The sequence below is a fragment of the Prauserella halophila genome, assembly GCF_024171895.1.
GTDB classification, from domain to species: domain Bacteria; phylum Actinomycetota; class Actinomycetes; order Mycobacteriales; family Pseudonocardiaceae; genus Prauserella; species Prauserella halophila.
This window is the reverse complement of sequence record NZ_JAMTCQ010000011.1, coordinates 114,392-171,347: the sequence shown is the minus strand read 5'-3', so window position 1 is coordinate 171,347 and position 56,956 is coordinate 114,392. Positions and strand designations below refer to the sequence as shown.

57 protein-coding genes are annotated in these 56,956 nt (G+C 70.0%); 26 read left to right on the top strand and 31 right to left on the bottom strand.

Annotated elements, in window-relative coordinates; all coding sequences use genetic code 11:
- The first annotated feature begins 12 nt into the window (after window positions 1-12).
- The gene (locus tag LY41_RS15665) at window positions 13-204 is read left to right on the top strand and encodes a hypothetical protein (RefSeq protein WP_253864764.1); all 192 of its coding nucleotides are present in this window, start codon (window positions 13-15) and stop codon (window positions 202-204) included.
- The gene (locus LY41_RS15660) at window positions 201-650 is read left to right on the top strand and encodes an NUDIX domain-containing protein (protein ID WP_253864763.1); all 450 of its coding nucleotides are present in this window, start codon (window positions 201-203) and stop codon (window positions 648-650) included. Before LY41_RS15665 ends, LY41_RS15660 begins: the two co-directional genes overlap by 4 nt.
- 72 nt (window positions 651-722) lie before the next feature.
- Here LY41_RS15660 and LY41_RS15655 read toward each other — a convergent pair whose 3' ends face one another.
- The 5 genes from LY41_RS15655 to LY41_RS15635 form a co-directional block, all read right to left on the bottom strand.
- On the bottom strand, window positions 723-1,484 hold the full coding sequence (locus LY41_RS15655) for a putative protein N(5)-glutamine methyltransferase (RefSeq protein ID WP_253864762.1): 762 nt from the start codon (window positions 1,482-1,484) through the stop codon (window positions 723-725).
- A 119-nt stretch (window positions 1,485-1,603) separates the two neighbouring features.
- On the bottom strand, window positions 1,604-3,034 hold the full coding sequence (locus tag LY41_RS15650) for an FGGY-family carbohydrate kinase (protein ID WP_253864761.1): 1,431 nt from the start codon (window positions 3,032-3,034) through the stop codon (window positions 1,604-1,606).
- Window positions 3,031-4,407, bottom strand: a complete 1,377-nt coding sequence (locus LY41_RS15645) for an MFS transporter (RefSeq protein WP_253864760.1) — start codon at window positions 4,405-4,407, stop codon at window positions 3,031-3,033. The genes LY41_RS15650 and LY41_RS15645 overlap by 4 nt, the downstream gene beginning before the upstream one ends.
- 118 nt (window positions 4,408-4,525) lie before the next feature.
- Complete coding sequence (locus LY41_RS15640) at window positions 4,526-5,326, bottom strand: DeoR/GlpR family DNA-binding transcription regulator (protein WP_253864759.1); 801 nt, start codon at window positions 5,324-5,326, stop codon at window positions 4,526-4,528.
- Between the two features lies 1 nt (window position 5,327).
- Window positions 5,328-5,939: a histidine phosphatase family protein gene (locus LY41_RS15635; RefSeq protein ID WP_253864758.1), complete on the bottom strand. Its 612-nt coding sequence runs from the start codon at window positions 5,937-5,939 to the stop codon at window positions 5,328-5,330.
- 69 nt (window positions 5,940-6,008) lie between these two features.
- Here LY41_RS15635 and LY41_RS15630 point away from each other — a divergent pair, with 69 nt between their 5' ends.
- The 7 genes from LY41_RS15630 (at window position 6,009) to LY41_RS15600 (ending at window position 14,181) form a co-directional block, all read left to right on the top strand.
- The gene (locus tag LY41_RS15630) at window positions 6,009-6,686 is read left to right on the top strand and encodes an HAD family hydrolase (RefSeq protein WP_253864757.1); all 678 of its coding nucleotides are present in this window, start codon (window positions 6,009-6,011) and stop codon (window positions 6,684-6,686) included.
- The gene (locus LY41_RS15625; protein ID WP_253864756.1) at window positions 6,683-8,380 is read left to right on the top strand and encodes a dihydroxyacetone kinase family protein; all 1,698 of its coding nucleotides are present in this window, start codon (window positions 6,683-6,685) and stop codon (window positions 8,378-8,380) included. Before LY41_RS15630 ends, LY41_RS15625 begins: the two co-directional genes overlap by 4 nt.
- On the top strand, window positions 8,380-8,844 hold the full coding sequence (locus LY41_RS15620; protein ID WP_253864755.1) for a ribose-5-phosphate isomerase: 465 nt from the start codon (window positions 8,380-8,382) through the stop codon (window positions 8,842-8,844). The genes LY41_RS15625 and LY41_RS15620 overlap by 1 nt, the downstream gene beginning before the upstream one ends.
- 43 nt (window positions 8,845-8,887) lie before the next feature.
- Complete coding sequence (locus LY41_RS15615) at window positions 8,888-9,916, top strand: 2-hydroxyacid dehydrogenase (protein ID WP_253865054.1); 1,029 nt, start codon at window positions 8,888-8,890, stop codon at window positions 9,914-9,916.
- Window positions 9,913-11,367 (top strand): FGGY-family carbohydrate kinase, encoded by a 1,455-nt coding sequence (locus LY41_RS15610; RefSeq protein WP_253864754.1) that lies wholly within the window; start codon window positions 9,913-9,915, stop codon window positions 11,365-11,367. Before LY41_RS15615 ends, LY41_RS15610 begins: the two co-directional genes overlap by 4 nt.
- A gap of 51 nt (window positions 11,368-11,418) precedes the next feature.
- The gene (locus LY41_RS15605) at window positions 11,419-12,162 is read left to right on the top strand and encodes a lysophospholipid acyltransferase family protein (protein ID WP_253864753.1); all 744 of its coding nucleotides are present in this window, start codon (window positions 11,419-11,421) and stop codon (window positions 12,160-12,162) included.
- 117 nt (window positions 12,163-12,279) lie between these two features.
- The gene (locus LY41_RS15600) at window positions 12,280-14,181 is read left to right on the top strand and encodes a S9 family peptidase (RefSeq protein WP_253864752.1); all 1,902 of its coding nucleotides are present in this window, start codon (window positions 12,280-12,282) and stop codon (window positions 14,179-14,181) included.
- Window positions 14,182-14,198: 17 nt separating this feature from the next.
- Here LY41_RS15600 and LY41_RS15595 read toward each other — a convergent pair whose 3' ends face one another.
- Both LY41_RS15595 and LY41_RS15590 read right to left on the bottom strand, forming a co-directional pair.
- A complete protein-coding gene (locus LY41_RS15595; RefSeq protein ID WP_253864751.1) occupies window positions 14,199-14,627 on the bottom strand; it encodes a PGPGW domain-containing protein in 429 nt (142 codons plus the stop codon).
- A gap of 342 nt (window positions 14,628-14,969) precedes the next feature.
- On the bottom strand, window positions 14,970-15,824 hold the full coding sequence (locus tag LY41_RS15590; RefSeq protein WP_253864750.1) for a hypothetical protein: 855 nt from the start codon (window positions 15,822-15,824) through the stop codon (window positions 14,970-14,972).
- 379 nt (window positions 15,825-16,203) lie between these two features.
- On the opposite strand from LY41_RS15590, the gene LY41_RS15585 reads away from it, so the two are divergent.
- On the top strand, window positions 16,204-16,815 hold the full coding sequence (locus LY41_RS15585) for a pyridoxamine 5'-phosphate oxidase family protein (RefSeq protein ID WP_253865053.1): 612 nt from the start codon (window positions 16,204-16,206) through the stop codon (window positions 16,813-16,815).
- Between the two features lie 164 nt (window positions 16,816-16,979).
- On the opposite strand, the gene LY41_RS15580 is transcribed toward LY41_RS15585, so the two are convergent.
- A complete protein-coding gene (locus tag LY41_RS15580) occupies window positions 16,980-17,378 on the bottom strand; it encodes a hypothetical protein (protein ID WP_253864749.1) in 399 nt (132 codons plus the stop codon).
- A gap of 34 nt (window positions 17,379-17,412) precedes the next feature.
- On the opposite strand from LY41_RS15580, the gene LY41_RS15575 reads away from it, so the two are divergent.
- Window positions 17,413-18,261 (top strand): glycerophosphodiester phosphodiesterase family protein, encoded by an 849-nt coding sequence (locus LY41_RS15575; protein ID WP_253864748.1) that lies wholly within the window; start codon window positions 17,413-17,415, stop codon window positions 18,259-18,261.
- A 36-nt stretch (window positions 18,262-18,297) separates the two neighbouring features.
- On the opposite strand, the gene LY41_RS15570 is transcribed toward LY41_RS15575, so the two are convergent.
- Window positions 18,298-18,978: a transglycosylase family protein gene (locus tag LY41_RS15570; RefSeq protein WP_253864747.1), complete on the bottom strand. Its 681-nt coding sequence runs from the start codon at window positions 18,976-18,978 to the stop codon at window positions 18,298-18,300.
- Window positions 18,979-19,217: 239 nt separating this feature from the next.
- Here LY41_RS15570 and LY41_RS15565 point away from each other — a divergent pair, with 239 nt between their 5' ends.
- The 4 genes from LY41_RS15565 to LY41_RS15550 all read left to right on the top strand — a co-directional run bounded on the left by LY41_RS15565 (window position 19,218) and on the right by LY41_RS15550 (window position 22,879).
- The gene (locus tag LY41_RS15565; protein ID WP_253864746.1) at window positions 19,218-20,642 is read left to right on the top strand and encodes an MFS transporter; all 1,425 of its coding nucleotides are present in this window, start codon (window positions 19,218-19,220) and stop codon (window positions 20,640-20,642) included.
- A gap of 27 nt (window positions 20,643-20,669) precedes the next feature.
- Complete coding sequence (locus LY41_RS15560; protein WP_253864745.1) at window positions 20,670-21,635, top strand: thymidine kinase; 966 nt, start codon at window positions 20,670-20,672, stop codon at window positions 21,633-21,635.
- Between the two features lie 262 nt (window positions 21,636-21,897).
- On the top strand, window positions 21,898-22,239 hold the full coding sequence (locus LY41_RS15555; RefSeq protein ID WP_253864744.1) for an RNA polymerase-binding protein RbpA: 342 nt from the start codon (window positions 21,898-21,900) through the stop codon (window positions 22,237-22,239).
- A 286-nt stretch (window positions 22,240-22,525) separates the two neighbouring features.
- Window positions 22,526-22,879, top strand: a complete 354-nt coding sequence (locus tag LY41_RS15550; protein WP_253864743.1) for a VOC family protein — start codon at window positions 22,526-22,528, stop codon at window positions 22,877-22,879.
- A 293-nt stretch (window positions 22,880-23,172) separates the two neighbouring features.
- Here LY41_RS15550 and LY41_RS15545 read toward each other — a convergent pair whose 3' ends face one another.
- The 5 genes from LY41_RS15545 to LY41_RS15525 form a co-directional block, all read right to left on the bottom strand.
- On the bottom strand, window positions 23,173-23,562 hold the full coding sequence (locus tag LY41_RS15545) for a hypothetical protein (protein ID WP_253864742.1): 390 nt from the start codon (window positions 23,560-23,562) through the stop codon (window positions 23,173-23,175).
- A gap of 30 nt (window positions 23,563-23,592) precedes the next feature.
- Window positions 23,593-24,537, bottom strand: coding sequence for a threonine/serine dehydratase (locus tag LY41_RS15540; RefSeq protein WP_253865052.1), 945 nt, complete (start codon window positions 24,535-24,537; stop codon window positions 23,593-23,595).
- 2 nt (window positions 24,538-24,539) lie between these two features.
- Window positions 24,540-25,304, bottom strand: a complete 765-nt coding sequence (locus LY41_RS15535) for a polyprenol monophosphomannose synthase (RefSeq protein WP_253864741.1) — start codon at window positions 25,302-25,304, stop codon at window positions 24,540-24,542.
- Window positions 25,305-25,449: 145 nt separating this feature from the next.
- Entirely contained in the window at window positions 25,450-27,018 is a 1,569-nt protein-coding gene (gene lnt / locus LY41_RS15530; RefSeq protein WP_253865051.1) for an apolipoprotein N-acyltransferase, read from the bottom strand.
- A gap of 97 nt (window positions 27,019-27,115) precedes the next feature.
- Complete coding sequence (locus tag LY41_RS15525; RefSeq protein ID WP_253864740.1) at window positions 27,116-28,753, bottom strand: amidohydrolase; 1,638 nt, start codon at window positions 28,751-28,753, stop codon at window positions 27,116-27,118.
- Between the two features lie 98 nt (window positions 28,754-28,851).
- Here LY41_RS15525 and LY41_RS15520 point away from each other — a divergent pair, with 98 nt between their 5' ends.
- The 8 genes from LY41_RS15520 (at window position 28,852) to LY41_RS15485 (ending at window position 37,626) form a co-directional block, all read left to right on the top strand.
- Complete coding sequence (locus tag LY41_RS15520; RefSeq protein WP_253864739.1) at window positions 28,852-30,270, top strand: KamA family radical SAM protein; 1,419 nt, start codon at window positions 28,852-28,854, stop codon at window positions 30,268-30,270.
- A 109-nt stretch (window positions 30,271-30,379) separates the two neighbouring features.
- Window positions 30,380-31,033 carry a TetR/AcrR family transcriptional regulator gene (locus LY41_RS15515; protein ID WP_253864738.1) on the top strand — a complete coding sequence of 218 codons (654 nt, stop codon included), beginning with the start codon at window positions 30,380-30,382 and terminating at the stop codon, window positions 31,031-31,033.
- A 240-nt stretch (window positions 31,034-31,273) separates the two neighbouring features.
- Window positions 31,274-32,809 carry a flavin-containing monooxygenase gene (locus LY41_RS15510; protein WP_253864737.1) on the top strand — a complete coding sequence of 512 codons (1,536 nt, stop codon included), beginning with the start codon at window positions 31,274-31,276 and terminating at the stop codon, window positions 32,807-32,809.
- The gene (locus tag LY41_RS15505) at window positions 32,806-33,741 is read left to right on the top strand and encodes a metal-dependent hydrolase (RefSeq protein ID WP_308292257.1); all 936 of its coding nucleotides are present in this window, start codon (window positions 32,806-32,808) and stop codon (window positions 33,739-33,741) included. The genes LY41_RS15510 and LY41_RS15505 overlap by 4 nt, the downstream gene beginning before the upstream one ends.
- A complete protein-coding gene (locus LY41_RS15500; protein ID WP_253864736.1) occupies window positions 33,738-34,811 on the top strand; it encodes a PDR/VanB family oxidoreductase in 1,074 nt (357 codons plus the stop codon). Before LY41_RS15505 ends, LY41_RS15500 begins: the two co-directional genes overlap by 4 nt.
- Window positions 34,812-34,840: 29 nt before the next feature.
- On the top strand, window positions 34,841-35,356 hold the full coding sequence (locus LY41_RS15495) for an SRPBCC family protein (protein WP_301297161.1): 516 nt from the start codon (window positions 34,841-34,843) through the stop codon (window positions 35,354-35,356).
- A 99-nt stretch (window positions 35,357-35,455) separates the two neighbouring features.
- Window positions 35,456-36,388 (top strand): short-chain dehydrogenase/reductase, encoded by a 933-nt coding sequence (locus tag LY41_RS15490; RefSeq protein ID WP_253864734.1) that lies wholly within the window; start codon window positions 35,456-35,458, stop codon window positions 36,386-36,388.
- Window positions 36,389-36,546: 158 nt separating this feature from the next.
- Window positions 36,547-37,626, top strand: a complete 1,080-nt coding sequence (locus LY41_RS15485; RefSeq protein WP_253864733.1) for a GDSL-type esterase/lipase family protein — start codon at window positions 36,547-36,549, stop codon at window positions 37,624-37,626.
- Window positions 37,627-37,638: 12 nt separating this feature from the next.
- On the opposite strand, the gene LY41_RS15480 is transcribed toward LY41_RS15485, so the two are convergent.
- Window positions 37,639-38,118 (bottom strand): Lrp/AsnC family transcriptional regulator, encoded by a 480-nt coding sequence (locus tag LY41_RS15480; RefSeq protein WP_253864732.1) that lies wholly within the window; start codon window positions 38,116-38,118, stop codon window positions 37,639-37,641.
- Window positions 38,115-39,260, bottom strand: a complete 1,146-nt coding sequence (locus tag LY41_RS15475; protein WP_253864731.1) for a M24 family metallopeptidase — start codon at window positions 39,258-39,260, stop codon at window positions 38,115-38,117. The genes LY41_RS15480 and LY41_RS15475 overlap by 4 nt, the downstream gene beginning before the upstream one ends.
- Window positions 39,261-39,402: 142 nt before the next feature.
- Here LY41_RS15475 and LY41_RS15470 point away from each other — a divergent pair, with 142 nt between their 5' ends.
- Window positions 39,403-40,356, top strand: a complete 954-nt coding sequence (locus LY41_RS15470; RefSeq protein ID WP_253864730.1) for a 5'-3' exonuclease — start codon at window positions 39,403-39,405, stop codon at window positions 40,354-40,356.
- Between the two features lie 48 nt (window positions 40,357-40,404).
- Here LY41_RS15470 and LY41_RS15465 read toward each other — a convergent pair whose 3' ends face one another.
- From LY41_RS15465 to LY41_RS15450, 4 genes are all read right to left on the bottom strand, one after another.
- Window positions 40,405-40,839 carry a DUF4333 domain-containing protein gene (locus LY41_RS15465; protein WP_253864729.1) on the bottom strand — a complete coding sequence of 145 codons (435 nt, stop codon included), beginning with the start codon at window positions 40,837-40,839 and terminating at the stop codon, window positions 40,405-40,407.
- A gap of 32 nt (window positions 40,840-40,871) precedes the next feature.
- Window positions 40,872-42,074 carry a GNAT family N-acetyltransferase gene (locus LY41_RS15460; RefSeq protein WP_253864728.1) on the bottom strand — a complete coding sequence of 401 codons (1,203 nt, stop codon included), beginning with the start codon at window positions 42,072-42,074 and terminating at the stop codon, window positions 40,872-40,874.
- An 85-nt stretch (window positions 42,075-42,159) separates the two neighbouring features.
- Entirely contained in the window at window positions 42,160-42,966 is an 807-nt protein-coding gene (locus tag LY41_RS15455; RefSeq protein ID WP_253864727.1) for a DUF4333 domain-containing protein, read from the bottom strand.
- A gap of 145 nt (window positions 42,967-43,111) precedes the next feature.
- Window positions 43,112-45,895: a DEAD/DEAH box helicase gene (locus tag LY41_RS15450; RefSeq protein WP_253864726.1), complete on the bottom strand. Its 2,784-nt coding sequence runs from the start codon at window positions 45,893-45,895 to the stop codon at window positions 43,112-43,114.
- Window positions 45,896-46,021: 126 nt separating this feature from the next.
- Between LY41_RS15450 and LY41_RS15445 the strand changes: the two genes are divergently transcribed.
- Window positions 46,022-46,435: an MmcQ/YjbR family DNA-binding protein gene (locus LY41_RS15445; protein ID WP_253864725.1), complete on the top strand. Its 414-nt coding sequence runs from the start codon at window positions 46,022-46,024 to the stop codon at window positions 46,433-46,435.
- Here the strand turns inward: LY41_RS15445 and LY41_RS15440 are convergent.
- The 11 genes from LY41_RS15440 to dop form a co-directional block, all read right to left on the bottom strand.
- Window positions 46,398-47,297 carry a diacylglycerol/lipid kinase family protein gene (locus LY41_RS15440; RefSeq protein WP_253864724.1) on the bottom strand — a complete coding sequence of 300 codons (900 nt, stop codon included), beginning with the start codon at window positions 47,295-47,297 and terminating at the stop codon, window positions 46,398-46,400. The genes LY41_RS15445 and LY41_RS15440 overlap by 38 nt on opposite strands.
- Window positions 47,294-48,247 carry a twin-arginine translocase subunit TatC gene (gene tatC, locus LY41_RS15435; RefSeq protein ID WP_253864723.1) on the bottom strand — a complete coding sequence of 318 codons (954 nt, stop codon included), beginning with the start codon at window positions 48,245-48,247 and terminating at the stop codon, window positions 47,294-47,296. Before tatC ends, LY41_RS15440 begins: the two co-directional genes overlap by 4 nt.
- A gap of 33 nt (window positions 48,248-48,280) precedes the next feature.
- Entirely contained in the window at window positions 48,281-48,676 is a 396-nt protein-coding gene (gene tatA, locus LY41_RS15430) for a Sec-independent protein translocase subunit TatA (RefSeq protein ID WP_253864722.1), read from the bottom strand.
- Window positions 48,677-48,690: 14 nt separating this feature from the next.
- Window positions 48,691-48,954: a hypothetical protein gene (locus LY41_RS15425; protein WP_253864721.1), complete on the bottom strand. Its 264-nt coding sequence runs from the start codon at window positions 48,952-48,954 to the stop codon at window positions 48,691-48,693.
- 4 nt (window positions 48,955-48,958) lie between these two features.
- Window positions 48,959-49,939, bottom strand: a complete 981-nt coding sequence (locus LY41_RS15420; RefSeq protein WP_253864720.1) for a helix-turn-helix transcriptional regulator — start codon at window positions 49,937-49,939, stop codon at window positions 48,959-48,961.
- Window positions 49,936-50,919 (bottom strand): helix-turn-helix transcriptional regulator, encoded by a 984-nt coding sequence (locus tag LY41_RS15415; protein ID WP_253864719.1) that lies wholly within the window; start codon window positions 50,917-50,919, stop codon window positions 49,936-49,938. Before LY41_RS15415 ends, LY41_RS15420 begins: the two co-directional genes overlap by 4 nt.
- 117 nt (window positions 50,920-51,036) lie before the next feature.
- Window positions 51,037-52,395 (bottom strand): Pup--protein ligase, encoded by a 1,359-nt coding sequence (gene pafA, locus LY41_RS15410; protein WP_253864718.1) that lies wholly within the window; start codon window positions 52,393-52,395, stop codon window positions 51,037-51,039.
- A 339-nt stretch (window positions 52,396-52,734) separates the two neighbouring features.
- Window positions 52,735-53,571: a proteasome subunit alpha gene (prcA, locus tag LY41_RS15405; RefSeq protein ID WP_253864717.1), complete on the bottom strand. Its 837-nt coding sequence runs from the start codon at window positions 53,569-53,571 to the stop codon at window positions 52,735-52,737.
- A 99-nt stretch (window positions 53,572-53,670) separates the two neighbouring features.
- Window positions 53,671-54,531, bottom strand: a complete 861-nt coding sequence (prcB, locus tag LY41_RS15400; RefSeq protein ID WP_253864716.1) for a proteasome subunit beta — start codon at window positions 54,529-54,531, stop codon at window positions 53,671-53,673.
- 79 nt (window positions 54,532-54,610) lie between these two features.
- The gene (locus LY41_RS15395; protein WP_183787437.1) at window positions 54,611-54,805 is read right to left on the bottom strand and encodes a ubiquitin-like protein Pup; all 195 of its coding nucleotides are present in this window, start codon (window positions 54,803-54,805) and stop codon (window positions 54,611-54,613) included.
- Between the two features lie 95 nt (window positions 54,806-54,900).
- Complete coding sequence (gene dop / locus LY41_RS15390; RefSeq protein ID WP_253864715.1) at window positions 54,901-56,403, bottom strand: depupylase/deamidase Dop; 1,503 nt, start codon at window positions 56,401-56,403, stop codon at window positions 54,901-54,903.
- A 38-nt stretch (window positions 56,404-56,441) separates the two neighbouring features.
- Here dop and LY41_RS15385 point away from each other — a divergent pair, with 38 nt between their 5' ends.
- Window positions 56,442-56,951: an NUDIX domain-containing protein gene (locus LY41_RS15385; RefSeq protein WP_253864714.1), complete on the top strand. Its 510-nt coding sequence runs from the start codon at window positions 56,442-56,444 to the stop codon at window positions 56,949-56,951.
- Window positions 56,952-56,956 lie beyond the last annotated feature (5 nt).

Here is a 56,956-nt window from a genome sequence, read left to right as displayed (position 1 = left end):
GCTCCGAACGCGATGTTTCCGATCCTGCCTGACGGGTGGCCGCGCTACCGTCCCGGACAGTTCCCCACCACCGAAACGCTGTCCCGGCACACCCTCAAACTGCCCGTGCCCCACGAGGACGACGGCCTCGCCGAGGGCTACCTGGCCGCATTCGACAAGATCTGGACCCACCGCCACGAACTGAAAGATGGTGCCCACGCATGAGCACACCCGAGCTGACCGACATTGCTCGCCAGGACATCACCGACGGCATCGCCCAGCAGGTCGTCGGTGCTGTCATCGAAGCAGCCGGAACGATCCTGCTACTCAAACGCCCCGCCGACGACTTCCGCGGCGGCACCTGGGAACTGCCCAGCGGCAAAGTCGAAGCCACGGACACCGACCTGTTCGCGGCACTGCACCGCGAAGTCACCGAAGAAACCGGCCTGACCATCTCCGAGGTCACCGGCTACCTCGGCGCGTTCGACTACACCTCGGGCTCCGGCAAACACACCCGCCAGCACACCTGGGCCGTGGTCGTGACCAACCCCGATGAGGTGCGGCTCAGCGAACACGACGACTCCGCCTGGGTGGCCACCACCCGCGACCACCCCGTCAGCGACGAGGTCCAACGACTCATCGACGCCCACCTCGCCACCGTCACCAGCTGAACGAACCTGGCCCACGTGGTTCGCGCCACCGCCGGCACGACCGTGCGAGCACTGAGCCGTGCGGCGCAGGGCCTACCGCGCGCTGCGGCCGGCGATCACGGTGGCGCCGAGGTCTTCGCACCGCTCCACACGCGGTGCGAGGCCCGCATCGGTGAACGCTGCGGCCGCGGAGTCGGCCTGCCGGTCACTGGTCTCGCTCAGCACGTGGCCGCCCGCGACGAGCCACGACGGCGCCTGGCGAGCCACGGCGCGTAAGGCGTCCAGCCCGTCGGCGCCGCCGTCCAGCGCGATCGGCGGTTCGTGGTCACGGGCCTCGGGCGGCATCGAGGCGATCGCCTCCGACGGCACGTACGGCACGTTGGCGACGACGACGTCCACGGCGCCGCGTAGCTCCGGCGGCAACGCGGAGAACAGGTCGCCCGCGTGGACCCGCGCGGACAGATTGCGGCGGGCGCACCGCACCGCCGCCGGATCGACGTCGGCGGCATGGACCACCGCATCGGGGCGTTCCGCCGCGATCGCCGCGCCGAGCGCGCCCGACCCGCAGCACAGGTCGACGACCACACCACCGGCGGGCAACACCTCGAGCGCCTGCTCGACCAGGAAACCGGTGCGCTGCCGCGGCACGAACACGCCCGGCTCGACCGCCACACGCAACCCACGGAACTCGGCCCAGCCGAGCACGTACTCGAGGGGTTCGCCGCCGACCCGGCGTGCGACGAGCCGCTCGAGGTCGGCCGGATCGGCGGCCTCGTCGCGCAGCAGTGCGGCCTCGTCCTCAGCGAACACACATCCGGCGCCGCGGAGGGACGACACGATCGACGACTGCAGCATCGCATCAGGCTATCCCCGGGGTGACCGGCCGAAGCGGGCGGTGAGCCCGAGCCGGCGGATGCGTTCGGCGTCGGCGCTCCGCACAGCAAGCATGGCCGGCATTCCAGACCGGACGATGATCACCGTTCAACGCCTGCGCGGCCGGGCACCTCCGGAAGCCAGCCCCGGTCACCCAGTTCGGCGGTGAACCGCCGGTAGGACTCCTCGAGCCGGTCGCGCTGCGCCGGGTCGGGTTCGACGACCGTGCCACCCGCACCGATCCGCGCGGACACCTCGGACAGTCCGCCCGGCACGGTTCCGGCGGCGGCCAGCAGCGCCGCGCCATAGGCGGTCTCGGCGTGCGCCGGCACCTGCATGCTCCGGCCCGTCACGGTCGCGCGGATCGTGGTCCACAGCGTGCTGGCGCTGCCGCCGCCCGCGGCGAGCAGCGGCCCGCGCACGTCCACACCGAGGTCGCAGACGTGCTCGAGGGCGAGACGTTCGAGGAACGCGACACCTTCGAGCCGCGCCCGGTGGAGTTCGACGTCGTCGGCCGGATCCCCGATGACGAATCCCCTCGCCTCCGGCGCCGGGAACGGGAACCGCTCGCCGGAGCGCGCCAGGGGGTAGGCCAGCGCCCGGGCGGGCCCGCGTGCAGCCGCCTCGGCGTCGAGCCGCGCGAGATCACCGGTCACGCCCTCGCCTCCGGTGTTGGACGCGCCGCCCGCGAGCCACCAGCCGTCCGGATGCCGATGGCTGTACAGCGCGCCCCACGGGTCGGCGACGAGCCGTTCGGTAGCGCCTTTGAGTACGTACGTCGTCCCGAGGATGCCCACGAACCGGCCCGGCTCGGCCGCTCCGGTGGCGAGCTGTGCCGCGCAGCCGTCGGTCATGCCGGCCACCACCGGGCAGCCCCTCGGCAGTCCCGCCACGGGCCGCGGCGTCTCGCCGAGCACGCGGGCCGGGGCCACGACGTCGGGAAGCCACGACGTCGGCACGCCCAGCGCGTCGAACACCTCCCACGCCCACTCGCCGCGGACCGGGTCGTAACCGCTCTTGAGCGTGTGCGACCAGTCCGCGGCGACCGGCCGGCCCGTGAGCGCTGCGCCGATGAACTCGGGCGTGTGCACCACGCCCGCCGCGTCGGGATACGCCGCATGCAGCCAGGCGATCCGGCCGAGCGCGGCGGTCGGGGAGACCGTCGTCCCGAGCGCGGCCCAGCGCTGCGCACCGGCCTCCGCGGCCACGACGTTCTCCTGCGCGGCCCGCCGGTCGTCATACATGAGCGCGGGCGAGGCCGGTTCGCCATGGCGGTCGACCGCCACGATCGTGCCCGACGTCGCCGACACCGCGACCGCCTCGACCGGCCCCACCTCGGGGCGCTCACACACCCGCCGGACGGCCGACTCCACCGCGGGCCACCAGCTACAGGCGTCCTGCTCGCTGTGCCCGTCGGGCGAACGGACAGGGTGGGGCAGGTCCGTGGCGGCGCGGGCGAGAACGGTGCCGTCGGCGGCGACCGCGAAGGCACGGACCCCCGCGGTCGCCACGTCGATGCCGACGACCGTCACCGCGGCGCCCTGACTTCCTGGTCAGCTTCCTGGTCAGTCTCCTGCGCTGTCTCCTCGGTGACGGTTTGCAGGTTCGCGTCCTTCGCGAGCGCTTCCTCCGTGGCCTCCGGGAGTTCGAGGAACCGCACGATGACCGCCGCGACCACGTACAGCGCCGAGAAGATGATCACCACGCCCGCGGCTCCGGCCGGCCCGAGGAACAGGCTCACGATCGCCGGGCCGACGAAGGTCGCGGCGCCGGCGCCGAGGTTCAGCAGCGCCATGGCACCGCCCTTGTTCTCGGGTGCCAGCGACGGCAGCAGCGCCGAGATCGGCACGAACCCGGCCAGCGTGGCCCCGTACAGCGCACCGACGAGCAGCGCGACCCAGTAGTAGTCGGCACCGAGGGCGAGCGGCACGAAGTAGAGCAGGAGGATCGAGACCGCGCAGCCGACGGCACCGAACCAGAAGATCGTCGTGCGCCAGCCGATCTTGTCGGAGACGACGCCGAAGATCAGGTTGAACACGATGTTGGTGCCGTAGATGACCGACACGAGCAGCAGCCAGCGCGCCTCGCCGAAGCCGATCTGGTGGGCGAAGATCGTCGGGAAGAACACGAGCATGCCGAACTCGGGCGCGGTGTTGATGACGCGCGCGATCATGCCGAGTCCGACCTGCGGTTTCTTCCAGGCGATCGACACGCTCGAGACGAGACTCTGCACGGGTTTCACGTCGGGCGGAGCCAGTCGCTGGAAGCCCGTGCGCTCCCGCACCCCGAGCAGGCAGACCAGGCCGCCGAGTCCGAGGATGCCGATGGAGAGCCACAGCGTGCCGTAGTGGCCGAAGATCGGGTTGGTGAAGCTCGCGACGAGCGAGCCCAGGGTCGGCAGGCCGCCGGTGAAGGCGAAGTAGAACCACCCGACGGCGGCTCCCAGGCGTGCGATCGGCGCGACCGCCGTGATCCACACCAGGAACCCGAACGCGAACATCGGGTAGCCGAGCCCGCGAATGCCGTAGAACACCATCATCAGTGCGTAGCTCTCACCACTCACGGCGATGGCGAGGAACAGGACGTCGAACACCAGCCAGATGGCGAGGCCGAGCATCATGACCCGGCGCGGGCCCCACAGTTCGGACAGGGCGCCGGAAAGCCACGACGCGAGCATCACGGCGACGCCGTACACGGTGATCACGTACGACGCGCGGATGTCGGTGCCGGCGCCGTGATCGGCCATGAACGGCGCGATGAACCCGGATTCGACGCCGTCGCCGATCATGAACAGGAGCAGGCCCACGTAGCCGAACAGCAACGGCGCGGGAAGGCCCCACTTCTCGAGTAACCCGCGGAACCCTCCGCCGGCTCCGGACAACGTCGGTGTTGTCTGCGCAGTCATCTTGCCTCCATGGGTGTCGCTCGCAGCATCATCACCCATGTGAACTTCACAAACAAGATGTGATTTTAGGTTTCCGCGAAACCATCGGACCCGCGGTGCTGTCAGTTGCGCGGTGCCGTCAGAGCGGCGCCACGTCCACCTCTGTGCGGTTGCGCAGCTCCTCCACCGTCGCCTCCGGCGTGCCCGCATCGACGATCAGCCGGTGATAGTCGGCGACGGGAGCGAGCCGGTGCAGCGCGGTGCGCGACATCTTGCTGGAGTCCATCAGCAGCACGCCGTTCTGCGCGCTCTGCAGCATGGCCCGCTTGACCATGACGATCTCGGGCTCCTGGTGGAACGTCAGCTCGGTGTTCATCGCCGACGTGGACACGAACGTCGTGTCCACGGTGAGCCGTTCGATCGCCTCCAGGCACGGCATGCCGAGGAAGGCGTCGTGCGTGGGCGAGTAGTCGCCGCCGATCGCGATCAGGCGCACGTCCTCGACGTCCTTGAGCACGTCGATCGCCCGGAGGTAGTTGGTCGCGACGGTCAGCGGGGTGACCTCGCCGAGCAGCTTGGCCAGTGCGAGGGCGCTCGTGGAGTCGTCCAGCAGGATCGACATCCCCGGTTCCACACAGGTCAGTGCCTGCCGGGCGATCGCGGCCTTGGCCTCGACGTTGGCGTTGAGGCGGTACTCGGAGTTGCTCTCGAACACCGTCGACGGCTGGGCGGACACGCCGCCGCGGAACTTGCGCAGCAGACCGCGGCGCGCGAGCTCGTCGAGGTCACGGTGGACCGTCATCACGCTCACGCCGGTCAGTTCGGCCAGTTCCGCCGCCGATGCCGAACCGTTGTTCACCACGTAGTCGGTGATGCGCTGCTGTCTGCCGGCGCGCTGCCCCGCACTCTTGTCGCTCTTCTCGGTCACGCGGGCCAGCATCTCATTCCGCGGGCGCGTTGAGCCGGTACAGGCTGGCGTGTCCTGCCTCGATGCCGACCTCGGTGATCGCGCCGTTCGCCAGCTTCGGCAGCACGCGGCGGTAGGTCGACAGTGGAATGCCGAGCAGCCGGCACAGCGCCAGCCGCAGCAGGGTGTTGTGTGCGACCACCAGGGCACGGCCTCCTGTGTCCTCGGCTCGTTCCGCGATACCGACCAGAGCGGCCACCGCGCGGTCGGCGACCGACGCGGGCGGCTCGGCGTCCGGGAAGGAACCGGCGATCGGATCGGCGCGGAACCGCTCCACCACGGAGGCGGGCAGTTCGGCGAGGGTGCGCCCTTCGGCCAGGCCGAAGTGCGCCTCCCGCAGCTCCGGTTCGACCTCGACCGGCAGACCCAGGGCGGAGCCGACCGGTTCGGCCGTCGCCATCGCCCTGCTCAGTGGGGAGGAATGGATCGCCACGGGAGGTTCGGCTGCGCCGGCGATGCGCCGGGCGAGCGTTTCGGCCTGCGCGGCGCCGCGTTCGGTCAGTGCCACGTCGCTGCTGCCCGCGTACCGGTTCTCGGCGTGCCACGTGGTTTCCCCGTGCCGGACCAGTAGGAGTCGAGTTCCCATGCAGCACCTCCGGTGACAAATCGCGACTCTGGTGTTAATTTAACATCCAGGACGTGAAAGGGGCTGTGAATGACGTTCGCCGCAGTCGTGTTCGACCTCGACGGAGTACTGGTCGAGAGTGAACACCTCTGGGAAGAGAACTGGGTCGCCTACGCCGCGCGACACGGTGTGACATGGACTGCCGAGGACACCGCGACGGTGCAGGGGATGAGCGCACCCGAATGGGCCGCGTATCTCGCCGACCGCAGCGGTACGGCCGAGACGGTGCAGCAGGTCGAGGACGCGGTCGTGGACGGCATGATCGCCTCGATCGAGGCGGGCGAGGCGCCGCTGTTGGGCGGCGCGGACACCATGGTGCGCGGTGTCGGCGCCCGTGCGCCCATCGCCCTGGCCTCCTCGGCGGCGCGCCGGGTGATCGACGCCGTCCTGGCCACCCACGGCCTGACCGGCGAGTTCAGCGCCACCGTGTCGAGCGCCGAGGTACCGAGGGGTAAACCGAGCCCCGACGTCTACACCGAGGCCGCCGCCCGGCTGGACGTACCGCCCGCGGCCTGCCTCGGCGTGGAGGACTCGAGCAACGGGATCCGGGCGGCCGCGGCCGCGGGACTCACCGTCGTCGCACTGCCCAACCCGACCTACCCACCGAAGCCGGACGCACTCGACCTGGCCGCCGCCGTCGCGGCCGACAACGACGACGTCCGCCGAACCCTGCTCGCCTACCTCACCGGAGAGTTGGTGCGATCGTGACCGTGCTGGGAACCGCCGAGACCTTCAAGCGCGACTGGGTCGACGGCTTCGTCACCGCGTACGGACGTGAGGTGCGCAAGGTTCCGGACGCCTACGGCGTCGTCGCCACCGACGTCCCGAAACGGGGCAAGGTCGCCGTGGTGATCGGCGGCGGCTGCGGCCATTACCCTGCGTTCGCCGGCCTGGTCGGTCACGGACTCGCCGACGGTGCCGTCGTGGGCGACGTATTCACGAGCCCCAGCGCCGAGCAGGTCCACCGCACCGCACGGGAAGCCGACGGCGGCGCGGGCGTCCTGTTCGGCTACGGCAACTACCAGGGCGACGTGCTCCACTTCGGACTCGCGGCACGACGGCTGGCCGCCGAAGGCATCGACAGCCGCACCATCCTCGTCACCGACGACGTCGCCAGCGGCCCCTCCGAGGACCCCGCGAGCCGCCGCGGCGTGGCAGGCGACTTCTTCGTCTTCAAGGTGGCAGGCGCCGCAGCCGAACGCGGTGACGACCTCGACGGGGTGCACGCCGCAGCCGTGAAGGCCAACGCCCGCACCCGCACGTTCGGCGCCGCCTTCGGCGGGTGCACGCTGCCCGGCGCCGCCGAGCCGCTGTTCACCGTCTCCGACACGGACATGGAACTCGGCCTGGGCATCCACGGCGAGCCCGGGGTGCGCACCGTCGGCAGACTCGCCGCCACCGAGCTGGCCGACGAACTCGTCGACGGTCTCCTTCCGGAGCTGCCGAGCGGGGACGGCCGCGTCGCCGTCCTGCTCAACGGACTCGGCCGCACCAAGTACGAGGAGATGTTCGTGGCCTACAAGCGCATCCACGAACGCCTCACGGCAGCAGGTCTGGACCCGGTGCACATCGAGGTCGGCGAGTTCGTCACCTCCCTCGACATGGCGGGCGTGTCACTGTCGGCCATGGTCCTCGACGACGAACTGGCCGCGCTGTACGCGGCGCCGTGCTCGTCACCCGGATACCGCAGCGACGGCCGGCCCGCCGCGCCGGTGCGGCCCTCGGTCACGGTCGACGACACGCTGGCCACGCCACAGCACGCCGGGGAGAGCACCGTCGACCGAGCCCTCACCGCCGCGCTCCGGCTGATCGAAGCGAACGAGGACGAACTCGGCAGGCTCGACGCCGTGGCCGCCGACGGCGATCACGGACTCGGCATGACCCGCGGCATGCGTGCCGCCGTCACGGCGGCACGCCGCTGCACCGGCCCGGCCGAGCAACTGCTCGCCGCGGGGACGGCGTTCGCCGACGCGGCGGGCGGGGCCTCGGGCGCGCTGTACGGGGTACTGCTGGCCGAAACCGGCGCGGGGCTGCGCGGCGAGATCACCGCCGAGACCCTGGCCGACGCCGTCGACAACGCCGCGGCGGCGTTCACCACGCTGGGCAAGGCCCGGCCGGGGGACAAGACCATGCTCGATGCGATCGAACCGTTCCGCACCACCCTGCGAGCTGCGGTACACGGATCGGCAGGACGCTCCGACACCGGCGCCGACATCGCCGACGCCTGGCGCAAGGCCGCCCAGGCAGCCACCGTCGCGGCACAGGAGACCGCGGACCTGGTGCCCGGCAAAGGGCGCGCAGCACGCTTGGCAGAACGCAGCAAAGGACACGCCGACCCGGGAGCGACGTCGTTCGCGCTCCTCGTCACCGCCGTCGGCGACGTACTGGGAGGGCAGAACTGATGCGAGTCGTCGTCGCGGCCGATGACGCCGGCGTGGGACTGAAGAACGAGGTGCGGAACCTGCTGTCCGCCGACGAGCGGGTGACCGAGGTGATCGACGTCGGGGTGGACGGACCCGACGACCACCGCGCCTATCCCGTGCTCGGACTGGCCGCCGCCGAGAAGATCGCCGCAGGCGAGGCCGACCGCGGCGTACTGGTCTGCGGCACCGGGATCGGCGTGGCCATCTCGGCGAACAAGGTCCCCGGAGTCCGTGCCACCGTGGCCCACGACTCCTACTCCGCCGAACGATCCGTCAAGTCCAACAACTGCCAGGTCATCACGTTCGGCGCCCGCGTGATCGGCCCCGAACTCGCCAAACGGATCGTCGGCGAATGGCTCGGCTACGCCTTCGACCCGGCCTCGGCCAGCGCCGCCAAGGTCGCCCACATCACCGACTACGAACAAGCGGGCGCCGCGACCTGAGTCCGGCGGCACCGGGAACCCAGCACCGAGAGGAACAATGACGTTGCGGATACTCGCTGCAGGAGACGAGTTCGTCAGGACCGAGCTGCTCGCCGACGCGGTGCGCGGCCAGGCCCCCGACGCCGAGCTGTCGCGGTTGTCGCTGCCCTGGCCGGTCGAACCGTTCGGCCCGGTCGGCGGGGTGCAGGAAGCCAGCGGCACCGAGCAACAGGTGATCGACGCGCTCGGCGACGCCGACGTCGCGGTCACACAGATGGCCCCGTTCACGAAACAGGTGTTCGCCGCGGCACCCCAGCTGAAGCTGGTGTCCGTCTCGCGCGGCGGACCGGTGAACGTGGACCTGGACGCGGCCACCGAAGCCGGGGTCGCGGTCACGTTCGCACCGGGCCGCAACGCGGCGGCCGCGGCCGAGTTCGCGCTCGGGCTCATCCTGGCCGCCATGCGCCGCATTCCGACGGCATCCGCGGAACTGCTCGGCGGGCAGTGGCGCGGGGACTACTACGCCTATCCCAACGCGGGCCTCGAACTCGACGGCACGACGGTCGGCCTGGTCGGCTACGGCGCGATCGGCGCACGGGTGGCCAAGGTACTCGCGGCCTTCGGTTCCCGCGTGCTGGTCGCCGATCCGTTCGCCGATCCCGACCGGATCGCCGCCGACGGCGCCGAGCTCGTCGACCTCGACGATCTGCTCCGGCGCAGCCCGGTCGTGAGCCTCCATGCCCGCCTCACCGAGGACACCCGGCACCTGATCGACGCCGAGAAGCTCGCGCTGCTGCCCGACGGGGCGGTGCTGGTCAACTCCGCCCGCGGCGGCCTGCTGGACTACGCCCCGCTGCCCGGGCTGCTGCGCAGCGGCAAACTCGGCGCGCTCGCACTCGACGTCTACGACGAGGAACCGCCGCCCGCCGACTGGGAACTGCGGAACCTGCCGAACGTGATCGCGACCCCGCACCTGGCCGGATGCAGCAAACAGACCGCCGAGCGGGCCGCCGAGATCGTCGCGGCGGAGGTGGGCCGCTACGTGCGCGGCGAGCAGCTGCTCAACGTCGCCAACCCGGCAGTACTGCGATGACCCGCATCATCGGCGTCGACATCGGAACGTCGCTGACCAAGGCCGTCGTGTTCGACGACGACGGGCTGGCCGTCGCCGAGGCGTCCACCCCGTCCGAACTCGACCAACGGCCCGGCGGCCACGTCGAACAGGACCTCGATCAGGTCGTCGGCACCGTCGCGACAGTGGTACGTGAGGTCACGGCCGCGCTGGACGGGCCGGTCGACGCCGTGGCGCTCACCGGGCAGGGCGACGGCGTGTGGCTGCGCGACGAACACGGCCGCGGCGTACGTCCTGCCGTGTCCTGGTTGGACGGCAGGGCCAACGCCCTGCTGGCCGACTGGCAGGCCGGCGGCGTGGCCTCGGAAGTGTTCCGCCGCACCGGGTCGGGCATGTTCCCCGGCTGCGCAGGCCCCGTCCTGTCGTATCTGGACACTCACGAACCCGAGACGCTCGACCGTGCGGCCGTCGCCGGCTACTGCGTCGACGCCGTGCTGCAACGACTGACCGGCGAGATCACCGTCGACGTGTCCGACGCGTCGCTGCCGTTCCTCGACCCGGCGACCCGCCGCTACGACGACGCCGCCCTCGCCGCGTGCGGCCTCACCCACCGCCGGGACCTGCTCGCCGAACCGGCGGCCCCGAGAACCGTCTTCGCCCTCGACGCCCACGGCGCCGAACTGCTCGGACTCCCCGCCGGGCTGCCGGTGACGGCCGGACCGTTCGACCTGCCGGCCAGCGCCATCGGCGCGGGCGTGCGCAAACCGGGAGACGGCATCCTCACGGCCGGCACGACGCTCGCGTGCCAGGTGCTCACCGGCGACGCCGCGTTCGACCCGGACGGCGAACCGGCGGGCATGTTCCTGTCGACGCCCGACGAGGGGGAGTACCTGCGAGCCATGCCGGCCATGGTCGGCACCGCGAGCATCGACTGGGCGTGCCGGATGTTCGGCATCGAGGTCGGGAAGATCGGCGAACTGCTCACCGAGAGCGGTCCCGGCGCGGGCGGGGTCCGTGCGCTACCGTTCCTGTCGGCGTCGGGGGAGCGGGCACCGTTCGTGGACGCGGCGGCGCGCGCCCAGTTCTCCGGGCTGAGCCTCGAACACGGACCGGCCGACGTCGTGCGCGCGCTGTGCGAGTCGATCGCCTACGCCGCCCGGCACTGCTTCGACGCCGCAGGCCTGTCCGGGACGTTGTACGCGTGTGGAGGCGGCGTTCGCTCCGCGGAGTGGACGCAGATCTTCGCCGACGTGCTGGGCAGGCCGATCGTGATTCCGAGCGACCCGGGAGTGGGCGCGCGCGGAGCCGTCCTCGTGGCGGCCGAAGCGCTGGGCGAGCCGTACGACGCGGAACGCTGGGCCGCCAGTTCCCGCACCGTGCAGTTCGACCCGTCGGCGGCCGAGTTCTACAAGGACGGCTACGCCGACTACCAGGCGTCACTGGCGTCGGCGCGGCAGCTCTGGCGGCTGTGACCGGGGACCCAGCCACGAGCCAGGCAACCTACGGGTGCGTAGCCTGGCCGTGTGGCAGAGATCGTGTACCCGCCCGTCGTACTGGCGGCCAAGACCATGTTCCGCGTGCTCGACAACCGGCTGCGGGTGACGGGCACCGAACACGTCCCGCCCACCGGCGGTGCGGTGATCGCCTGCAATCACATCGGCTACCTGGACTTCATCTTCTGCGGCCTCGGCGCGCAGCCTGCGAAGCGGCTGGTGCGGTTCATGGCCAAGAAGGAGATCTTCGACAACCGGATCGCCGGTCCGCTCATGCGCGGAATGCACCACATCTCCGTGGACCGCGGGGCGGGGAAGGCGTCCTACGACGAGGCGGTCGACCGGCTGTGCTCGGGCGAGGTCGTCGGGGTGTTCCCGGAAGCGACGATCAGCCGCTCGTTCACGATCAAACCGCTCAAATCCGGCGCGATCCGCATGGCCGCCGATGCGGGGGTGCCGGTCGTGCCGATGGCGCTGTGGGGCACTCAGCGGCTCTGGACGAAAGGGCGTCCGAAGGAGCTCACGAAACGGCACGTGCCGATCCACATCCATGCAGGGGAGCCGTTGCACCCGGCACCGGACGACGATCCGGACGCGCTCAGCGGTGACCTCCGTACGCGGCTGCAGTCGATCCTGGACACGCTGCAGGCCGACTACCCGGACCAGCCCGCGGGCGACGACGACCGCTGGTGGCTGCCCGCGCACCTCGGCGGCACCGCGCCGACCCCGGAGGAAGCAGCCGCACTCGACGCCAGAGGCCGGGACCGCGACTGAAGCGCCCACCGGCGACCGAGTGTCACTCACCGCGCCGCACGAAACAGGGGGAGAGGCGGTGAGGATTTCCACCCGGAGTCATCACCACCACGCTGTCGGCGTTGGCAGACTGATCACGTGACAGGTCTGACCGCCGAACTCGTGGTTGACGGTCGCGCACCGCACACCCCAGCCCTCGCCCCGAACGGGCAAATGCTCTGCTACGTCCTTGCTCCCATCAGTCGCACCGGTAACCATCTCGACACCGAAATCTGGCTCGTCAACACCGACGACGTCACCACGTCGCACCGGGCGACCACCGACACCGCGACGGAGTCCCGACCACGTTGGTCCGCGGACTCGGGCACGCTGTTCTTCCTGTCCGACTGCGCCGACCGGAGCACCTCGCAGGTACATCGGCTCGCCCTCGCCGACGGCACGGCAGACCCGGTGACCAACTGGGGCGCCGGCATCATCGACCACCTGCCGCTCGCCGACCTCACCATGGTCGCACTGTTGGCCGAAGACGAACTCACCGAACAGGACGCCCATCGCATCCGAGACCGTGACGACGCCATCGTCGTGGGCGAGCGTGAACCGCGCGCCCGGTTGCGCCTCCTCGATCTACGCACCGGACTGGTCACCACCCCGGACGTGTTCGGTGATCGGCACGTCGTGGAACTGCGACAACGTCCCGACGGCGGGCCGCTCGCCGTGCTGACCCGGGCCAGCAGCGACAAGGATTACGGCCCCCGCACCGGCCAGCTCCACCTGTTCGACCTCAGGACTGGGACCGCGACGGATTTCGGAGCGGTCGAGGCAGAAGCACACTCCCTGGCCTGGTGGCCAGGGGAGGACGGTTGGCATCTTGCCCATCTCGCGCTCACCCCACCCGTTCTGCAAGCCGGCACGGCGGTATTCGACCTGGCCGTGGACAGTCGCACCGTGCGTAACCGGACGTCCGACCTCCCGATGTGCCCGACCGAACTGCACCAGACCGACGCCGACCCGCTGGTTGTGTTCGCCGACGGGCTGAACACGACCTTGGCCCGACTCGATCCCACGGGCCCGACGACCTTGTCGCAGCACACCGGATGTCTCGACGACCTCAGCACCACCCCTGCCGGGGACACGATCGCGGCGCTGACCAGTACCCGTTATCAGCCCGCGAACGTTCACATCGGACCGGCGACCGGACCACTGCGAAGGCTCACCAACACCCGCCCAGAGCTGGACGCCATCGCTCTCGGAGCACAGCAACCGTTGAATCACCGTGCCGCTGACGGCCTCGACCTGGACGGTTTGCTGGTACTGCCGGTCGGAAGCTCCGCGGCGGACGGTCCGTTCCCGCTCGTCACCATCGTGCACGGCGGCCCCTACGACCGCTACGCCGATCGCTTCCAACTCTCCTGGGTCCCCAGCGCGCAATGGCTGGCCGCGGCCGGGTATGCGGTGTTCCTGCCCAACCCGCGCGGCGGCAAGGGTCACGGCCACCAGTTCGCTGCCAGCGTGGCCGGCCGGATCGGACAGGAGGAGTGGACCGACATCCAGACCGGCATCGACCTGCTCATCGCCGAAGGCGTCGCTGATCCGGATCGGCTGGGTATCGCCGGTGGGAGCCACGGCGGGTTCATGTCCGCATGGGCCGTCGGCCAGACCGATCGGTTCCGCGCCGCACTGGTCGTCGCCGGCGTCATCGACTGGGGCATGCTCACCGCGACCGGGGAGTACGGCCTGTTCGAAGCTGCGCTCGGTGGCAGCACCGGATGGTCGGGCATCGGCCCGCACCCGCACGACGCGGTCAGCCCGATCTCCTTCGCAGGTCGAGTACGCACGCCGGTGCTCCTCCTGCATGGGGCCGAGGACACCAATGTGCCCCTCGGCCAGTCCGTGTACTTCCATCGGGCGCTGCGACATTTCGGTGTCGAGCACGAGTTCGTCATCTATCCGAGGGAGGGGCACTCGATCCGGGAACGCAATCACCAACTCGACGTCCTCCGCCGAACCCGTGCGTGGTTCGACCGCTGGCTTCAGTCTTGACCGAGGACGGACGTCGACTAGCGGGGTTCGCCGCGTCCGTTGGTGTCTGCCGCACCTGCCTTCACGTGCCGGTGGCTGTAGTAGAGCAAGGCGAGCAGGACGATCCCGGAAAGGATCAAGCTCACGCCGGTGGTCCAGCCCGCCAGCGGCACCCACGGCACGATTCCCCACACGACTCCGGCGCCGATCAGCCCCAGCCCGGCCAGCACCGACCCGGCGATCCGCAGTGGACTCGCCACGCTGCTCTCGGCCGCTTGCATCGCCCGCTCTCTGACCGGCTCGATGTGGCGCTGCAGCGTGGGAAACGCCGCAGCGAGCGCGATGAGCCCGGCGAGCACCAGCAGCAACCCCGGGCCGGGCAGAACCAGCAACGCCAGTCCGACGAGCAGCACCACGCTGCCCACCACGGCAAGCACGCCGCGCGTCAGCGGGTTGCGGTGGCCCATGTGCCTCCTTACATCCCCGCCGGCGGCCGTCGCTTTCAGTCTACGGTCCTGCCGTCGGCGACGCCCTTCGCGACGTGATCGTGAGCGGTGGTCGGGCGAGGCGGAAACAGTCGCGCTCGACGCCAAAGGTTCGGACCGGGGTTCAACGTTCCGTCGGCCCCACGATTCAGGTCGTGGACAGGGGAGCGGTCCTGGAACTCGGGCCCTGCCGTGCGCTCGCCGGCGATGTCATCGGCGGCGCAGGGACGAGTCGAGCAGGGCGGGCGGGTAGGTCTGACCGATGCCGCCGATCTTTCCGAAATTCATCGTGCCCAGCGCCAGCGAGCTGACCGGACCCCAGGTTCAGAGACCTGGCTCCAGAGGGCCGCGCGAGTGCGAATCCCTCTGGTGATCGAGAAGCCGCAAAGGGCGGCGGTCATGCTGCGGTCGTGCTGCATGAGCAGCTGCAGACACGGTGCTGGTGGCGGTAAACACATCACGCAGCCAATACGTCTGCTCGCTGTCCCACGTCCACAGGACCGTCCGGTCTGCGCCCATACCGACCGGGACGTGCGTCCCAGCTAGAAAACCCATCAACGATAGATGTACACCGTCCCAATCCTGCGCGACGGATTGCCAGTCGGGGGCGAGCCCGCCCCGTTCCGCAGCTGCAGCCCTCAACGGGTAGCGCGTCACCAATTCATGCCAAGAGTCGGCACTGTCGATTTCGAACACGCGGGAGCTGCTGTCGGAATGCAGCAGTGTTCGCGTAGGCGAGGAGTTCGGTTCGGCGTCACCAACATGCGCGCTGGCGAGAGCATCCCAGCATGTATCCCCGTCGATGTAGCTCGATGTTACGAGCGCGGGGATCGGCAATTGCGCGTAGCTGCTGCTAACCAGGTTCGCCGAGTCACTGGGATGCCCAGCCACATGGACCTGCCAGTGATCCGCGACCGGCGATGACCACCAAGCCACGCCGGGCTCTCTCAGCACGGCATCGGCGAAGGCACGGACTTCTTCCCGTCGCTGAAGGGCACAATCAAGTGTCGCAGAATAGTGTTCATCCCATGGGTCGATCGCCTGGCGGGCTGCAACCGCCAGTGCAAACGACACACCAGGCTTGGTCACCTCTTTCGCGCTAAGACCCCAGTCTTGCGCGGCGAGCAGAGCTGCGCACGCCAAGGGGCCACGCAGGAAGGCCTCAACGTCGTCAGGCATGTGTCATCCTCATCTCGAATCTAGCGAGAATAACCAGCTCGCCGTCGCGCTCGCACGCCGACCGGGACCCGAGCTGACCCCAAAGGTCATCGGTGACACCGCACGACACGGACAGCATCCGCGTCAGTGGATCAACAGGTGTGGCACTGCCTGGCACGGTTCGGTCGGAGAGCGGACCGGAACACCTCCACACCCACTACTTAACATAATGTGCATTATCGGCACTCGAATAACGGCCACCGGAGCCGGAGAGCGGCCGTTGTCCCGCCGACGCCTGCATCCGTAGGATCACCCTGTGACCACCGATGATCGCAACGCCGCGCACCCGACGACCGCCGACTCGGACACACTCCACCCGGACACGTCGGCGTACACGGAGATCACCGACGTCGCGGCACTCACGGAGGTCCTCGGCGACGCCCAGCCGCGCGCCTGGACCAAAGAACGCACCGAACTCACCGGCATCGACCGGGACTGGCTCGCCGCGTCGCCGTTCTGCTTCCTGGCGACAGCCGACTCCGACGGCCGCTGCGACGTCTCACCGAAAGGCGACCCGGCGGGCCGCCTCGTGCACGTCCTCGACGACCGGACGATCGCCCTCGCGGAACGGCCGGGAAACCGCCGCGCCGACGGATACCGCAACATCCTGACGAACCCGCACGTCGGACTGAACTTCATCGTCCCGGGCCGCGGCGACACACTGCGAATCAACGGCCGCGCACGACTCGTCCGCGACGCACCGTTCTTCGCCGACATGGTCGTCAAAGGCCATCGTCCCGTGCTGGCCGTCGTCGTCCACATCGAACAGATCTTCTTTCACTGTTCGAAGGCGTTTCTGCGGTCCGGCCTGTGGCAGCCCGAGTCCTGGCATCCCGGCGACCTGCCACGGCGTGCCGTGATCGCCGACCGGGTCGAGAACACCGGCATGACACTCGGCCAACTGGACGAGCACTACGGCGAGCGCTACCGCGAGAAGCTCTATCGCGGCTGATCGGCGCCTCTCCCCTCGTGATCGATCGTCCGATCACCCAGCCTTGTTTTGTCACGGTGTCGAAATAAGCAAAGTGTCGAGATGACGCTGGGTGATCATGAGGACGGGGTGAGCTGTGCGGCGGGGTCATCGAAGCGCTTCGCTATCAGCGCAGCGCTCCGGTGTCAGCGGAGCGCTTCGATGTCACGTGCGACGCGGGCCACGTCGACGGACAGCTTTTCGAGCTCGCCGGACTCGGCACCGTCCGCGGCCGCGGTGGCCACGTCCTCGGCGGCGCACCGAAGCTGGAACAACCGGTCCTGGAGCGAGGCGACCTCAGCGGCCGACAACACCACCGCGTCCTCAGGCAGCCCGGTGCGCTGCACGGCCGTCCGACGTTCGTAGGCACGTTGCCGGCACGAGCGGCCGCAGTACCGGCGCCGGCGTCCCGCCGCAGCGGGCTGTTCCACGGCGCGGCCGCACCAGCCGCAGTGCTGCGGCACGGGCGTGCGCAGAGCCTGCAGTTCCTCGCGGGTCGGCGCCTCACTCACCACTCCGACCTTAGTCGGCCACTCGAAGTCCATGCCGCAGCCACGCCGGTCCGGCAGACTGGACGACGTGGCGCATATCTGGCATCGACATCCGCATCCCTACCTCGACGACACGCTCCCCCGTGCGCTGGCCCACCGCGGCTGGCACGTGGGCGAACTCGACGGGCTCGAAAACTCGCTGCCCGCCTTCCGGCGCGCGGCCGAGGAGGGCTACCGGTACGTCGAGACGGACGTGCACACCACCTCCGACGGCGTCGTCGTGGTGCATCACGACGCGCTGCTCGACCGCACGACCGACGGCACCGGCCCGATCTCCGAGCAGCCGTGGGACGCGGTTCGCCGCGCGAAGATCGACGGCCGCGTCTCGGTGTCGCGGCTCGAGGACCTCCTCGAGGAACTGCCGGACGTGCGGTTCAACATCGACGTCAAGGCCGACGACGCGGTCGAGCCGTTCGTGCGGGCGCTGGAGCGGACCGACGCCTTCGACCGGGTCGGCGCCGCCGCGTTCTCCGACTCCCGGCTGGCACGACTACGCGCGCTGGGCGGTGATCGCCTCCTCACGGCGTGCGGCCCGCGTTCGGTGGCCGTGCTGTGGGCCAACGGCTGGGTCCCGTTCCTGCGGCTCGGTGGTCTCTCCCACGGGGCGATGGCTCAGGTGCCGCGGCGGCAGGGCCGCATGACGCTCGTGGACCGCGCGTTCGTGCGTGCGGCGAGCAGGGCCGGCGTGGAGGTGCACGTCTGGACCGTCGACGACGCCGACGAGATGCGCGCACTGCTGGACCAGGGCGTGCACGGCATCGTCACCGACCGTCCCGACGTGCTGCGCGACGTGCTGCAGGAGCGGGGCGAGTGGACTGCCGAACGGCCGCCCGCCGCTCCCGACCCGGCCGGGAGCGGCGACTCCGCGGACGGATGAGGCCGATGACGGGGACCGCACCGCCGTGGTGGGTCGTCAGCGCGGCGCGGTTCCCTCCCACGCGGCCTTCCAGGTCTTGGGGCCGAGGCGGCCCGAATCGCGGATGTCGTTGGCCCGTTGCAGATCCAGCACCGCTTCCTTCGTCTCGTCGTAGTAGCAGCCGGTGCCCTGGAAGTCGTAGCCGAAGGCGTTCATGCGCAACTGGAACGTGCGCAGCTGCGGGGCGCAGTCGCCATAGGCGTAGACCACACCCGGCCAGTCGGGCATCGACGGACTGCCCGGCGGTGCCGGTGCTGCGGGCTCCCCACCGCCGATGTAGGCCGATTCGGCGCGGCTCGGCACCACCTTGCTCCGTGCGTCGGCGTCGTCGACCAGCCCGACCATTCCCGCGCACTCCCACGGTTGCCAGCCGCGCATGCGGTACAGCCGCAGCGCGCGGTAATCCTGTTCGGCCGGGGTGGCCAGGTCGGGCCTGCCGGTGCCGCCGACGCTGCGCCACGTCGGCAGGTCGAACTGATAGGCACCGTAGTATCCGTTGCCGGTGTTCACGTGGTAGCGCTCGGTCGACTCGCACATGCGCAGCTTCGCCCAGTCGGCGCGGCTGGGGTCGGCGGAGGTCGGCACCGCGAGCGCGAACTGCACGCCGAGCGCGGCCAGGACGACGAGGAGGAGCCTGGTGAGTCCCCGTGCCGGGCCACGGAGTCGGCTGCTGGTCATAACGGCACGGTAAGCAAACCGGACAACCGCCACAACAGTCACACTGGAAACGGCAGTCTCACCTACCACAGGCGGGGGATACTGCTGCGACACCCGGGATCACCCGGACGCACGGCACCGCCGAAAGTCGGGCCCATGGCACGCCGAGCCCACCCGGATCGTCACACCGACGGCGACAGGCGCGGCCGATCCGAGCCCGCGCGAACGAGCACGACCGCACCGAAGGACACCGACCCCGCATGACGAGCACGTTGCCCGGCCCGCAGCCGCCCGCCGATCCCGCACAGCGCAAACGGGAACAGCGCGGCTGGTACTTCTACGATTGGGCGAACTCGGCGTTCTACACGTCGGTGATCACCGTCTTCGGCGCGCTGTACATGAGCGCGGTGGCCGCCGACGCGGCGCGTGCCGATGTCGCACGCAACGGCCCGGCCGCGTGCACCGGTCCCGACGGCGGGGAGAACCGGCTCGTCGACTGCGACATCTCGGTGTTCGGGCTCGCCTTCCCCGCCGGGTCGCTGTGGGGCTACCTGCTGGCGGTCGCGACGATGGTGCAGGTCCTGATCCTGCCGATCGCCGGTGCGATCGCCGACCGCAGCCAGCGCAAGAAGGCGATTCTCGCCGGGTTCGCGTTCCTGGGTGCCACGGCGTCGGCGTTGCTGTTCTTCGTCGACGACGGCCGGTGGGAACTGGGAGCGGTGCTCTACATCGTCGCCAACATCGGCTACGGCGCCTCGATCGTCACCTACTACGCGTTCCTGCCCGGCATCGCGACGCCCGACGAGCGCGACGACGTCTCGGCCAAGGGCTGGGCGTTCGGCTATCTCGGCGGCGGTGTCGCACTGGCGTTGCAGCTGGCGTTCTACCTCGGCCGCGACATGGTGGGCGTCAGCGAGTCGACCGCCGTGCGGATCTGCTATCTGGCTTCCGGGCTGTGGTGGGCACTGTTCACGCTGATCCCGCTCCGCAGGTTGCGCGAACACCAGAACCCGCACGGCGGGGAAACGGGCATGCGGGTGCTCACCGCGGGATTCGTCGAGCTGAAGCAGACGTTCAAGGCCGCGAAGGCCCTGCCGCTGACGCTCGGGTTCCTCGGCGCGTATCTGATCTACACCGACGGCATCAACACGGTGGTCAGCGTGTCGGCGCAGTACGGCACGGAGGAGCTCGGGTTCACCGACCAGGTGCTGATCGCGACGGTGCTGGTGATCCAGTTCGTGGCCTACATCGGCGGCATGCTGCACGGTTTCGCGGCCCGCAGATTCGGCGCGAAGAAGGTGATCCTGGTGAGTCTGGGCGTGTGGGTCCTGGTGCTGGTGTACGCCTACTTCGTCGAAGAAGGCCAGGCGCTGCAGTTCTACGCGCTCGCCGTCGGCATCGGCCTGGTGCTCGGCGGCACCAATGCGCTGTCGCGCTCGCTGTACAGCCAGCTGATCCCGCCCGGCAAGGAGGCGCAGTTCTACTCGCTGTACGAGGTCGGGGAACGTGGCACGTCGTGGCTGGGCCCGCTCGTGTTCGCCGGCGTGGGCCAGGCGACGGGTTCGTTCCGGTACGCGATCATCGCGCTGGTGATCTTCTTCGTCGTCGGGTTCGTGCTCGTCGCGCTGGTGCCTGTGAGAAGGGCCATCGCGGCGGCCGGGAACGAGGAGCCGTCGGTGTTGTAGCGGCGGCGGCCGTTAGGGTTCTCCGGCGTGACAGCGCTCGAGAGTCCCGGAGCCGACCCGACCGATGCTCTTTCCCCGGTCCCCGCCTGGGGTTCGCGCCGTGAGGTGCCGAACGTCGGGAAGATCAAGTTCTCCTACGGTCCGATGGACTGCGGCAAGTCGACGCTCGCGCTGCAGATCGATCACAATCTGGCGCGCCAGGGCAGGCAGGGACTGCTGCTGGTGAGTAACGACCGTGCCGGACCCGGTCAGATCACGAGCCGGATCGGGATCACGCGGGAGGCGCTGGAGCTGGACGCCGGCACGGATCTGCGCAGTGTGGTGCGGCAGGCGTGGGAACAGGGCACGCACGTCGACTACCTGATCGTCGACGAGGCGCAGTTCCTCTCCCCCGTGCAGGTCGAGCAGCTCGGTGAACTCGCCGACGAAGCCACGATCGACGTGTACTGCTTCGGTATCGCCACCGATTTCCGCAGCCGGTTGTTCCCCGGCGCGCGCCGGTTGTTCGAGCTGGCCGACGAGTTGCAGCCGGTGCAGGTCGAGGTGCTCTGCTGGTGCGGGCTGCCGGGCCGGTTCAACGCGCGCGTGTTCGGCGACGAGGTACAACGCACCGGAGACACGGTCGTCGTGGCCGATACGACTGACCCGGCCGACACGGCCGACACTGTCGCCGGTGCCGAGCACCCGTACGACGTCGCCGATCCGGACGGCCTCGGCCGGTCCGTTGCCGATTCGGACGCCGTCGCCCCGGACGTCGCCGTATCGGAATCTGCCGTACCGGACACACCGGGCGCTCCCCCGGCCGTGTCTCCCGCGGCGGCGCACACCACGGACGGCGGGCGCGCGGTGTCCTTCGCGGAGGTGAATCAGGCGACACCACGGTCGCAGACCGACGGCACTACCGTGCGTTACCAAGTACTGTGTCGACGGCATTACCGACTCGGAGATCTCGGACCGGCCGGTTCCGGCCACGGTCAGCTGCGGTTGACCTGACGACCGGACCGGCACACTCCGCGATGCCGGATCCCCTCTCCGGGGGATGCACCCGAGACGCGCTCCGTCGGAGCGTCATACGAGCGCGGCTGCCGTCTCCCACTGGGGAGAAGACTGTTGTTCCGGCGCGATTCGTCGCGGCGGGTGTACCGAGTGCCGTGGGTAACGATCCGGCGTACGGGGAATGACCCGGCGGCGACGTTCGTTGCACTCGGTGAGCACGACCCCGGGCTCCACCGGGAGCCGACCGAAAGGACTCATCATGGCCGACCGTGTTCTCCGTGGCAGCAGGATGGGAGCGGTTAGCTACGAGACCGACCGCAACCACGACCTCGCTCCGCGACGTAGCGTGCGCTACGCCTGCCCCAAGGGTCACGAGTTCGAGGTTCCGTTCTCCGACGACGCCGAGATCCCCCCGACGTGGGAATGCCGGCTGCACGGCAGTGAGTCGGACATCATCGAGGGTGGACAGACGGCGCCGAAGGAGGCCAAGCCGCCGCGCACGCACTGGGACATGCTCCTGGAACGCCGGTCGGTGCCGGAACTCGAGGAACTGCTCAACGAGCGACTCGAGGAGCTGAAGGCCCGCCGCGGTCGCGTGTGACGCTTCGGCTCCTCACGTGAGATCGCGATCTCACTGACGACCTCGCCGAGACAGGCTCGCAGGGGCCGTCAGCCGGAGATTTCGCTCCCACCACAGACGTTGGCGCCCGCACCTCACCCCGAGGTGCGGGCGCCAACGTCTGTGGCGGGGCCGTTCGCTCGGCGGTCACGACGCGGGTCGGTGCATGTCGTCGAATGCTGCCGAGTCGCCGCCTCAGTCGCCTTCGACGTACGAGCGGTCCCGTTTTTCCAAGCCAACCGGGCAGCGGACCTGCGATCGTGCGTTCATGATCAAGAGAATCATTCCCTACGCCGACGGAGATGACCTCGCCGCGTCCCGGGAGTTCTACGTCGCAGTGTTCGGGTTCGAGGTCGCCATGGAAGAGCCGGTGCTCGGTTTGACGTCGCCCGTCGATCCCTCCGACCAGGTCCTCATTCCACCGCGCGGGATGGAGAGCCCTTCGCCGCGCTTCGGAATCGACGTGGGTGAGCCGGCCGCGGTCGACGCCGCGCACGCCGAGGTCGTACGCCGCGGTCTCCGCGTCGTGTATCCGCTGACCGACGAACCGTGGGGCGTGCGCCGCTTCTTCGTGGCGGACCCCAGCGGCACGGTCGTGAACGTGCTCGCCCACCGAACCTGACCGGTGCGCGGCCACGAGACCTGGCAGGATCGGCTCCCGTGGCTGTGCACCGTGACTCCGTGGTGAACGACTACAACGACTTCGCCGAGGCGTACACGGCGGCGAACGAGGACAGCCTCATCAACGCCAGCGTGAGGATGGTGGAGCTGGCACGCGATCGCCTGGGCGCCGACGCGGGACTCCAGGTGCCGGAGCTCCGTCGTGGACGAGTCACCGGCCGGGGCTGCGGAACACCACGTCGAACCACATGGTGCGGATCCGTTCGTTACTCCCTGCCGGTGCGGGTTGCGGTGTCAGGCGCCGGTGCCGTTGATCGCGACGACCAGCGCGCCGAGGGCGAGCAGAATGCTGACGGGCGTCTGGACGATGCGTTCGCGCCGGCTGCGCGAGACCGCGCTCAGCGCGATGCTGCTCGCACAGTAGGCCAGCAGCACCCAGGTGGCCGCCGTGATCGCCGTGGTGTCGCCACCGGGCAGGACACCGGCTCGGCTCAGCAACAAGAGGGCGAACTCGGCGTACAGCACGATGGCGACCACGGCCGCGCGTCGCAGGCGGGGTGTCGCGACGCGATGCTGCCCTCCCCACACGTACTCCCCGACCTGCCGGCCTCCGATGAAGAGGAGCTGCATCACCGCAAGTCCGATCAGGACGGCGAGTGCGACTCCGAGTGCGAGGAACGTCATCGTTCGTACCCTCCCGGTTGCGCGGAATCGTCAGGCGAGATCGGACGGGTCGGTGTTGGCACCGCACAGCACGACGGCGACTCGCTCGCCCGCGGCGGGCCGGTAGGCGCCGGAGAGCAGAGCGGCGAGCGCGGCCGCGGTGCCGTGTTCGACGACGAGGCGGAACTTCTGCCACAGCAGCGTCCGTGCCGCGACGATGTCGGCGTCGTCGACCAGGACCGAGGTCACGCCGGTGCGCGTGGCGACCGCGTGGGCGATCTCGCCGATGCGGGTGGCGCCGAGCGCGTCGGCCGCGACGCCCGAGACGTCGACGGCCACCGGGCCGCCCTCGGCGAGCGCGGTGTGCAGCGTCGGGATCGTCGCGGGTTCGACACCGACGACGTGGGCCCGGCCCTCGGCCGCCGCGGCGATGCCGGCGAGGAGCCCGCCGCCGCCCACGGCGACGAGGATCGTGTCGACGCCGCCGGTCTGGTCCAGCAGTTCCGCACCGAGTGTGCCCTGGCCTGCGCAGATCTCGGGCTGGTCGTAGGCGTGGCAGAACAGCGCGCCGGTTTCGGCGATGTCGGTCGTCGCCGCGTCGTAGGCATCGGCGTACTTCGTCCCGGTGGCGACGACGGTGGCGCCGAGTTCGGCGAGCTTGGCCTGCTTCACCGCCGGTGCCGTCTCCGGCACGTGCACCCGCGCGGGCACGCCCTGCCGGGCGGCGGCGTGGGCGACGGCCAGGCCCGCGTTGCCGCCCGAGGCGGCCACGACGCCCGCGTCGGTCAGATGTCCGTCGGCGGCCGCGGTGAGGATGCGGTTGTATGCGCCGCGGGCCTTGAACGAACCGGTGTGCTGCAGGTGTTCCAGTTTGAACCACACGGTCGCCGCGGGATCGGCGCGGCACTCGGCCGGGTCGGCCTGCACCAGCGGGGTCGTGCGGATGTGGCCGCGGATCCGCTCCCGGGCTGCGGCGACGTCGGCTGCCGTGAGCACGATCAACGCCGCGTCACGAGCCTGCGCACCTGCCCGAGGCGCCGGTGCAGACCCCATTGGGCGACTCGGAGCATCGCCTCGCCGACGATCGACCCGTTCATCTTCGAGGTGCCGACTTCCCGTTCGGTGAACGTGATCGGCACCTCGACGATGTCGAACCCGGCCTCCGCGGTGCGCAGCGTCAGGTCGATCTGGAAGCAGTAGCCCGCCGAGGCGATCTCGTCGAGCGGCAGTGCGGACAGGACCTGCGCGCGGTAGGCACGGAATCCGGCTGTCATGTCGTTGACCGGCACGCCGAGTGCGAGTCGCGAGTAGATGTTGGCGCCGCGGGACAGCATCTCCCGGCGTTTCGGCCAGTTCACGAGGGCACCGCCCGGTACGTAGCGCGAACCGATGACGAGGTCGGACTCGTCGAGCGCGGCGAGCAGCCGCGGCAGGTCCTCCGGCGCGTGGGATCCGTCGGCGTCCATCTCCACGAGGGTGCGGTAGTCACGGGCGAGGCCCCAGTGGAAGCCCGCGATGTAGGCGGCGCCGAGACCGGCCTTCTCGGTGCGGTGCAGCACGTGGACGCGGTCGTCGGAGGCGGCGACCTTGTCGGCGAGCTCGCCGGTGCCGTCCGGGCTGCCGTCGTCGACGACGAGTACGTGCACGTCGGGCAGCGCGTCGTGGAGGCGCTGCAGGAGCGGCGTGAGGTTCTCCCGCTCGTTGTAGGTCGGGATGATCACCAGCACGGGTTCGGTCGTGCCGGCGTGTGAGCCCTCCGCCATGTCGCTCCCCTGTCTCCCCTGTCTCCCCTGTCGGTTGCGGCGTCACCGCCGTGCGGTGCGCCGTGGTTCACCGGCCACCACGTCGTGGCCGCGCCGGGTTTCTCGCCCGGTTCTGCCGCCGTGACGTGTGTGCGGTCCGGCGGCGTCAGCCGTCCCGGCCGGTCGTGTGCACCGGACGGCGCCGCAGGGCGAATCCGGCGAGCACCGCGCAGACAGCCGCGCCGAGCATCACTCGTTCGGTCCACGGTCCGAACCGGTCCGCCAGCGTAGTCGTTTCCCGCAGCGGCACGTCGGCAACCAGGGAATCGGCCGTGTACATCTCCGTCTGCCGCGAGACCGTACCGTCCGGCCGGACGACGGCGCTCACGCCACTGGTCGCCGCGACGACGACGGCGCGTCCGTGCTCGACGGCGCGCAGGCGGGCCATCGCGAGCTGCTGGTAGGTCATCTCCCCGTCGCCGAACCACGCGTTGTTCGTCGGCAGCACGAGCATGCGGGCGCCCGCGTGCACCGCGTCGCGGGACGGGTAGTCGTAGGCGGCCTCGTAGCAGATCGCGGTACCCACCCGCGTGCCTGCGATGTCGAAAACGCCGGGTTCGTCGCCCCAGCGCATGTCCTGCGTGTTGCCGACGAACGGGGTGAACCATGCGGCGATCTCCCGCATGGGCACGTACTCCGAGAACGGTACGAGCTCCTGTTTCGCGTACCGCTGGCCCGGACCGTCGCCGGGGCGCCAGGCGACGACGGCGTTGTCGGTCCTTCCGTCTGCGGTCCGGTACAGCGAGCCGACGAGCGCGGGCACGCCGAGCTCGTCGACCGCGGCGGTGACCTCGGAATCGCGGCCGCCGACGACGTCGACGGTGGTTTCGGGCCACACGACGAGGTCCGGCCGGGCGACCTCGCCCCGGTCGATCCGGGTGGTCAGCCGGTCGTGCTCGGCGAGCGCGCCCGCCCGGATGGTGTCGCGCCGGCCGAGCAGGCCGATGCCCGCGTTCGGCGCGTTGCCCTGAACGACGGCGACGGTGCGGTGGCCGGTCTCGGCGCCGGTGCCGACGGCGGGCCAGAGCACCAGGCCCGCCAGCAGCGGCACGAGTGCGTAGGCCGCGGTGCGCGCGAGGCCGGTCCATTGCGGGCCGCGCGTGCGCAGGCCCGGCAGGCCGCGCAGGTGCACGACGAGCCAGGCGAGCCCGAATCCCGACGTGACGACCGCGAAGCCGACCAGCGGCGCGCCGCCGATCGCGGCGAGCGGGGTGTAGGCGCCCTCGGGCTGACTGAACCCGATCCGGCCCCAGGGGAAGCCGTTCGCGGGCCAGCGGGACCGGGCGTACTCCTGCAGCAGGAACACGAGTGCGAGCCAGACCGGCGCGCCGGGGAGCCGTCCCGCGAACGACATCAGCCCGGCGGCGACGGCGACGTACAGCGCCATCACCCCGGACAGCGCCAGCCACGGGCCGGGGCCGAACTCGGCGCCGAGGAAGTCGTCGATCCACAGCAGGTGCAGCAGGTTGAACGCCAGGCCGAACACGAGGCCGTAGCCCGCCGCGCCCCACAGCCGTCTGCCGTGCAGGGCGAGGCCGAACCCGGCGAAGGCGATCGGGGCCAGCCACCACAGCTGTCGTGGCGCGAACGCCAGGAACAGCACGATTCCCGAGGTGGCGGCGAGGGCGAACCGGCCAACGGCGGGCCGCAGCCGTTCCCACCGGGTGCCGGTCACGCTCGGGTCCCGGCCGCCGTCGTCCGGGTCGGCACCGGCCGCCGGTGTGTCCGCGCCTGCGGTGTCGGCGGGCGCGGTGGCCTGCTGCTCCCCCGACTCAGTCACGGGAGTGGATGACCTCACCGGCGCGGACGGTGCGCAGGCACGTCGGCAGCGGTGCGTCGGGATCGAGCGGCGGCAGGCCGGGGATCTGGGCGCGCGGGTCGGTCGACCACCGCTGCACCCGGCTGTCCGGAGCGGCGACGACCAGGTCGACCGGTTCCCAGATCGCGTAGTGGGCGGGCGCGCCGGGCACGAGTGCCCCGGTGACGCCGTCCTGCACCCCTGCGGCGCGGTGTCCGCCCCGGGTGTGGGCGTTGAACGCGGCGCGCGGGGAGATCCCGGAGCCCAGGGTGCGGTGGTGCACGGCGGCGCGCACGCTGTCCCACGGTGCGAGTGGCGTGACGGGTGCGTCCGAGCCGAAGGCGAGTGGCACCCCGGCGGCCGCCAGCGCGGCGAACGGGTTCAGCCCGGCGGCGCGGTCGGCGCCCAGCCGGGCGGCGTACATGCCCTCGCGGCCGCCCCAGTTTCCGTCGAACAGCGGCTGCATCGATGCGGCGACGTTGTAGCCGGCGAGGACGTCGGCCTGCTGCGCAGCGATCATCTCGACGTGTTCGAGCCGATGCTTGGCGCCCACGAGGGCTCGCCTGCCGACCTGCTTCTCGGCCCGGCGGAACCCTTCGACGGCCTCGGCGACGCCGGCGTCGCCGATGACGTGGAAGCCTGCCTGGAGCCCGGCGTCGGTGCACAGGGCGATGTGGTCGGCGATCTCGTCGGCGTCGAGGTAGCGGTTGCCGGTGGTGTCGGCGTCGGCGTACGGCGCGTGCAGTGCCGCGGTGCGCGAGCCGAGCGAGCCGTCGACGAGCAGGTCACCGGCCAGGCCGCGGGCGCCGAGCCCGCGGGCCGTGTCGACGGCGTCCTGGCCGCGGGCGCCCCAGTAGCCGACGACCTCGGGCAGCGCCTGCGTGGCGGCGAGGTCGAGCAGGCCGCGGAGGTCGTCCTCGCTGGAGATGCCGGGTGCGGCGTTCTCGTGCACGGAGACGATGCCGCGGGCGGCGGCCTCCCGCAGGAAGGTCTCCTGAACGCGGCGGCGATGTGCCGGGGTGAGCGCGGCGCGGGAGGCGGTGAGCGCCGCACAGTGTGCCTCCCTGGTCACGGGGCCGTCGTCGGACCAGCCGGGCAGGTCGCGGATGCCCGGAGCGAGGTCGACGAGCGCACTGGACACGAGTGCCGAGTGCACGTCCACCCGGCTCAGGTACACGGGTGCGCCGGCGGCCGCCTCGTCGAGCTCGGCGCGGCTCGGCAGCCGCGGGGCCGTCCACTGCGTCTCGTCCCAGCCGTGGGCGATCAGCACCTCGCCGGGCGTGGCCGCACCGCGCACCGCTGCGAGCAGCTCACCCGCGTCGCGTACGCGGGCCAGGTCGACACCGGCCAGGTGGAGTCCGGCGTTGGTGGCGTGCACGTGGGCATCGACGAACCCGGGCGTGACGAACGCGCCGTCGAGGTCGAGCACCTCGGCGTCCGGGTGGAGCGCGCGGCCGGGGCCGTCCTGCCCGACCCACACGACCGTGCCGTCGGTGACGGCCATCGCGGTGGCGTCGCTCGAAGCGGGCGTGTGGATGTGCCCGCCGAGCAGCAGGGTCGTGCGGGCAGCTTCGGCGCGGGAACCAGTGGTGTCAGGGGAAGAACTCGTCACGCCCGGCAGTGTGCCACGACGAAGGTGGCGATAATGTTTGCATCCAATTCTCGATATGACAGGATAATTTCAACGTATCCGCGAGTTTAGGAGCAGATGTGACTGCGACCCAGGAGTCTGCTGCCGGCGCACACCCGTCCGCGTCCGCCGACCAGGCGGGCCGGCACGGCGTCGAACAGCCCTACGAGTACCGGCGCGCCGAACTGGCCGAACCCGACTGGCGCCGCTTCCCCGGCTGGCGCGATGTGACCGAGGCGCAATGGCGCGACGCCCAGTGGCAGCGGGTCCACTGCGTCCGCAACATCAAGCAACTCCGCAACCTGGTGGGCGATCTGGTCGAGGACCGGTTCTTCGAGGACCTGGCCGCCGACCAGCGCGACATGGCGACCATGTCGATGCTGCTCCCGCCGCAGATGCTCAACACGATGGCGACGCAGGCCGGCACCGACCCGCGCGAGTTCACCGACGCGCTCTACGCCGATCCGATCCGGCGCTACATGCTTCCGGTGCGCAGCGACCGCGATCCGGAGTGGCCGAGCCATCCGCACTCGGAACGCGATTCGCTGCACGAGGCGGAGATGTGGGTCGTCGAAGGACTGACCCACCGCTACCCCACCAAGGTGCTCGCCGAGCTGCTGTCCACCTGCCCGCAGTACTGCGGCCACTGCACCCGCATGGACCTCGTCGGAAACTCGACCGAGCAGATCGACAAGCACAAGCTCGAGCTCAAACCGGTCGACCGGCAGGATGCGATCGTCGACTACCTCAAGCGCACCCCGGGCGTGCGCGACGTCGTGGTCTCCGGCGGCGACGTGGCGAACGTGCCGTGGCACCAGCTCGAGGCGTTCCTCATGCGGCTGCTGGAGATCGAGACCGTGCGCGACATCCGCCTCGCCACGAAGGCACTCGCCGGCTTGCCGCAGCACTGGCTGCAACCCAAGATCGTCGAGGGGCTCGAGCGCGTCGCCGGCACCGCGCGGCGGCGCGGCGTCAACCTGGCGATCCACACGCACGTCAACCACGCGCAATCGGTGACCCCGCTCGTCGCGGAAGCCACGCGGACCGCCCTCGAGGTGGGCGTGCGGGACGTGCGCAACCAGGGCGTGCTCATGCGCGGCGTGAACGACACCTCCACCGCGCTGCTCGACCTGTGCTTCGCGCTCCAGGGCGAGGCCGGCATCCTGCCGTACTACTTCTACATGTGCGACATGATCCCGAACGCCGAGCACTGGCGACTGTCGGTCGCCGAGGCGCAGCACCTGCAGCACGCGATCATGGGCTACCTGCCGGGCTATGCGACGCCGCGCATCGTGTGCGACGTGCCCTACGTCGGCAAGCGGTGGGTGCACCAGCTCGCCGAGTACGACCGGGAGCACGGCATCTCGTACTGGACGAAGAACTACCGCACGGGCATCGAGCTGGACGACCCCGAGGCACTCGAACGGCGCTATCCCTACTACGACCCGATCTCGACCCTGCCCGAGTCCGGCCGGACCTGGTGGGCCGAGCACGGCTGACGTGCGCGCCGGTCGGCTGAGTGGCTTCGTCCCACTTCCGGGGGCAACACCCACTCGCCCACTCGCCCGCACATCCGGAACGGACGGCCCGACGTGACAGAATAAGCCGGTGACCGCCGACTCGAGCTCCACGCCGCGCCGCCCGTGGCGCGGCGTGGACGCCGAGGACCGACGTGCCCGCCGCCAGGAGCAGCTGGTCGAGGCGGGTTTCACGATCATGGGCACCGACGGCGCCGCCGCGGTGACCATGCGGGGCGTGTGCCGGGCCGCACGTCTGACGGAACGGTACTTCTACGAGAGCTTCACCGGCCGCGAGGCGCTCTTGGTGGCCGTGCTGGAGGCGACGGCCCGCGATGCCCGGCAGGTCCTGGTGGCTGCCCTGGAGAACGGACCCGCCGACACGATTGCGTTACTCAGGCATGTCGTCGATGCCTTCACGGCTCACGTGACGGCCGATCCGCGGCGTGGCCGGATCCTCTTCGTGGAGTCACTGGCCGCTCCGGAACTCGCCACCCGTGGCCTGGTGCTGGTGGAGGAGTTCACGTCGACGATCGCCCAGGCATTGCGAGACCTCGACTTCGGCGGGGACGTCGACGAACAGGATGCCGAACTGAATTCCGAAGCCGTTTTCGGCGCGCTGGCATACCTGTACCAACTGTGGCTCGGCGATCGGTTGCCGATCGGCCGGGACCGGTTCATCGAACACGTCACGAGGGTCATCGAGAGCCTCGCGCGTGCCACGTCGGTCGACGCCGACGGCTGAGCATCCACGCTCCACGTCGCTGGATCGCCGCAGGGCGCTTCCGCACGTCCGCACCTCTCGCCGCGCCCACACCTCGGCCCCACGGAGTTGTCCGGCGCACAGTTCTCACGGAACACCCCTCGTCGCACCTCGTCTCACCGCACCTCGCCTCGCCGTCAACTTGACATCACACGATGTTGACATTGGCTGATGTCATCTTTACTGTCGCCTCCACAGCACGAGCGGGAAAGAGGTGCACCGATGACCGGACAGGCGACCCCGTCGACGGGGAGCGCGGCGGAGCAAGCCCGGATCGTGATCATCGGAGCGGGCTTCGGCGGGATCGCGGCGGCGATCCGCCTCAAACTCGCAGGGTTCGACGACTTCGTGGTACTGGACCGTGCCGATCAGGTGGGCGGGACCTGGCAGGCGAACACGTATCCCGGAGCGCAGTGCGACATCCCGTCGATCCTGTACTCGTTCTCGTTCGCGCCCAAATCGGACTGGAGCCGCCTCTACCCACTCCAGCCGGAGATCCAGCAGTATCTGGCCACGTGCGTGGAACACTACGAGATCACCTCACATGTGCGGCTGCGGCACGAAGTCATCGATGCGCGCTGGCACGAGGCGACACAGCGGTGGCACGTGACAACTCGGCACGGCAGTTGGCATGCGCAGGTGCTGATCGGTGCGATGGGCCCGTTCAGCGAACCGGCCGAACCCGAGTTGCCCGGCCTGGACCGATTCTCCGGTGCGGTCTTCCATTCGGCGGCCTGGGATCACGAACGCGACCTGTCCGGCAAGCGGGTCGCAGTGATCGGCACCGGCGCCTCGGCAGTCCAGATCGTTCCGCAGTTGCAGCCACAGGCCGAGACTCTGACGGTGTTCCAACGCACGCCGACCTGGATTCTGCCGCATCCGGACCGGCCGATGGACGGCTGGCCGCAGCAACTGTTCGCACGGGTGCCGCTGGCACAGCGCGCGGTTCGGCTCGGTTTCGACCTGCTCCAGGAGGTCCTCGTGCCGGGTCTGGTCCACCAGCCGGCCCTGCTGAAAGGCATGGAGGCGCTCGGCCGCGCACATTTACGCAGGCAGGTAAACGAGCCACGACTGCGTGCCAAACTCCAGCCGCACTATTCGTTCGGCTGCAAGCGCCCGACCTTCTCCAACACCTACTACCCGGCGTTGGGCGCGCCGAACGCCGACGTGGTCACCAGTGGCATAACCGGCGTGGACGAACGTGGGATCACCACCGGCGACGGCAGCCACCACGAGTTCGACGCGATCGTGCTGGCCACCGGTTTCCGAATGACGGATCACCCCATGTTCGACCGCGTACGCGGCTCCGACGAACGGACGCTCAGTGAGGTCTGGGCCGGTGATCCGCAGGCCCACCTGGGCACGACCATCAGCGGGTTCCCCAACTTCTTCTTCATCCTCGGCCCGAACTCGGTGACGTACACCTCGCAGGTCGTCACGATCGAGGCGCAGGTCGAGTACATCCTCAGCTGCCTGCGCGCGATGGATCGGCGGGACCTGTCGAGTCTCGATGTCCGACCCGAGGCACAGCGAACCTTCGTCCAGCAGATGGACCGCGGGCTGCGCCGATCAGTGTGGAACAGCGGCGGATGCAGCAGCTACTACCTGAGCCGCACCGGTCGCAACTTCGTTTTCTTTCCCGGCTTCAGCCGCCAGTTCCTGGCCCGCACCAAGGCTGTCGACCTGGACGACTTCCATGCCCATCGCGCGGCCGACCACAGGCACCGATCATTCCCACCGACCGGGAGGTCATCGTGAAGCTCCGTGAACGCATCATCGGCCGTCCGGTCGTCGATCCGGGCGGCGCGCGCCGCTACGACGACGATGAGCACGTCATCGCCGCCCGCGACGTCGAGTTCGACTGGGACGGCGTACCGATGCACTACATTCCCGGCGAACCCATCGCCACGCACGTCATCAACTTCATGCATCTCGTGCTTCCCGAGGGCGAACGTGCGATGGCGAAGGCACTCAGTGAGGCGTTGCCACTGATCGACGATCCACGTCTCCACGAAGAGGTGGTCGGGTTCATCGGGCAGGAAGCGACGCATGCCTCGTCACACGAAGGCGCGCGGGAACACCTGGCGCGGATCGGGCTCGATGTCGAACCGATGACGCGGCGAATGGAATGGCTCGTCGATCAGATCCTCGACAAGCACAACCTCACCGGGCACGCCAAACAAGCCTGGCTCTGCGAACGGCTCGGACTGTTCGCCGCGATGGAGCACTACACGGCCGTGATCGGCGAATGGCTGCTGAACGCGGACCACCTGGAACGCATGGGCATGCATCCCACCATGCTCGATCTGATCCGCTGGCACGGTGCCGAGGAGGTCGAACACCGCAATGTCGCGTTCGACGCGTTCATGTACGTCGATGGCAGCTACGCACGGCGTGTCCGCACCGCGGTGCTCGCGAGCCTGACTCTGCTGGCGCTGTTCACGTACTCGGTGCGTTACCTCTTCCGGGCCGACCCGTCCGAGGACAAGGGTCGCTTCTGGTTCCGGCAACTGATCGGGGCGATGCGCCGCAAGGTCATCCCCAGCGCCACGGTGTGGATCACGGAGATCCCCAAGTATCTCAACCCGAAGTTCCACCCGTCCCAGCTCGGCAGCATGGACACGGCGATTCGCTACCTCACCAGGTCGCCTGCCGCCAACGCCGATCGGGCGAAGGGTTCGCGCCGATGACCACCGCCGGCAGGGCCTCGTTCATCCCCTCCCCGTCGCTGCGGGTATTGGGCACACTCACCGGCGCCTACCGGTACCTCTTCGCCGGCAGTCGTGTCGCACCGTTGTTGTCCCGGCCCGACCCGGTACGCCGCACCGGCTTCGAGCGCCGGTGCGCCGTAACGGAACTGCAACCGGTGGCAGCGGATGTCGTGCACGTGACCCTCGCCGCGGCCGACGGCGAAGAACTCGCCCGATGGCAGCCCGGAGCACACATCGACGTGACACTCGCCTCCGGTCGGCAACGGCAGTACTCGCTGTGCGGCGATCCGCACGACCGCCACACCTACCGCATCGCGGTACGCCGTATCGACGACGGCGGTGGCGGGTCGCGCGAGATCCACGAGACACTGGCTGTGGGAGACGAGATCACCGTCCGCGGCCCGCGGAACGCGTTGCGCCTCGTGTCCGCACCGTCGTACCTGTTCGTCGCGGGCGGCATCGGCATCACACCGATCCTGCCGATGGTGAAAACGTGTCACCGACGGGGAGTCCCCTGGCGACTGCTGTACCTCGGGCGGTCACGTACCACCATGCCCTTCCTCGACGACCTCGCCGGTCTCGACACCGGCACCGTAGAGGTGCACGCCGACGACGAACACGGCACGGCATCCCTCGAATCCGTCCTCGCCTCCGCCGACGCCGGAGCGGCCGCCTACCTGTGCGGACCGCCCGGCCTGATGGACAGCGCCCGCCGCGGGCTCGGTGAGATCAATCCGAGCGCGTCCGTCCACATGGAACGTTTCGCGCCTCCGCCCGTCATAGACGGCCGTCCGTTCGAGGCCCGGCTGGAACGCAGCGGCACCAGCGTCGACGTGGCCGACGACGAGTCCGCGCTCGCCGCGATCCGCCGTGAGGTGCCCGGTGTCCCCTACTCCTGCCGGCAAGGCTTCTGTGGCACCTGCCGGACCCGGGTACTGGCCGGGAGCGTGGATCACCGTGACCGGATCCTGTCCGACGACGAACGGGCCGACACCATGCTGATCTGCGTATCGCGTGCGGCCCACGACCGGCTCGTCCTCGATCTGTGAACACGACGGAACGGCGAAAGGCAGCGGACATGCCACGATGGCACTCCCTCGCACCGAGCGACGACACGTTCCTCTCGACAGCGCGATTCCGGTTCAGACACACCGTGGATCTGCGCGCAGACACCGAACAGGTGTGGCGCGTGTTGACAGCGGACAACGCACCGGCGACCTGGGCACGCGGGATCACCGGTGCGGTATGGACCTCACCACGTCCGTTCGGCGTGGGCACGACCCGCACTGTCACCGTCGCCCACGGCGCAGCCGCGTTGCGGGAGCGCTTCTACCGGTGGGACGAGGGCGTGCGGATGAGTTTCAGTGCCGAGGCCGCGAACCGTCCCGGCCTGCACCGCTTCGCCGAGGACATCACGCTGTGCCCGCACTCGGACGGCACTCGGCTCGTCTGGACGTTCGCACTGGAGCCGCGGCGCATGCTGATGCCCCTGCTCGCACCGATCCGTCCCGTGCTGCTGTGGGTGACCGGCGAGTGGACTCGGGAGGTGGGCAAGCACGCTCCGGCGCGTGGCCCGGGCCGGCCCCGTCGGTGATCGCCCGTCACCCGACTGTCCGGCACCGAGTCCGGGAGAACCGGCTGGATGCCGGCCCCTTCACTTCGTTGAGGCTCACATCGCGGAAGGATCGAGCCGATGCCCATACGCACACCGTCCACACTGCTCACCGCGATCCGGGATCTCGGTGTGCCCCTACCGGTCCGCAGGGCGGCGCTCGACGTCGCAGGGAAAGTCGTGCTGATCACCGGCGGTGCCGACGGCATCGGTTTCGCGTTGGCCCGGCGCCTGCACGCTCGCGGCGCGACGGTAGCGCTCGTCGACGTCAACCCCGACGGGCTCGCCGCAGCCGTGGATGCCCTGGGCGGACAACGCGTGGTCACCGCGCAGGCCGACGTCGGTGACCGGCCTGCGGTCCACGCCGCGGTACGGGAGCTCGCCCAGCGCACCGGGGGCGTCGACGTCGTCGTGGCAGGAGCCGGCATCACTCCTCCGCCCGCCACTCTGCGCCAGGTCGAGCCCGCTGCGTTCGACCGCGTCGTCGAGGTCAACGTCACCGGGACCCTCAACACGATCCAGGCCGCGGCGGGCGAGGTCATCGCCCGCCGCGGGCACATCGTCGTGCTCTCCTCGTGCGCGGCGTTCACGCCCGGCCCGGGTGGTGCCGCCTACATGGTCAGCAAAGCCGCCGTGGAACAGCTCGGACGCGCGCTGCGACTCGAACTCGCCGGACACGGCGCCACCGCCGGGATCGTGTACTTCGGCTTCGTCGACACGGCGCTGGCGCGCGCAACTCTCGACGACCACCCGTTCGGACAGGCGTTGCAGGACCGGCTGCCCGCTCCGCTCCGCACCCGCATCAGCCCGGACCAGGCGGCGGCCGTCCTGGACCGCGCGATCGCTCGCCGAGCCGGTGCCGATGTGGCTCCCGGCAGCTGGCGCCCCTGGGCGTTACTCCGTGGAGTGGTCAACGTCCTCGCGGACGCCTACCTCACCGCCGACCCGCACACCCGCGCGCTCGTACGTGATCTCGAAACCCACAGCAGCGACTCGCGTTCGGCCGTGCGCTGACCCGCCGCACCCGGTGCTCCGCGCGGAGGTGATCCTCGCGGGCTGCGTCGTGTCCGGCCACCCCGGCGGTTCCGGGCTCACCGGCGACGAGGCGACCGAGACCGCTTCGGCATCACGCCGTATCCGGACGCAACGCCATCGACCGTAGAATCGCAGCGATGGCCAGATCTCGCTGGTGGCTCGGTGCATGCGCGCTGGCCGGGGTGTCCCTGCTGATCGCGATGTTCGTGCTGATGACTGCCGATCAAGCACCCGACGATCGCACCGGCCCGCCCGGACGCGGACCGCTCACCGTCGTGTCGATCGGCGACAGCACGATCTCCGGCGAGGGCACCGGCGACTACACCGCCGCCACCGACGGCAAGGACGGCAACTGGTGTCACCGTTCTCCGAACGCGCTGGTCAACGACATCGAGCTGCGGGGCGTCACCGAGCACGTCAACCTGGCCTGTTCCGGTGCCGCGTCGAAGCACATCCGCCTCGGCGACAAGAAGCAGTGGACCGAGCCCTCGCAGGCACAGCAGCTCGAACAGCTCGTCAAGGATCACCGGGTCGCAGCGGTGGTCGTCGGGATCGGCGCGAATGACGATCCGCAGTTCTCCCGCCTGATCTCGCAGTGCTTCACCGCCTGGTTCTCCGACGAGGCGGCGCCGTGCAACGAGAACATCCGGTCCGACTGGCAATCGCGCGTCGAGGCGATGATCCCGAAGGTCGCCGAGGCGCTGAACGACATCCACACCGTCCTGCGCGAGGCCGGTTACCGCGACGAGGACTACGAGCTCGTGCTGCAGTCCTATGCCTCGCCGATCGGGCCGGACATGCCGGAAAGCCTGCGCAACCTCGACGGCTGCCCGTTCCGCAAACCCGACCTGCGCTGGGTCCGCGACACCGGGGCCGTCGACCTGGCTGCGGGCCTGCGTCGCGCTGCCGCGAAAGCCGATGCCCGGTTCCTCGACATGTCCCGCGCGGCTCGCGGCCACGAGGCGTGCAGCGGCGGCGACGACACGAGCTCGGAATGGTTCACGCGGTTCACCGTCCGCTGGTCCGATCTGGAACACGCCGATCGGGCGAGCCACGCCATTCAGGAGTCGTTCCATCCGAACGCCCGCGGGCACCGCCAGTTCGCAGGCTGCCTGAGCGAGTTCCTGGCCACCACGGACAACGCCGCCGCATGCCTGGAAGGTGACGACGGAGACCTCCACCCCGCAGCGTCGGTGACCGCCGAACACGGCCGCTGAGCCCGCGGGCCGTCACAGGGTCGGCGAACGCCCTTCGAACGGCGTGGACAGCACGACCGTCGTGCGGGTCGAGACCTTCGCGACCTCGCGAATCCGCCGCAGCAGGTCTTCCAGCCCCAGCGGTGACGGCACCCGCACGAGCAGGATGTACGACTCGTCGCCCGCCACCGAGTAACAGGACTCGATCTCGGGGATGTGCTCGAGTCGCTGTGGATAGTCGTCGGGGGCGGCCGGGTCGTTGGGCGTGAGCGAGATCAGCGCCGTCAGCGGGAGGCCGATCTGTTCACCGTCGAGCTTGGCCGTGTAGCCGCGGATGACGCCACGCTGTTCGAGCCTGCGCACCCGCTGATGGACCGCCGAGACCGACAGGCCCACCCGCTCGGCGAGGTCGGTGAAACTCCGCCGCCCGTCGGCCGACAGCTCCGCCACGATCGCCTTGTCCAGCGGCTCCATCCCGCCGGAGGCCGGTGTGCTCGCCCCGGATGCCGTCATCGGTCGAGCACGACCAGCTCGTGGGGGCGGGTGTTGAGCGATTCGGCGCCGTCGGCGGTCACGACGACGATGTCCTCGATCCGCGCGCCCCAGTGCCCGGCCGTGTAGATGCCGGGTTCGATGCTGAACGCCATGCCCTCTTCGAGCGGCAGCTCGTTACCCGCGACGATGTACGGCTCCTCGTGCACGTCCAGGCCGATGCCGTGGCCCGTGCGGTGGATGAACCGGTCGCCGAATCCGGCGTCGGCGATGATGTCGCGGGCCGCCGCGTCCACCGACTCGGCGCTGACCCCGGGGCGCACCGCGTCGACGGCCGCCTGCTGGGCCCGCTGCAGGACCGCGTAGGTCGCCGCGACATCCGGGTCCCGGGGCTCGCCGACGGCGTAGGTGCGGGTGGAGTCGGAGTTGTAGCCCTCCGGGATCGGCCCTCCGATGTCGACGACCACGACGTCGCCCGGCTCGATGACCCGGTCCGACACGTCGTGGTGCGGGCTCGCACCGTTGGGCCCCGAGCCGACGATGACGAATTCGGCCGAGGTGTGACCCTCCTCGAGGATCGCCGCGGTGATGTCGGCGCCGACCTCGGCCTCCGTGCGGCCGGGACGCAACCACTCACCCATCCGCGCGTGCACGCGGTCGATCGCGGCGCCCGCTTCGCCGAGTGCGGCCCTCTCGGCGGCGTCCTTACGCATCCGCAGCTCGCGCAGCACCTGACCGGCCAGCACCTGTTCGGCACCCGGCACGGCCCCGCGTACGCCCAGCACGTGCAGTGCCGCCATCATGTCGCTCACGGCGACGCGGCCCGGAGCACCGAGCCGGTCGGCGACGAGGCGGTACGGGTCGTCGCCGTCGACCCAGGTGATGACGTCGATGCCGAGCTCGTCGGTCGGCACGTCCGAATAGCCGGGCAGTTCGAGCTTCGGCACGACCAGCGCGGGCGGGGCGTCACCTGCGGGCACCACCAGCGTGGTCAGCCGCTCGAACGAACCGCCGGCCTGGCCCACGAGATAGCGCAGATCCGAACCGGGCGCGATGAGCAGCGCGTCGGTGCCGGCATCGGCGGCGGCCGTGCCGGCACGGTCGAGGCGGGACCGCAGTGTGGCGGCATCGGGCGCGGGAGTGTGCAGCGATCGGCGGGACATGATCCCGACAATACCGAGCGCCCCCGCGCGGGGTGGTGTGCGGGCGAGCGCACACCCGCACACCCGCACACCTCCCCCGTTTCGAGCGACACCCGCACGTGTGGCGCGCGAACCGCGGGGCGGTGCATGGCAGGCTGTAGCGGTGAGCACCGGTTCCGTGGCGCTGCTGGACGCGGCGAGCCTGTATTTCCGTTCGTACTTCGCCCTGCCCGAGTCGATGACGGCTCCCGACGGCACACCCGTGAACGCGGTCCGCGGGTTCGCCGACACCGTGGCCCGCATCCTCACCGACCGCGGGCCCACCCGGCTCGTGGCGTGCCTCGACGCGGACTGGCGGCCGCAGTTCCGGGTCGATGCGCTGCCGAGCTACAAGGCACACCGCGTCGCCGAGGAGACCGGCACCGGCTCGGACGTCGAGGAAGTACCCGACACGCTGAGCCCCCAGGTGCCGATCATCCTCGAGCTGCTCGACGCGGCCGGACTGGCCGTCGCCGAAGCGTCCGGGTTCGAGGCCGACGACGTGATCGGCACGCTGACGGCGCGCGAGACGACCGATGCCGTCGAGGTCATCACCGGCGACCGGGACCTGTTCCAGCTCGTGCGGACCGCGCCGACCGCCGCCTCGGTGATCTACGTCGGCAAGGGCTGGGCCAAGGCCGACATCCTCGACCCCGAGAGCCTCGCCGAGCGGTACGGAGTCCCCGCCGAGCGGGCCGGAGCCGCGTACGCGGACATGGCGATGCTCCGCGGCGACCCGTCCGACGGGCTGCCCGGCGTCGCGGGTATCGGCGAGAAGACGGCCGCCAAGCTCATCACCCGGTTCGGCTCGTTCGAAGCCGTGATCGAGGCCGCCCGCGCGGAAAGTCCGGAACTGCCGCTGAAGACACGCACTCGCCTCAACGAGGCCGCCGAGTATCTCGCGGCCGCGCCGACCGTGGTGCGCGTCGCCGCCGACGCCCCGGTCACGTTCTCCGGTGCCGACGTCGTCCCGGCCGGGGCCGTGGACGAACCCCGGGTCCGGAACCTGGCCGAACGCTGGAACCTCGGCGGCTCGGCGACCCGGCTGCTCGACGCACTCGCCGCATACCGCGCCTGACGCCCGCGCACCGGCTCGGCCGGACGTCGCCCCGGGCCGGTGCGCACGTCACTCCGGAACACCGACCCGGTACCGGCCCTTCTCGGTCTCCACGGTGATCGTCACCGTGCGCTCGCCGTCGGCCAGTTCGACATGGCAGACGAACGAGGCGCCCACCTCGACCGGCTCGTTGCGCGGACACGACACGTCACGCACGCCCGACACGTCGTAGTCCTCGGTCACCACACGCCGCACATCGGCGTTCATCACCTCGACGTCGAAACGGCGCACGGTCTCGGTCGGGCTCGGTACCGGCGACGACACACCGGCGGACGTCTCCCCCGTGCTCGCCGTGGTGGACGGCACTGTGGTGGACGGCGCCGTGGTCGGGGCCGCCGACGTGGTCGCCGGCCCCGACTCCTCGTCACCGGTCGACTCGGCGCACGCCGTCGGCAGGCCCAGGAACGCGATGGCCGCGACCACCGCAACCGGACGTCTCCCCACGACCCCTCATCTCCCTGTTGATCTCTTGTGGGCTAGAAGAAGGTACCGCACCACGGCGGGGCAGATGTCGCGAACAACCGGTCCGCCTGCCGGGCAGCACCGGGCGTTGACGCACGGACACGTCCCGTGTCGACCAGCTGCGACGGCCGCCACGCACCGAGGTAGATCATCGCGAGGGCGTCGACGTCGAGGTGCAGCGCGGCCGGGTCCTCGGTGCGCGCGGCGCCGTCGGGGCCGACGCGATAGCACCCGTCGTTGCCGGGCAGCACCGGGTCGGTCACGTCGAGCACGAGGGACTCTCCCGCGTACGTGCGCATGGCCAGTGCCGTCGGCACGTCGATGAGCCGCAGCCACAGGTCGTCGAACTGCGCGATCGTCGACACGGCGCGCGGGTCGGTGAGCAGCAGTTCGAGCGGTTCGTCGAGGGGCCGTCCGCTCGCAGTGATGTCGTGGACGAGGTCCACCGACAGCAGGTACCGCCACAGCCCGGCGAACGATTCGGGGCCGGCGCACTGCAGGTCGACGAGTCTCAGCGTCGCCGGGCCCGGCTGGGGCCGGTCGACGGAGTAGACGGCGTACCCGTCGACACCGTCGGCACCTTCGTGGGTGATCGCGGTGACGGGACCGTCCTGCCTCTCGAGGGTCCGGCGCAGCTGCGCCCACCAGCCCGCAGGCCGCGTCAGCATGCCCGGCCGGGTCGCCGTCCGCGGATAGGCGTCGGCGAACAGCTCGATCGCCGCCTCCACGGTGCGGATCTCCACCCGGCCACCCACCGGTGCATCGGAGCGGAATCGCGCGAACCGCCGGTCGACGGTGTAGTCACGCGCGCAGGTGGCGACACCGTAGCCGAACCGACCGTAGATGGATGTCTCGGACGCGTGGAGGCCCGCGGCGACCATGCCACGCTCGGCGAGGTCGGTCAGCTGGGCATGCATGAGTTCGGTGAGCACACCCCGGCGGGTGCGGTCGGCACGCACACCCACGTGCGTGACGCCACCGATCGGCACACCTGCCCCGCCGGGCAGTGTCATGGCGGATTCGAACGAGCGGGCGGTGCCGATGAGCGCCCCCGACTCACCGTCGGTGACGCCGAGCGTCGGCCCGTCCTGCACGGCGGCGCGTACCTGGGGCCACTCTTCGTCGGTGATCGGCTTGACGTGCAGCGTGGACCGGAACAGATCCTGCGCCGTGCGTAACTCGTCGTCGGCCAGGGTCCGGACGTCGTGGTCGGTCATGCCACCGATCATTTCCGACAGCACGGGCTACCCGCCACCGGATTCCACTGTGACGAACCCCGGTGGCGACATCCGTGGCGGGCGGCTACTGGAGCCTGCCGACCTGGTACCGGGCGTCCTCGCTCTTGACCGTGATCGTGACCTGCCGCGTTTCACCCTCGACGTTCACGTCACAGGTGAACGTCTCGTCGACGGTGACCGGCTGGTCCTCCGGGCACGACACGCTCTGCACGCCTTCGACGCCGTAGTTGTCGGTGAGGACCCGCTGCACGTCCTGGTTCATCGCCTCCGCGTCGAAGACCGTCGATGAGGCGAGACCGATGGGCCAGAACAGTATTGCCGCCGCAGCGATCGCCAGGAGAACCACGGCGCCCAATCCTATCCACATGCCCTTGCCGGACTTGTTCTTCGGCTTCTGCGGCGCCGGGCCGGGCGCACCCGCGCCGGGCGGCGGGCCGTACGGCTGGCCCGGCGGCGGGGCCTGGCCGGGCTGCGTGAAGCCCGGAGGTGGGGGCTGGCCGCCCGGCTGGGTGTACGGCGCGGTGCCAGGGGCACCGCCCTGCGGCGGCCCCTGCGGATACTGGCCGGGCTGCTGCGGCATCGGCTGCCCCGGCGGCGGGGTCTGACCGGGCTGTCCCGGCGGCGGAGCCTGGCCCGGCGGATATCCCTGGGGCTGGGGCTGCCCGTATCCCGGCTGCGGTCCCGGCTGGCCGGGCGGCGGTTGACCGGGTTGACCGGGTTGCTGGGGATAGCCGGGCTGTTGCGGGTAACCGGGCTGCGGGGGTGGCTGCTGGCCGTAACCCGGTTGCCCGGGGAAACCACCGGACGGCGGACCCGGAGGCGGTTGCTGGCCCCACTGCTGCGGGTCGTTGCCTCCGTACGGCGTGCTCATCGTCCTGCCTCCGCCAATCATCACCCGGCCACCACGTCACCTGCGCAGCCGTGTCGGGCATTCTCGTCCGTGTATCGCGTGCGATCCAACCACAACGCCGTGTAGCGGGTGTGTGAAGGTCACCGGGCGCGCCGTCTCGCCCCCGTCACACCTCGCCCGCGGCGACGACACCACGGCGCAAGGCCCGGACGGCCTTGGCCGCCGCCCCGCCCACCGGGTGCTCCTTGCCCAGTACGACGCGCAGCTGATCGAGCAGATCGATCACCTGCCGCGACCACCGGACGAAATCGCCGGCCGTGAGCTCCTGCCCGTTGGCTTCCGACGTGGTGAGCACCCGTTCGAGCGACTCGCCGCGCGCCCACCGGTACACCGGCCACGCGAATCCGGCGTCCGGTTCCCTGGTGCGATCGAGCCGGTGCCTGCGCTCGTCCTCGGTCAGCTCGCTCCAGAGCGTCACGGTCTCCTGCCACGCCTTCGACACCGCGCCCTGCGGCAGTTTCGGCTCGGCCATCGCGTCCCGCCGCGCCTCGTAGACCAGCGACGACACGACCGCGGCCAGTTCCGGTGCCGACAGGCCGTGCCAGACGTGCCTGCGCACGCACTCGGCAGCCAGCAGGTCGGACTCGCTGTAGATGCGGGCCAGCAGCATGCCGTCCTCGGTCACCCGGTCCGTGCCGGTGCTGTCACCGGACTCGTCCCGGTCGAGGTATCCCCGTTCCGTCAGCAGCGCACAGATCCGGTCGAACGAACGGGCCAGCGAGTGCGTGGTCGCGGCGACCTTGCGTTCGAGCTGTTGTGTTTCGGCCTGCAGCCGTTGATAGCGCTCGACCCAGCGCAGACTGGCCTCGCGGTCGGCGAGGCCGTGTGCGGGGTGCCTGCGCATCCGCTGCCGCAGCTCCGCGAGCTGCTCGTCGTCGTTGGCCCCGGACCGCTTACGCTGTGCGGCAGGCTTCTCGATCCCCGTGTTGCGCAGCGACGAGGCGATGTCCCGCCGCACCTTGGGCGAGCGCAGTTCGACGTGCTTGGGCAGTTTGACCCGTCCCAGCGGTTCGACGGCCGACGGGAAGTCGGCCGCCGAGAGCGGGCCCGACCACCGGTCCTCGGTGACGACGACGGGGCGCGGCTCGTGCACCGTGTCGACACCCGGGTCGATCACGACGGCCAGGCCGGAACGGCGGCCGGACGGTACGAGGATGACGTCGCCCTTGCGCAGCTTCTCCAGCGACTGCGCCGCCTCCGCCCGCCGGTGCTGGCTGTTCTGCTTGGCCAGGTACTTCTCCCGGTCGGAGACCTTCTTGCGCAGCTCGACGTAGGAAAGCAGCTCGTCGAAGTCGCCGGAGACGGCTTCGACGTAGCCGGTGAGTGCCTCCTTGTTGCGCTCGATCCGCTTGGCCGTGCCGACGACGGCGCGGTCGGCCTGGAACTGCGCGAACGACTGCTCCAGCAGCTCCCTGGCCGCCTCGGCACCGAACTGGCCGACCAGATTGATGGCCATGTTGTAGCCGGGCCGGAACGAGGACTTGAGCGGGTAGGTGCGCGTCGAGGCCAGCCCGCCCACGTGGCGCGGATCGACGCCGGGCTGCCACAGCACGACGGCGTGGCCCTCGACGTCGATTCCCCGGCGCCCGGCACGCCCGGTCAGCTGGGTGTACTCGCCGGGCGTGAGGTCGACGTGCGCTTCGCCGTTGTACTTGACCAGCCGTTCCAGCACGACCGTGCGCGCGGGCATGTTGATGCCCAGGGCCAGGGTCTCAGTGGCGAACACGACCTTGACCAGGCCGCGGACGAACAGCTCCTCGACGGTCTCCTTGAACGCGGGCAACAGGCCCGCGTGGTGCGCGGCCACGCCGTGTTCGAGCCCGTCCCGCCATTCCCAGTAGCCCAGCACGCCCAGGTCGGACTCGGGCAGGTCGGCCGTGCGCTCGTCGACGATGCGCCGGACCTCGGCGATCTCCTCCGGGTTGTTGAGCCGCAGGCCGGAGTGCACGCACTGGCCGACGGCCGCATCGCAGCCGGCCCGGGAGAAGATGAACGTGATCGCGGGCAGGAGCCCGGCACGGTCGAGCCGGTCGATGACGTCGACGCGCGAGGGTGGCCGGAACCGCGGCATACGCGGTTTGCCCCGGTCACGGCCGCGCTTGCCCCGCCCGCCGCCGAACGCGGCGGGTGCGTGCATCCGAGCGACCTCTTCGACGCGGCGGAGCAGCTGCCGATTGATCTTCGGTTCGTCGCCGTGCTCCTCGCCGACGAACAGGTCCATGAGCCGGTTCCCGACCATCATGTGCTGCCACAGCGGCACGGGCCGGTGCTCGTCGACCACGACCGCCGTGTCGCCCCGGACGGCGACCAGCCACTCGCCGAACTCCTCGGCGTTGCTGACGGTCGCCGACAGTCCGACCACGCGGACGTACTCGGGCAGGTGCAGGATGACCTCTTCCCACACCGCGCCGCGGAACCGGTCGGCGAGGTAGTGCACCTCGTCCATGACGACGTAGCCCAGCTCGTCGAGCGTGGCCGACCCCGCGTACAGCATGTTGCGCAGGACCTCGGTGGTCATGACGACGACCTGCGCGTTGCCGTTGATGGCGGTGTCGCCCGTCAGGAGACCGACCGCGTCCGCGCCGTAGCGCTCGGCCAGGTCGGTGTACTTCTGGTTCGACAGCGCCTTGATCGGCGTCGTGTAGAAGCACTTGCGGCCCTCGGCCAGTGCGAGGTGCACGGCGAATTCGCCGACGACGGTCTTGCCGGCACCGGTGGGCGCGCACACCAGCACGCCGTGCCCGTCCTCGAGCGCCTCGCACCCCCGTGTCTGGAAGTCGTCGAACTCGAAGGCCAGCTCCGCCGCGAACCGGGCCAGCTGCGGGTGGTCGCTGCGCCGGCGGGCTGCGGCGTACGCCTCGGCCGGGCTGGGAGAGGCGGATGAGTCCACGGGGTCAGGGTTTCACATCGGCGGTCGTACCCGCATGAGGCGCTCCGTGGCCGTACCGAGCGAGAGTGCACAGGAGCGTGCAGGGGCGTGCCGGTTGATGTCTGCGGGCGGCGCTACCGTCCGGTCATGACCCCGGAGCGGCTGAAGGCGGCGTGCCTGGCATTCACGGGTGCCGGCGAGGAGTTCCCGTTCGACGAGCACGTGAGTGTGTTCAAGGTGAGCGGGAAGATTTTCGCGCTGTCGGCGCTCGGCCGCACCCCGCTGAGCGTGAACCTCAAGTGTGAACCGGAACTCGCGCTGCAACTGCGGGCCTCGTATCCGGCCGTGACGCCGGGCTGGCACATGAACAAGCGGCACTGGAACACGGTCGTGCTCGACGACGGCTCGCTCCCCGAGCAATTGATCCTCGATCTGGTCGAGGACTCCTACGATCTGGTCGTCGCCAACCTGCCCCGGGCGACGCGCGAGCGACTCGGCTGGAAGGCGCTGGCCGAGGAGCAGGTCAGGCCAGGACCGTCAGGGCCTGCGGCACGCAGCTGATCGACACGGGCAGCGTGCCGAGCGGGTCGCCGTCGGCGAACACCGGCCACGGACCTCGGCCGTCGCCGGCACGCGACCCGACCTCGGCCACCTCGACGGTACGGGCCTGCAGGGTGGTCACGGCCGCATGTTCGACGTGGCGACCGGTACGCAGCCGTGGCAGCACCCGCACGAGCTCGCGGGAGCCCGCCCGGCCGACAACGGTCACCTCGAGCAGCCCGTCGGCGGGATCGGCGCCGGGGCAGACCGGGATGCCCGCGCCGTACCAGGACGTGTTGCCGACGGCGACGAGCATCGCGGGCAGCGTGACCTCGTCGGTGTCGGTGGCGATCCGCACCTCACGGGCCCGGAACGAGGCCAGCTCCGCCGCGATCGCGACGTCGTAGCGGCGCGGACCGCGGGGCCAGCGCAGCCGGTTCGCCCTGTCGTTGACCGCTGCGTCGAAACCGCTGCACAGCACGGTGCCGAACCACGTGTCGCCGGCCTTGCCGAGGTCGAAGCGACGCCGCCGACCGGTGCGGAACGCGTCGATCAGCGCGTCCACGGCCGCGGCGGGATCGGTGGGCACGTCGAGGGCGCGAGCGAGGTCGTTGCCGGTGCCGGACGGAATCAGCCCGAGTGCCACCGGCGTGTCGGCGCAGAACTGCACGGCCTGGTGCGCCGAGCCGTCACCGCCGACGACGACCAGCACGTCGAGCCCGGCATCCCGCGCCGCGTCCAGTCGCTGCCGAGCCCCCTCGACGATGTCGAGGCGCGCGACGTGCGGCCGGAGCCGCGTGGCGACCGCCCCGGCCAGCCGCGCGGCCGCTCCCCTGCCGGATCCGGGGTGGAACGCCAGGGCTACGCGAGGCCCCCCGGTCACGTGATGTCGTCGGTGCCGCCGCGGCGACCGCCGTCGGTGCCGTCATCCGCGGTGCTCGGGGTGTACTCGAACGGGGCCGGTTCGTCGTCGGACAGCTCGTCCCAGCCCTCGGCGCCGCGCTTGCGGTCCAGCTTGCGGTCGTGGAAACGCGTGATCTGCAGCGAGATCTCGAACAGGATGCACAATGCGCCGGCCAGGCCGATCATCGAGAACGGATCCGCCGGCGTCACGAACGCCGCGAACACGAACATGATCATGATGATGCCGCGGCGCCACTTCTTCAGCGTCGCGTAGTGCACCACGCCGACCCGGTTGAGCATGATGATCAGCAGCGGCAGCTCGAAGCTGACACCGAAGATCAGCAGCAGTGACAGCACGAACGAGATGTACTTGTCACCGGTGAACCACGTGGCGAACTCGCCTGCGCCGAAGGTCGTGAGGATCTCCAGCGCGTGCGGGGCCATGAAGTAGGCCAGCAGCGCGCCGCCGGTGAACAGCAGGGATGCGATGGCGACGAACGTCATCGCGTACTTGCGCTCCTTGGAGTACAGCCCGGGCGCGATGAACGCCCACAGCTGGTACAGCCACAGCGGTGAGAACAGGACGGCCCCCGCACTGAGACCGACCTTCATCTGGATCATGAACGCTTCGAAGGGCACGGTCTGCAGTAACTGACAGTCCCCGCCCTTGGGGTAGCGCTGCTCCTGCGGGATGGCGCAATAGGGCTCGGTGACCAGGTCGCCGAGGGTCGGAATCGGCCCGATGCCGTGCCCGAACCACAGGAACCCGATGATCCCGCCCCCGATCAGGGCGAGTAGCGCATAGCCCACTCGGCGGCGGAACTCGTAGATGTGCTCGATGAGCGACATCGTGCCGTCGGGGTTGTGCCGACGGTTCCGAGTCTTCCGTTTGCCGCCCCGGCCCTCGCGCTGTGCGGAGGTGTCTCCCACGAAAGCGTCCGTTCTCGATCCGTTCGGGTGCGGTCAGCCGTTCTTCGGCGCCTGCTCGGCAGCCTGCTGCTGCTTGAGCTCGTCGAGCTGGCGCTGCAGCTGCTCCACCTGGTCGTCCTTGGAATCGGTCGCCGTGGTCCCGGTCGCCGTGGTACCGCCCGCCGTGGTCCCGGCGGGGGTGTCATCGGCGATTTCGGCGTCGGCCTTGACCGTCGGGTTCGAAATCTGCTTGGCGTCCGCCGTCGTCGTGCCGGCTTCCGTCGAGTCCTCGTCCTCCGACCGGTCTCCGCGCATGTCCTTGGTCTCGGCCTTGAAGACCTTCATGGACTTGCCGACGGATCGGGCCGCGTCCGGCAGGCGCTTGGCGCCGAACAGCACCACGACAACCAGCACGAGAATGATCAAATGCCACGGCTGCAAGGCGTTCATAGTGGGTGGCCTCCCTATTCGTTCAGGGCCGATCGTACGGGCTCGGGTACCGATGCCGAACCGTTTCGAACACGTCGGATACGAAGGTCGCGGACGGCGACACCGACCGCGGCCGCGCGAGCGCGGAGCATACCCGTGCGGGATTCCACGTCGACCCGCATCGCCGCGGCGGCGCGGCCGAGCCCTTTCGCCGTCCCTGCCGTTCGAAGCAGGGCGACGGCGAGCACGATCAGCCCGGCACCGGCCGCGGCGGCACTCAGCACGTAGAACACGTCCACCAGCCTACTGTGGGCCGATGATCGACAGGTGACGTGCTCGTGCCAACCCGGCTTCGGCACGGCGTCGGACGGCCACCGCGAGTTCACCGGGCCGTTCCACCGTCGCGCGACCGCCGAGCCCCAGTACGAGCCGCACCATCCACGATTCGTCGCCGTAGCGCATCCGCACGCGCAACCTGCCGCCCTCGAGCTCGGCCAGCTCCTCGCACGGATAGTACTCGGCGACCCACCGCGCATCGGGTTCGAGCACCAGGTCGGCCTCGGGATAGCTCTCGTGTGCGGAGAACACGCCGTCGGAGATGTCGGCATGGCGGGCGTGCGGTGGTGGGGCCGCAGGCTCGTCGAGCACGTGCAGCTCGTCGATCCGGTCGAGCCGGAACAGCCGCACGTCCTCGGCGCGGCGGCACCACGCCTCCAGATAGCTGTGCGCCTGCACGATGAGCAACCGCATCGGGTCGACCGTGCGCTCGGTCATCCGGTCGTTCGACGCCGCGTAATACCGCATCCGGATCGCGCGCCCGTGCAGCAGCGCCTCCCGGAGCACTTCCCGCGTCCGCGTGGTCGCCTCGTGCTCCCGGACCCCGCTACCGACGACGACCCCTGCCGGCTCGGCGGCCCCCGCCGCGACCTCGATCTTCGCGATCGCCCGGCCGACGGCGTCGGTGTCGACGACGCCGGGCGTTTCGGCGAGGGCCTTCAACGCGATGACCAGCGCACTCGCTTCGCCACCGGTGAGCCGCAGCGGCCTGCGCATGCCCGCGTCGAACGTGACCGACACGGTGTCACCGTCGAACGACAGGTCGATGAGGTCGCCGGGACCGTACCCGGGCAGTCCGCAGAGCCAGAGCAGCTCGAGGTCCTTGCGCAACTGTTTCGGCGTGACGTCGAAGTCCTGCGCCGCCTGGTCGATGCGGATCCCGGGCCGGGCCAGCAGGTACGGCACGAGAGCGAGCAGCCTCGGCATGCGCTCGGTTGCCGCGCTCATCGCATCCCTTCCTCGTGTGCGGCGACCCGCTCGAGCCGGTCCAGTACGGCCTTGGCCAGCACGTCGGGGGCCAGCACGACCGCGTCCGGACCGTGTCCCGCGATCCAGTCCGCGGCACCTTCGGGGTGCTGCAACTCGATCTCGACGACCTCGCCGTCCTCACCGTCGATCGAGCGGCGATCCAGCACCCGGGCATGCCGGCGGATCCCGGCGGCCCTTCCCTCGGCGAGCCACAGCCGAGCCGTGGTGGCCGAGGCACCGTCGTCACTCACGGACGTGCCCGCCACGAAGTCGAGCAGGTTCACGTCGTCCGGCCGCCGCACCGCGGCCCGGTCCCCCGTCGCCGCCACCTCGCTACTGATGCGCGAGAGCCGGAAGCAGCGGGGCGCATCCCGGTCGCGGTCGTGGCCGACGACGTACCACCGGCCGCGCCACGACACCACGCCCCACGGTTCGAGCGTGCGCGTGCGCCGCTCCGGCGAATCGGAACGCCGGTAGTCGAACCGCACCGCCTCGCCGCGCTGTACCGCCGCGAGCAGCGGCGCGAACGCCGGCTCGGTGTGCACCCGCGGTTCGACCATGGCGTGCGCCTGATCGTCGACCTCGACGCCCGCGGCGCGCAGTTTCACCAGCGCGCCGCGGGCCTGCCCGGTCAGGTCCGGCGAATCCCACAGCCGCGCCGCGAGCGCCACGGCCGTCGCCTCATCGGGAGCAAGGTCGATGTCGCCGAGCTCGTAATCACGGCGCGCGATGCGATACCCCTCGGGGTCGAACGCGGAGTTGGAACCCGTTTCCAGAGGGATACCCAGTTCACGCAGCTCGGCCTTGTCGCGTTCGAACATCCGGAAGAACGCCTCGGTACTCGCCGCATCCCCGTAACCGGGAACAATCCCGCGGATACGCTCGGCCGGCAGGTACTGCCGGGTGGACAGCAGCGCCAGCACCAGGTTGACCAGGCGTTCTGCACGGGCGGTGGACACCTCACCCACCCTAGCTCGCCCGGAGCCACGTTTCCGAGAGGTCTCCCCAGCGCGGCGTGGCCACCGCCGCCGGCCTGCCGGAGATGCTCGAACGCGGCCGGGTCCGGACGATCCGGGCTACAACGAGTTGATCAACCGATCCACCCGTTCGTCGACGGCACGGAACGGATCCTTGCACAGCACCGTCCGCTGCGCCTGATCGTTGAGCTTCAGATGCACCCAGTCGACGGTGAAATCACGGCCCGCCTGCTGCGCCGCCGCGATGAAATCACCACGCAGCTTCGCCCGGGTCGACTGCGGCGGCGTGTCCTTGGCAGCCTCGACCTCACCGTCATCGGTCACCCGCTGCACCAGCCCCTTGCGCTGCAACAGATCGAAGACGCCCCGGCCACGCCGAATGTCGTGATACGCCAGGTCCAGCTGCGCCACCCGCGGATCCGAGAGATCGAGATTGTGCTTGGCCCGGTACCGCTCGACGAACCGGTGCTTGATCGCCCAGTCGATCTCGGTGTCGACCAACGAGTAGTCCTGCTGCTCGACCGCGTCGAGCGCCCGGCCCCACAGATCGACCACCCGGTGCATCAGCGGACTCGCACCGGTCTCCTCGACATGCTGCACCGCCCGCGCGTAGTACTCACGCTGAATCTCCAGCGCCGACGCCTCCCGGCCCCCGGCGAGCCGCACCTGCCTGCGACCGGTCATGTCATGGCTGATCTCGCGAATCGCGCGGATCGGGTTGTCCAGACTGAAGTCCCGGAACTGCACCCCCTGCTCGATCATCTCCAGCACCAGATGCGCCGTACCGACCTTCAACAGCGTCGTCGGCTCCGCCATGTTCGAATCGCCCACGATCACGTGCAGCCTGCGGTACCGCTCGGCATCGGCGTGCGGCTCGTCGCGCGTGTTGATGATCGGCCGGGACCGCGTCGTCGCGCTCGACACGCCCTCCCAGATGTGCTCGGCCCGCTGGGACAGGCAGTACACCGCACCCCGCGGCGTCTGCAGCACCTTGCCCGCACCCGAGATCAACTGGCGGGTGACCAGGAACGGCAACAGCACATCGGCGATCCGCGAGAACTCGCCCGCACGCGTGACCAGATAGTTCTCGTGACAGCCGTACGAATTGCCGGCCGAGTCGGTGTTGTTCTTGAACAGGAAGATGTCGCCGCCGATGCCTTCGTCCGCGAGCCTGCGCTCGGCGTCGACCAACAGGTCCTCGAGAATCCGCTCCCCCGCCTTGTCGTGCGTGACCAGCTGCGTCAGGTCGTCACACTCGGCCGTCGCATACTCCGGATGCGAACCCACATCGAGATAGAGCCGGGAGCCGTTGGACAGAAAGACGTTGGACGACCGGCCCCACGAGACCACCCGCCGGAACAGATACCGCGCCACCTCGTCGGGCGAGAGCCTGCGCTGCCCGTGGAACGTGCAGGTCACTCCGAACTCGGTTTCGATCCCAAAGATCCGCCGCTGCATCCCTCAAGGGTAGGCGGTGAAAGCCCGGAACTGGGGAACGAATCGCGTGCGACCGCACGCCGACACGGGCCCCACAGCGCCGTACGACGGCATGTCGGTCATGACTCCGCCCCTGCTCCGTCGCGTCGCCGCACTTCAGCGTGCCGGCCGCCCCGACCGCAGGCTGATGGCCCGCAGCGCCGCCCTGCCCACACCCGCGCCGACGACGCGCTGACCATGATCACCCGGTCGGCGGACACAGCACGCGCGCACTCGTGTGGCTCGTGTTCGTCGGCAGCGGCACCTACGCGCCCAAGGGATTCTGGCCCAGCCACCGACCGGCACTCGACACCGGCCAGGTCAGCTGGATGCCTTCCCGTCCCCTTCGGAGTCGCCGTCCTCGGAACCCGAGTCGCTGCTGTCGGCGGCCTCGGTACGCGCAGGCAGCAAGGCATCCAGGGCGGCACCGGTGATGCGACGGAACTTCCGCCCCGGCCGCTCACGCTCCAGCACGGCGACCTCGAGCTTGCTCGGCTCACTGTCCGACGTCGATGCCGACGATGCCGACGATGCCGACGCCGACGCGCCGCTCCCGGACGCGCTGCTCCCGTTCGTACCGCTGCCGGACTTCGACGGGCGGAACGACTCCGCCGCGATCCGCACGGCATCGGCCATCTCCATGCCGTCGGAGAAGGTGTCCTTCAGCTTCGTGTTGATCGCGTCCGTCTGCCCGCCCATCACGACGAACTGCGGCTCGTCCACGATCGAGCCGTCGTAGGTCAGCCGGTACAGCTCGTCCTCATCGGCGCTCGCCCCGACCTGGGCGACACAGATCTCCACCTCATACGGCTTGAGCTGCTCGGTGAAGATCGTGCTCAGCGTCTGCGCGTAGACGTTGGCCAGTGCCCGCGCGCTCACGTCACGCCGGTCGTACTGGTACCCCTGCAGATCCACGTGCCGGATACCACCCCGGCGCAGGCTCTCGAACTCGCTGTAGCGGCCGACCGCTGCGAACCCGATGCGGTCGTAGATCTCCGACACCTTGTGCAGCGTCGGCGACGGATTCTCCGCCACGAACAGGATTCCGCCCCGGTATTTGAGCACCACGACGCTCCGACCGCGGGCAATGCCCTTGCGTGCGAGTTCGGAACGCTCCCGCATCAACTGCTCGGGCGAGGCGTACAGCGGCATCGACACTTGCGTTGGCTCCGCTCTGTTCGGGGATGTGAAGCTGACGAGTGGGGAACCGGGCGCGAACCGGTCCGGTGCCGGGCCGTATGCGACCCGGCACCCGGATCAGCCGCGCCAGTCCTGCTGGGCCGCCCGGTCGGCGACGACGGCCTCCGCGATGGCCGAGGTCTCCTCCGTGGGCAGCTGCACGGCACCGTGTTCGGCAGTGACCGTGACGACGCTCGGATAGATCTTGCGCGCCACATCCGGCCCACCGGTGGCCGTGTCGTCGTCGGCGGCGTCGTAGAGCGACTCGATCGCCGCCCGCACCGCGCCGTCCTGGTCGGCATCGGGGTCGTAGAGCTTCTTCATCGCCGACTTCGCGAACACCGACCCGGAGCCGATGGAGTGGAAACCCGCGTTCTCCTCGTACCGGCCGCCCGTGACGTCGAACGAGACGATGCGCCCCGCCCGCTTGGGATCGGACGCCTCGATGTCGTAGCCGACGAACAACGGGACCACCGCCAGCCCCGCCATCGCTGCGTCCAGGTTGCCCCGCACCATCGTCGCGAGCTTGTTCGACTTACCGTCGAGCGACAGTGACACACCCTCGATCTTCTCGTAGTGCGCCAACTCCACGGTGTACAGCCGGACGAGTTCGAGAGCGATACCCGCCGTACCCGCGATACCCACGGCCGAATAGGCGTCGGTGACGTACACCTTGTCCATGTCGCGGGTCGCGATCAGGTTGCCACTCGTCGCACGCCGGTCGCCTGCGATCAGCACACCACCGTTGAACGTCGCCGCCACGATCGTCGTACCGTGCGGCGCGTCGAGATCAGTGCCCGACGTGGCCATACCGGCCGAGCGCTTGCTCGGCAGTAGATCCGGTGCCTCGGCACGCAGGAAATCGGCGAAGGACGACGTCGTCGACGACAGGTAGGCGGAGGGCAGCGCGAAGCCCGAGTTGCGCGGAATCTGTTCCATGCGTGCTCGTAGTTCCCATCGACGAAAGGGACAGTACCGAAATGTTGATCAGCGAGCCTAGGTCACGCAGGCGCCTGCGTCACTCGCCGCCCTTCTGCACGTAGGCCCGTACGAAGTCCTCGGCGTTCTCCTCGAGGACGTCGTCGATCTCGTCGAGGATCGTGTCGACGTCCTCGCCCATCTGCTCACGGCGCTCCTGACCGGCCGGGGCTGCACCTTCGGCCTCGTCCTCGGAGTCGCCACCGCCGTGCTTCTCGACCTTCTCCTGAGCCATTGCCGCCTCCCGGTGTCACCGATGAGCTTGTAGCGCCCAGCCTACCCAGAGGAAGGGCGATTCTGGGCGATCGTTGTCGGAGTGGTGATCTTCTCCTACTCCGATCCGGTCAACGCCTCGACCAGTTCCTCGGCCGTCTCCGTCCGGTCCAGCAGGGCACCGACGTGCGCCTTCGTACCCCGCAGCGGCTCCAGCGTCGGAATCCGCACCAGCGAATCCCGCCCGACGTCGAAGATGACCGAATCCCACGACGCCGCCGCGATCGAACTGGCGTACTTCTCCAGCGTGCGGCCGCGGAAGTACGCCCGCGTGTCCTCCGGCGGCGTCGTGATCGCCCGCTGCACCTCGTCCTCACCGACCATGCGCTTCATGGACCCGCGCGTCACGAGCCGGTTGTACAGGCCCTTGTCGAGGCGCACATCCGAGTACTGCAGGTCGACCAGGTGCAACCGCGGTGCGGCCCAGCCGAGCTGATCACGTTCGCGGTACGCCTCGACCAGCCGCAACTTGGCAGGCCAGTCCAGCCGGTCGGACGCGTCCATCGGATCCTTCGCGAGCGTGTCGAGCGTCTCGCCCCACACCCGCAGCACCTCCTTGGACTGCTCGTCCCCACCGGTCCGCTCCAGGTGCGCCGAGGCCAGTTCGTGGTACGCGAACTGCAGGTCGAGGCCCGTGTACTTGCGACCACCCGCGACGTCGACGGTCGCCTTCAGCGACGGATCGTGACTGATCTCGTGCACCGCGCGCACCGGCTCGTCGAGTTTCAGGTGGTCGAACCGCACCCCCGCCTCGATCATGTCGAGCACCAGCGCGGTCGTGCCGACCTTCAAATACGTCGAGTACTCGGCCAGGTTGGCGTCACCGATGATGACGTGCAGCCTGCGGTACTTGTCCGCATCGGCGTGCGGTTCGTCGCGCGTGTTGATGATGCCGCGCTTGAGGGTTGTCTCCAGCCCGACCTCGACCTCGACGTAGTCCGAACGCTGCGAGAGCTGGAACCCCGGCTCCTCACCCTGCGGCCCGAGCCCCACCCGGCCCGACCCGGTCACCACCTGGCGCGACACGAAGAACGGCGTCAGCCCCGTGATGACCGACGTGAACGGGGTCGCCCGGTCCATCAGGTAGTTCTCGTGCGTGCCGTACGAGGCGCCCTTGCCGTCCACGTTGTTCTTGTACAACTGGAGCTGCGGCTGTCCGGGAACGGTCGCGGCGCGCATCGCCGCCTGCTCCATGACCCGCTCCCCCGCCTTGTCCCACACCACGGCGTCCCGCGGGTTGGTCACCTCCGGCGCGGAGTACTCCGGGTGCGCGTGGTCGACGTACAGCCGCGCACCGTTGGTGAGAATCACGTTGGCCGCGCCGAGGTCCTCCACGTCGTTGTCCTGCGTGGGCTGGCTCGGGCCGGTGAGGTCGAAGCCCCGTGCGTCGCGAAGCGGCGACTCGACCTCGTAGTCCCAGCGCGCACGCCGGGCACGCGGAATGTCGGCCGCCGCCGCATAGGCCAGCACGACCTGGGTGGAAGTCAGCACCGGGTTTGCGGTGGCGTCGCCCGGAACCGCGATCCCGTATTCCACCTCTGTTCCCATGATCCGCCGCATGCCACCACCCTACGGGCGCCGCATGCCACGATCACCCCATGGGCGGTGACGAGGTCGTTGCAATCTACGACCCACACGCACGCGTCGTCGGCGCCGCGACCAGGGCCGATGTACGCAGTCGCGGACTGTGGCACGCCGCCGCCGTCGTACTGGTGCGTTCCGGTGACGGCGGATCGGTGTACGTCCACCGGCGCACCGCCACCAAGGACGTGTACCCCTCGGCGCTCGACTGCTGGGCCGGGGGTGTCGTCGCCGCAGGCGAATCGCCCGACGACTGCGCCACCCGCGAACTCGGCGAGGAACTCGGCATCCACCGAGTGACCCCACGGCCGTTGTTCACCTGGGCCTTCACCGCGGACTCCCTGCGCTGTCACAACTTCACGTACGAAGTGCGCTGGGACGGCCCCGTGGTCCACCAGCCCGAGGAGGTCGCCGACGGCTGGTGGACCCCGCTGCCGCTGTTACGGGAGCGACTGGCCGCCGACGACGGCACCTTCGTCCCCGACGGCCGTCTCGGCGCTCTCGAATGGTTCCGTCGCTACGGCTGACCGGG

Bases quoted from the DNA above. Each gene is read 5' to 3' on its own strand.
- LY41_RS15665 (WP_253864764.1), top strand. From the start codon at position 13: ATGTTTCCGATCCTGCCTGACGGGTGGCCGCGCTACCGTCCCGGACAG.
- LY41_RS15660 (WP_253864763.1), top strand. From the start codon at position 201: ATGAGCACACCCGAGCTGACCGACATTGCTCGCCAGGACATCACCGAC.
- LY41_RS15655 (WP_253864762.1), bottom strand. From the start codon at position 1,484: ATGCTGCAGTCGTCGATCGTGTCGTCCCTCCGCGGCGCCGGATGTGTG.
- LY41_RS15645 (WP_253864760.1), bottom strand. From the start codon at position 4,407: ATGACTGCGCAGACAACACCGACGTTGTCCGGAGCCGGCGGAGGGTTC.
- LY41_RS15640 (WP_253864759.1), bottom strand. From the start codon at position 5,326: ATGCTGGCCCGCGTGACCGAGAAGAGCGACAAGAGTGCGGGGCAGCGC.
- LY41_RS15635 (WP_253864758.1), bottom strand. From the start codon at position 5,939: ATGGGAACTCGACTCCTACTGGTCCGGCACGGGGAAACCACGTGGCAC.
- LY41_RS15630 (WP_253864757.1), top strand. From the start codon at position 6,009: ATGACGTTCGCCGCAGTCGTGTTCGACCTCGACGGAGTACTGGTCGAG.
- LY41_RS15620 (WP_253864755.1), top strand. From the start codon at position 8,380: ATGCGAGTCGTCGTCGCGGCCGATGACGCCGGCGTGGGACTGAAGAAC.
- LY41_RS15610 (WP_253864754.1), top strand. From the start codon at position 9,913: ATGACCCGCATCATCGGCGTCGACATCGGAACGTCGCTGACCAAGGCC.
- LY41_RS15595 (WP_253864751.1), bottom strand. From the start codon at position 14,627: ATGGGCCACCGCAACCCGCTGACGCGCGGCGTGCTTGCCGTGGTGGGC.
- LY41_RS15590 (WP_253864750.1), bottom strand. From the start codon at position 15,824: ATGCCTGACGACGTTGAGGCCTTCCTGCGTGGCCCCTTGGCGTGCGCA.
- LY41_RS15580 (WP_253864749.1), bottom strand. From the start codon at position 17,378: ATGGACTTCGAGTGGCCGACTAAGGTCGGAGTGGTGAGTGAGGCGCCG.
- LY41_RS15570 (WP_253864747.1), bottom strand. From the start codon at position 18,978: ATGACCAGCAGCCGACTCCGTGGCCCGGCACGGGGACTCACCAGGCTC.
- LY41_RS15565 (WP_253864746.1), top strand. From the start codon at position 19,218: ATGACGAGCACGTTGCCCGGCCCGCAGCCGCCCGCCGATCCCGCACAG.
- LY41_RS15555 (WP_253864744.1), top strand. From the start codon at position 21,898: ATGGCCGACCGTGTTCTCCGTGGCAGCAGGATGGGAGCGGTTAGCTAC.
- LY41_RS15550 (WP_253864743.1), top strand. From the start codon at position 22,526: ATGATCAAGAGAATCATTCCCTACGCCGACGGAGATGACCTCGCCGCG.
- LY41_RS15545 (WP_253864742.1), bottom strand. From the start codon at position 23,562: ATGACGTTCCTCGCACTCGGAGTCGCACTCGCCGTCCTGATCGGACTT.
- LY41_RS15535 (WP_253864741.1), bottom strand. From the start codon at position 25,304: ATGGCGGAGGGCTCACACGCCGGCACGACCGAACCCGTGCTGGTGATC.
- LY41_RS15510 (WP_253864737.1), top strand. From the start codon at position 31,274: ATGACCGGACAGGCGACCCCGTCGACGGGGAGCGCGGCGGAGCAAGCC.
- LY41_RS15500 (WP_253864736.1), top strand. From the start codon at position 33,738: ATGACCACCGCCGGCAGGGCCTCGTTCATCCCCTCCCCGTCGCTGCGG.
- LY41_RS15495 (WP_301297161.1), top strand. From the start codon at position 34,841: ATGCCACGATGGCACTCCCTCGCACCGAGCGACGACACGTTCCTCTCG.
- LY41_RS15490 (WP_253864734.1), top strand. From the start codon at position 35,456: ATGCCCATACGCACACCGTCCACACTGCTCACCGCGATCCGGGATCTC.
- LY41_RS15485 (WP_253864733.1), top strand. From the start codon at position 36,547: ATGGCCAGATCTCGCTGGTGGCTCGGTGCATGCGCGCTGGCCGGGGTG.
- LY41_RS15480 (WP_253864732.1), bottom strand. From the start codon at position 38,118: ATGACGGCATCCGGGGCGAGCACACCGGCCTCCGGCGGGATGGAGCCG.
- LY41_RS15475 (WP_253864731.1), bottom strand. From the start codon at position 39,260: ATGTCCCGCCGATCGCTGCACACTCCCGCGCCCGATGCCGCCACACTG.
- LY41_RS15460 (WP_253864728.1), bottom strand. From the start codon at position 42,074: ATGACCGACCACGACGTCCGGACCCTGGCCGACGACGAGTTACGCACG.
- LY41_RS15455 (WP_253864727.1), bottom strand. From the start codon at position 42,966: ATGAGCACGCCGTACGGAGGCAACGACCCGCAGCAGTGGGGCCAGCAA.
- LY41_RS15445 (WP_253864725.1), top strand. From the start codon at position 46,022: ATGACCCCGGAGCGGCTGAAGGCGGCGTGCCTGGCATTCACGGGTGCC.
- tatA (WP_253864722.1), bottom strand. From the start codon at position 48,676: ATGAACGCCTTGCAGCCGTGGCATTTGATCATTCTCGTGCTGGTTGTC.
- LY41_RS15420 (WP_253864720.1), bottom strand. From the start codon at position 49,939: ATGAGCGCGGCAACCGAGCGCATGCCGAGGCTGCTCGCTCTCGTGCCG.
- pafA (WP_253864718.1), bottom strand. From the start codon at position 52,395: ATGCAGCGGCGGATCTTTGGGATCGAAACCGAGTTCGGAGTGACCTGC.
- prcB (WP_253864716.1), bottom strand. From the start codon at position 54,531: ATGGAACAGATTCCGCGCAACTCGGGCTTCGCGCTGCCCTCCGCCTAC.
- LY41_RS15395 (WP_183787437.1), bottom strand. From the start codon at position 54,805: ATGGCTCAGGAGAAGGTCGAGAAGCACGGCGGTGGCGACTCCGAGGAC.
- dop (WP_253864715.1), bottom strand. From the start codon at position 56,403: ATGCGGCGGATCATGGGAACAGAGGTGGAATACGGGATCGCGGTTCCG.
- LY41_RS15385 (WP_253864714.1), top strand. From the start codon at position 56,442: ATGGGCGGTGACGAGGTCGTTGCAATCTACGACCCACACGCACGCGTC.